Source organism: Pseudomonas sp. FeN3W, from assembly GCA_030263805.2.
In the GTDB taxonomy this organism is placed as follows: Bacteria; Pseudomonadota; Gammaproteobacteria; order Pseudomonadales; family Pseudomonadaceae; genus Stutzerimonas; species Stutzerimonas stutzeri_G.
In genome coordinates this window covers 403,700-460,295 of the sequence record CP136010.1, presented here as the reverse complement: position 1 = coordinate 460,295, position 56,596 = coordinate 403,700, and the positions used below count along the sequence as shown (strand labels likewise).

Annotated in this window: 55 protein-coding genes, 1 tRNA gene and 1 pseudogene (2 of these 57 cut by a window edge); 40 read left to right on the top strand and 17 right to left on the bottom strand. The window is 59.5% G+C overall.

The features are described 5' to 3' along the window. The 22 genes from P5704_002030 to P5704_001925 all read left to right on the top strand — a co-directional run. Positions 1–741 carry the 3' portion of a M56 family metallopeptidase gene (locus P5704_002030; protein ID WOF81149.1) on the top strand. Its footprint begins 255 nt before the window's first position, so the window shows 741 of its 996 coding nt (coding positions 256–996); its start codon lies off the left edge, out of view; the stop codon is at positions 739–741. Between the two features lie 140 nt (positions 742–881). Further along, complete coding sequence (locus P5704_002025) at positions 882–2,129, top strand: TolC family protein (GenBank protein WOF79307.1); 1,248 nt, start codon at positions 882–884, stop codon at positions 2,127–2,129. Next, a complete protein-coding gene (locus P5704_002020; GenBank protein ID WOF79306.1) occupies positions 2,126–3,355 on the top strand; it encodes an efflux RND transporter periplasmic adaptor subunit in 1,230 nt (409 codons plus the stop codon). Before P5704_002025 ends, P5704_002020 begins: the two co-directional genes overlap by 4 nt. A 10-nt stretch (positions 3,356–3,365) precedes the next feature. Continuing rightward, positions 3,366–6,506, top strand: a complete 3,141-nt coding sequence (locus tag P5704_002015; protein WOF79305.1) for a CusA/CzcA family heavy metal efflux RND transporter — start codon at positions 3,366–3,368, stop codon at positions 6,504–6,506. A gap of 100 nt (positions 6,507–6,606) precedes the next feature. Continuing rightward, positions 6,607–7,353, top strand: coding sequence for a HupE/UreJ family protein (locus P5704_002010; GenBank protein WOF79304.1), 747 nt, complete (start codon positions 6,607–6,609; stop codon positions 7,351–7,353). A gap of 21 nt (positions 7,354–7,374) precedes the next feature. Beyond that, the gene (locus P5704_002005; protein ID WOF79303.1) at positions 7,375–8,007 is read left to right on the top strand and encodes a transmembrane anchor protein; all 633 of its coding nucleotides are present in this window, start codon (positions 7,375–7,377) and stop codon (positions 8,005–8,007) included. A gap of 130 nt (positions 8,008–8,137) precedes the next feature. After that, complete coding sequence (locus P5704_002000; protein WOF79302.1) at positions 8,138–8,404, top strand: hypothetical protein; 267 nt, start codon at positions 8,138–8,140, stop codon at positions 8,402–8,404. Between the two features lie 187 nt (positions 8,405–8,591). Next, positions 8,592–9,527 carry a LysR substrate-binding domain-containing protein gene (locus P5704_001995; protein WOF79301.1) on the top strand — a complete coding sequence of 312 codons (936 nt, stop codon included), beginning with the start codon at positions 8,592–8,594 and terminating at the stop codon, positions 9,525–9,527. A gap of 4 nt (positions 9,528–9,531) precedes the next feature. Continuing rightward, positions 9,532–9,810 (top strand): EexN family lipoprotein, encoded by a 279-nt coding sequence (locus P5704_001990; protein WOF79300.1) that lies wholly within the window; start codon positions 9,532–9,534, stop codon positions 9,808–9,810. Between the two features lie 234 nt (positions 9,811–10,044). Continuing rightward, positions 10,045–12,051 carry a conjugal transfer protein TraG gene (locus tag P5704_001985; GenBank protein ID WOF79299.1) on the top strand — a complete coding sequence of 669 codons (2,007 nt, stop codon included), beginning with the start codon at positions 10,045–10,047 and terminating at the stop codon, positions 12,049–12,051. Then, complete coding sequence (locus P5704_001980) at positions 12,048–12,512, top strand: ribbon-helix-helix protein, CopG family (GenBank protein WOF79298.1); 465 nt, start codon at positions 12,048–12,050, stop codon at positions 12,510–12,512. The genes P5704_001985 and P5704_001980 overlap by 4 nt, the downstream gene beginning before the upstream one ends. Continuing rightward, on the top strand, positions 12,509–13,585 hold the full coding sequence (gene trbB / locus P5704_001975) for a P-type conjugative transfer ATPase TrbB (GenBank protein ID WOF79297.1): 1,077 nt from the start codon (positions 12,509–12,511) through the stop codon (positions 13,583–13,585). Before P5704_001980 ends, trbB begins: the two co-directional genes overlap by 4 nt. Then, a complete protein-coding gene (locus tag P5704_001970; protein WOF79296.1) occupies positions 13,582–13,968 on the top strand; it encodes a TrbC/VirB2 family protein in 387 nt (128 codons plus the stop codon). Before trbB ends, P5704_001970 begins: the two co-directional genes overlap by 4 nt. Continuing rightward, a complete protein-coding gene (locus tag P5704_001965; protein WOF79295.1) occupies positions 13,965–14,237 on the top strand; it encodes a VirB3 family type IV secretion system protein in 273 nt (90 codons plus the stop codon). Before P5704_001970 ends, P5704_001965 begins: the two co-directional genes overlap by 4 nt. Before the next feature lie 12 nt (positions 14,238–14,249). Beyond that, on the top strand, positions 14,250–16,703 hold the full coding sequence (gene trbE, locus P5704_001960; protein ID WOF79294.1) for a conjugal transfer protein TrbE: 2,454 nt from the start codon (positions 14,250–14,252) through the stop codon (positions 16,701–16,703). After that, positions 16,700–17,425, top strand: coding sequence for a P-type conjugative transfer protein TrbJ (gene trbJ, locus P5704_001955; GenBank protein ID WOF79293.1), 726 nt, complete (start codon positions 16,700–16,702; stop codon positions 17,423–17,425). Before trbE ends, trbJ begins: the two co-directional genes overlap by 4 nt. An 11-nt stretch (positions 17,426–17,436) precedes the next feature. Then, on the top strand, positions 17,437–17,757 hold the full coding sequence (locus tag P5704_001950; protein ID WOF79292.1) for a hypothetical protein: 321 nt from the start codon (positions 17,437–17,439) through the stop codon (positions 17,755–17,757). Further along, entirely contained in the window at positions 17,754–19,124 is a 1,371-nt protein-coding gene (gene trbL / locus P5704_001945; GenBank protein ID WOF79291.1) for a P-type conjugative transfer protein TrbL, read from the top strand. The genes P5704_001950 and trbL overlap by 4 nt, the downstream gene beginning before the upstream one ends. A gap of 24 nt (positions 19,125–19,148) precedes the next feature. Continuing rightward, positions 19,149–19,853 carry a conjugal transfer protein TrbF gene (trbF, locus tag P5704_001940; GenBank protein WOF79290.1) on the top strand — a complete coding sequence of 235 codons (705 nt, stop codon included), beginning with the start codon at positions 19,149–19,151 and terminating at the stop codon, positions 19,851–19,853. Further along, complete coding sequence (trbG, locus tag P5704_001935) at positions 19,850–20,848, top strand: P-type conjugative transfer protein TrbG (GenBank protein ID WOF79289.1); 999 nt, start codon at positions 19,850–19,852, stop codon at positions 20,846–20,848. The genes trbF and trbG overlap by 4 nt, the downstream gene beginning before the upstream one ends. A gap of 2 nt (positions 20,849–20,850) precedes the next feature. Further along, the gene (locus P5704_001930) at positions 20,851–22,137 is read left to right on the top strand and encodes a TrbI/VirB10 family protein (GenBank protein ID WOF79288.1); all 1,287 of its coding nucleotides are present in this window, start codon (positions 20,851–20,853) and stop codon (positions 22,135–22,137) included. Further along, complete coding sequence (locus tag P5704_001925; protein ID WOF79287.1) at positions 22,134–22,376, top strand: DUF2274 domain-containing protein; 243 nt, start codon at positions 22,134–22,136, stop codon at positions 22,374–22,376. Before P5704_001930 ends, P5704_001925 begins: the two co-directional genes overlap by 4 nt. Before the next feature lie 605 nt (positions 22,377–22,981). On the opposite strand, the gene P5704_001920 is transcribed toward P5704_001925, so the two are convergent. From P5704_001920 to P5704_001890, 7 genes are all read right to left on the bottom strand, one after another. Continuing rightward, positions 22,982–23,950: a group II intron reverse transcriptase/maturase gene (locus tag P5704_001920; GenBank protein ID WOF79286.1), complete on the bottom strand. Its 969-nt coding sequence runs from the start codon at positions 23,948–23,950 to the stop codon at positions 22,982–22,984. A gap of 77 nt (positions 23,951–24,027) precedes the next feature. Beyond that, positions 24,028–24,816 carry a reverse transcriptase domain-containing protein gene (locus tag P5704_001915; GenBank protein WOF79285.1) on the bottom strand — a complete coding sequence of 263 codons (789 nt, stop codon included), beginning with the start codon at positions 24,814–24,816 and terminating at the stop codon, positions 24,028–24,030. 104 nt (positions 24,817–24,920) lie between these two features. Beyond that, a tRNA-Leu gene (locus P5704_001910) sits at positions 24,921–25,005 on the bottom strand. Between the two features lie 572 nt (positions 25,006–25,577). Next, positions 25,578–27,857: an ATP-dependent DNA helicase gene (locus P5704_001905; protein WOF79284.1), complete on the bottom strand. Its 2,280-nt coding sequence runs from the start codon at positions 27,855–27,857 to the stop codon at positions 25,578–25,580. Then, positions 27,854–29,491: a VRR-NUC domain-containing protein gene (locus P5704_001900; GenBank protein WOF79283.1), complete on the bottom strand. Its 1,638-nt coding sequence runs from the start codon at positions 29,489–29,491 to the stop codon at positions 27,854–27,856. The genes P5704_001905 and P5704_001900 overlap by 4 nt, the downstream gene beginning before the upstream one ends. A gap of 155 nt (positions 29,492–29,646) precedes the next feature. After that, entirely contained in the window at positions 29,647–31,035 is a 1,389-nt protein-coding gene (gene hemN, locus P5704_001895) for an oxygen-independent coproporphyrinogen III oxidase (GenBank protein ID WOF79282.1), read from the bottom strand. A 219-nt stretch (positions 31,036–31,254) separates the two neighbouring features. Continuing rightward, positions 31,255–32,877 carry a methyl-accepting chemotaxis protein gene (locus P5704_001890; protein WOF79281.1) on the bottom strand — a complete coding sequence of 541 codons (1,623 nt, stop codon included), beginning with the start codon at positions 32,875–32,877 and terminating at the stop codon, positions 31,255–31,257. 604 nt (positions 32,878–33,481) lie between these two features. On the opposite strand from P5704_001890, the gene galU reads away from it, so the two are divergent. Continuing rightward, positions 33,482–34,321, top strand: a complete 840-nt coding sequence (galU, locus tag P5704_001885; protein ID WOF79280.1) for a UTP--glucose-1-phosphate uridylyltransferase GalU — start codon at positions 33,482–33,484, stop codon at positions 34,319–34,321. A 49-nt stretch (positions 34,322–34,370) separates the two neighbouring features. Here the strand turns inward: galU and P5704_001880 are convergent, their stop codons facing one another. Continuing rightward, positions 34,371–34,793, bottom strand: a complete 423-nt coding sequence (locus P5704_001880; protein ID WOF79279.1) for a VOC family protein — start codon at positions 34,791–34,793, stop codon at positions 34,371–34,373. Positions 34,794–34,864: 71 nt separating this feature from the next. Between P5704_001880 and gorA the strand changes: the two genes are divergently transcribed. Beyond that, complete coding sequence (gene gorA, locus P5704_001875; GenBank protein WOF79278.1) at positions 34,865–36,223, top strand: glutathione-disulfide reductase; 1,359 nt, start codon at positions 34,865–34,867, stop codon at positions 36,221–36,223. Between the two features lie 40 nt (positions 36,224–36,263). Here the strand turns inward: gorA and P5704_001870 are convergent, their stop codons facing one another. Then, complete coding sequence (locus P5704_001870; protein WOF79277.1) at positions 36,264–36,770, bottom strand: copper chaperone PCu(A)C; 507 nt, start codon at positions 36,768–36,770, stop codon at positions 36,264–36,266. 418 nt (positions 36,771–37,188) lie between these two features. Then, positions 37,189–37,422, bottom strand: a complete 234-nt coding sequence (locus P5704_001865; protein ID WOF81324.1) for a hypothetical protein — start codon at positions 37,420–37,422, stop codon at positions 37,189–37,191. On the opposite strand from P5704_001865, the gene P5704_001860 reads away from it, so the two are divergent. The 3 genes from P5704_001860 to P5704_001850 all read left to right on the top strand — a co-directional run bounded on the left by P5704_001860 (position 37,351) and on the right by P5704_001850 (position 41,212). Continuing rightward, positions 37,351–38,514, top strand: coding sequence for a sialidase family protein (locus tag P5704_001860; GenBank protein ID WOF79276.1), 1,164 nt, complete (start codon positions 37,351–37,353; stop codon positions 38,512–38,514). The two genes, P5704_001865 and P5704_001860, sit on opposite strands and share 72 nt — an antisense overlap. After that, the gene (locus tag P5704_001855) at positions 38,514–39,101 is read left to right on the top strand and encodes a hypothetical protein (protein ID WOF79275.1); all 588 of its coding nucleotides are present in this window, start codon (positions 38,514–38,516) and stop codon (positions 39,099–39,101) included. Before P5704_001860 ends, P5704_001855 begins: the two co-directional genes overlap by 1 nt. 74 nt (positions 39,102–39,175) lie before the next feature. Continuing rightward, positions 39,176–41,212: an LTA synthase family protein gene (locus P5704_001850; GenBank protein ID WOF79274.1), complete on the top strand. Its 2,037-nt coding sequence runs from the start codon at positions 39,176–39,178 to the stop codon at positions 41,210–41,212. Between the two features lie 71 nt (positions 41,213–41,283). On the opposite strand, the gene P5704_001845 is transcribed toward P5704_001850, so the two are convergent. Then, complete coding sequence (locus P5704_001845) at positions 41,284–41,670, bottom strand: diacylglycerol kinase (GenBank protein WOF79273.1); 387 nt, start codon at positions 41,668–41,670, stop codon at positions 41,284–41,286. A gap of 960 nt (positions 41,671–42,630) precedes the next feature. Between P5704_001845 and P5704_001840 the strand changes: the two genes are divergently transcribed. Then, entirely contained in the window at positions 42,631–43,923 is a 1,293-nt protein-coding gene (locus P5704_001840) for a site-specific integrase (protein WOF79272.1), read from the top strand. A gap of 144 nt (positions 43,924–44,067) precedes the next feature. Here P5704_001840 and P5704_001835 read toward each other — a convergent pair whose 3' ends face one another. After that, positions 44,068–44,283: a helix-turn-helix transcriptional regulator gene (locus tag P5704_001835; protein ID WOF79271.1), complete on the bottom strand. Its 216-nt coding sequence runs from the start codon at positions 44,281–44,283 to the stop codon at positions 44,068–44,070. A gap of 165 nt (positions 44,284–44,448) precedes the next feature. Here P5704_001835 and P5704_001830 point away from each other — a divergent pair, with 165 nt between their 5' ends. Genes P5704_001830 through P5704_001820 form a run of 3 tightly spaced genes read left to right on the top strand, consistent with a single transcriptional unit; the run spans position 44,449 to position 45,743 of the window. After that, positions 44,449–44,886 carry a hypothetical protein gene (locus P5704_001830; protein WOF79270.1) on the top strand — a complete coding sequence of 146 codons (438 nt, stop codon included), beginning with the start codon at positions 44,449–44,451 and terminating at the stop codon, positions 44,884–44,886. 25 nt (positions 44,887–44,911) lie between these two features. Next, positions 44,912–45,280, top strand: a complete 369-nt coding sequence (locus P5704_001825) for a hypothetical protein (protein ID WOF79269.1) — start codon at positions 44,912–44,914, stop codon at positions 45,278–45,280. 31 nt (positions 45,281–45,311) lie between these two features. Next, positions 45,312–45,743, top strand: coding sequence for a hypothetical protein (locus P5704_001820; protein ID WOF79268.1), 432 nt, complete (start codon positions 45,312–45,314; stop codon positions 45,741–45,743). A 154-nt stretch (positions 45,744–45,897) separates the two neighbouring features. Here P5704_001820 and P5704_001815 read toward each other — a convergent pair. Beyond that, positions 45,898–47,051 (bottom strand): IS3 family transposase gene (locus P5704_001815; protein WOF79267.1). Its coding sequence is split into 2 segments (ribosomal slippage): positions 45,898–46,805 and positions 46,805–47,051, totalling 1,155 coding nucleotides; the frame shifts between segments, so codons are not numbered across the junction. 166 nt (positions 47,052–47,217) lie between these two features. Here P5704_001815 and P5704_001810 point away from each other — a divergent pair. Both P5704_001810 and P5704_001805 read left to right on the top strand, forming a co-directional pair. Beyond that, on the top strand, positions 47,218–47,589 hold the full coding sequence (locus tag P5704_001810; GenBank protein ID WOF79266.1) for a hypothetical protein: 372 nt from the start codon (positions 47,218–47,220) through the stop codon (positions 47,587–47,589). A 795-nt stretch (positions 47,590–48,384) separates the two neighbouring features. Further along, complete coding sequence (locus P5704_001805) at positions 48,385–48,741, top strand: histone-like nucleoid-structuring protein, MvaT/MvaU family (GenBank protein WOF79265.1); 357 nt, start codon at positions 48,385–48,387, stop codon at positions 48,739–48,741. Between the two features lie 53 nt (positions 48,742–48,794). Here the strand turns inward: P5704_001805 and P5704_001800 are convergent, their stop codons facing one another. Then, complete coding sequence (locus P5704_001800; protein ID WOF79264.1) at positions 48,795–49,196, bottom strand: transcriptional regulator; 402 nt, start codon at positions 49,194–49,196, stop codon at positions 48,795–48,797. A 226-nt stretch (positions 49,197–49,422) separates the two neighbouring features. Here P5704_001800 and P5704_001795 point away from each other — a divergent pair, with 226 nt between their 5' ends. After that, positions 49,423–50,910 (top strand): hypothetical protein, encoded by a 1,488-nt coding sequence (locus P5704_001795; GenBank protein WOF79263.1) that lies wholly within the window; start codon positions 49,423–49,425, stop codon positions 50,908–50,910. Here P5704_001795 and P5704_001790 read toward each other — a convergent pair. From P5704_001790 to P5704_001780, 3 genes are all read right to left on the bottom strand, one after another. Further along, on the bottom strand, positions 50,902–51,615 hold the full coding sequence (locus P5704_001790) for a reverse transcriptase family protein (GenBank protein WOF79262.1): 714 nt from the start codon (positions 51,613–51,615) through the stop codon (positions 50,902–50,904). The two genes, P5704_001795 and P5704_001790, sit on opposite strands and share 9 nt — an antisense overlap. Before the next feature lie 592 nt (positions 51,616–52,207). Next, positions 52,208–52,414: an antitoxin Xre/MbcA/ParS toxin-binding domain-containing protein gene (locus P5704_001785; GenBank protein WOF79261.1), complete on the bottom strand. Its 207-nt coding sequence runs from the start codon at positions 52,412–52,414 to the stop codon at positions 52,208–52,210. Between the two features lie 73 nt (positions 52,415–52,487). Further along, positions 52,488–52,937 (bottom strand): hypothetical protein, encoded by a 450-nt coding sequence (locus P5704_001780; protein ID WOF79260.1) that lies wholly within the window; start codon positions 52,935–52,937, stop codon positions 52,488–52,490. A gap of 86 nt (positions 52,938–53,023) precedes the next feature. Here P5704_001780 and P5704_001775 point away from each other — a divergent pair, with 86 nt between their 5' ends. The 6 genes and pseudogenes from P5704_001775 to P5704_001750 all read left to right on the top strand — a co-directional run. Continuing rightward, complete coding sequence (locus tag P5704_001775; protein WOF79259.1) at positions 53,024–53,518, top strand: hypothetical protein; 495 nt, start codon at positions 53,024–53,026, stop codon at positions 53,516–53,518. 84 nt (positions 53,519–53,602) lie between these two features. Next, the gene (locus P5704_001770) at positions 53,603–54,043 is read left to right on the top strand and encodes a S24 family peptidase (GenBank protein WOF79258.1); all 441 of its coding nucleotides are present in this window, start codon (positions 53,603–53,605) and stop codon (positions 54,041–54,043) included. Beyond that, a pseudogene (locus P5704_001765) lies at positions 54,040–54,666 on the top strand (Y-family DNA polymerase). The gene P5704_001770 and the pseudogene P5704_001765 overlap by 4 nt, the downstream one beginning before the upstream one ends. Positions 54,667–54,948: 282 nt before the next feature. Further along, the gene (locus P5704_001760; GenBank protein WOF79257.1) at positions 54,949–55,584 is read left to right on the top strand and encodes a hypothetical protein; all 636 of its coding nucleotides are present in this window, start codon (positions 54,949–54,951) and stop codon (positions 55,582–55,584) included. A gap of 25 nt (positions 55,585–55,609) precedes the next feature. Continuing rightward, entirely contained in the window at positions 55,610–56,392 is a 783-nt protein-coding gene (locus P5704_001755; protein ID WOF79256.1) for a hypothetical protein, read from the top strand. Between the two features lie 7 nt (positions 56,393–56,399). Next, on the top strand, positions 56,400–56,596 hold the 5' portion of the coding sequence (locus P5704_001750; protein ID WOF79255.1) for a hypothetical protein. 55 nt of this gene lie beyond the right edge of the window; 197 of the gene's 252 nt are visible here — the first part of the coding sequence; the start codon lies at positions 56,400–56,402; the stop codon falls past the right edge of the window.

The following is a 56,596-nucleotide window of genomic DNA, read 5'->3' as shown; positions in this document are numbered from 1 at the left end:
GCGCATGCCGACACGCTTCTGCACCTGTGCGTTTGGCACCCGAGCAGTACCGGGCAAAGTGCTTGGCTATGGGGTGCATTGGCGTTGCTGGCAGGATATGCGGCTTGGCTGGCGGCGCGAGCCGCAGCAGGTCTTTGGCGCGCTCGTCGAACCCTTGCCTCGCTGGTGCGGCTGAGTGGTCGTCCAGGGTATCCCGACAAACTGCGCGTGCTCGATGTTGAACAGCCTATGGCGTTGGCCTGCGGCGTCGGGCGTGGTCACATTCTGCTTTCAACGTCGTTGATGCGACGACTCAATCCGATGCAGTTGCGCGTGGTGCTCGCGCACGAACAGGCTCACATCGCCAATCGTGATGTTCTGAATCGCTTGACCGCTGCCGTACTGTCCAGCATCCAGTTGCCCGGCGTCCGTCGTCGGTTGTTGCGCGATCTGGAACTCGCTTTGGAGCAGCGTTGTGATTTTGCTGCCGCCAAAGAAGTGGGATGCCCTATCGCCGTGGCCGAAACCATCGTTACGGTGGAGAAGATATTTCGGCAACACGCGAGGGAGCAGGTGCCGTTGACGATGGCGTTCTTTTCCGATTTTGTCCCTGAGCGCGTTGAAGCATTGCTGTCATCCAGGCACACGTCGATCTCGTATTTGGGACCAATGCTCGGCATCTTTGTTCTGGCGTTTTGCAGCCTATCTACCGGCTGGCTGCACTCTGTGACCGAATCTCTCATCACCGTGATGACGAGGTAAGTTCATATGCGCGCGTGCCGTGTTTTTTTGCTTAAAAAACCGATTGATGATCGGTTTTATCGTGATTCCGCTCCAGCGTGCGTGGGAGGTCGCTGCGCGGAATCGTTTGATCGCCATCTGTTGTCGTCGTGAGGGTTTTCATGAAATTGATCCGCTTAGTGGCCTTGGTGTTCGTCGGGGCCTGCGGCACATCCGCAGCCCTAGCCGCCGAACCCCTGCGGCTGGAGGAGGCAGTCTCCCGCGCGCTCGCTGCCCATCCCTCCATCACAGCCGAAACGGCGCAGCTCCAGGCTGTTCGTGCCCGCACCCAGCGCGAAGCCCTGCCACCGCCTTACACGATTGGCGGTGAGATGGAAAACGTCGCCGGGAACGGCAATCTGCGGGGTATTCGTTCGGCTGAAACGACATTGCGCATCGGCCGAGTTATCGAACTCGGCGGCAAGCGCGAGGCTCGCCAAACATTAGGGCAAGCCGAACTGAGGGAACAAGAGCATCAGGCCACCAAAGCGCGGATCGACTTGGCCAGCACGACCGCGGCTCGATTCATTGAAGTGCTCGCTAGGCAACAGCGATTGGTCTATGCCGAGGAGCGCGTCGAGCAGGCAGAACGCACCCGACAGGAGGTTGCAGCCTGGGTGAAAGCCGCTCGCAATCCCGATTCTGATTTACAGGCCGCCAATATTGCAGTCGCGGAGGCGCAGCTTAACCGCGAGAGTGCAGAACACGAATTGGCAAGCGCCAAGATGACCTTGGCAGCGAGTTGGGGCGCGTTGACGCCGGACTTCGGTGAAGTCGTCGGCGACCTGCAAACCTTGCCGACCGTGGCGTCATTCGAGACGTTGGCCGCTCGTTTGCCCATGACCCCCGAGCTATGGGCATCACGTTTGCGGGCCGACACCATCGGCGCCCGTCGTCGGCTCGCGGAGGCCGAGGCCAAACCCAATCTGGACGTTAGCTTGGGTGTACGTCGTTTTGAGGCCACCAGGGATCACGCCGTGGTGGCGTCAATCTCGATCCCGCTAGGTGGGCCGACACGCTCTGGATACGCGGTGTCACAGGCCAACGCCGAACTGGCTGCGCTGGAGGCACGGCGCGATGCCGAACGCTTCGAGCGCCACCAGGCGCTGTTCGACAAGTATCAGGAACTCACGCACGCACGTCACGAACTGGGGTCGTTGCGCGAACGGATGCTGCCTATGGCCGAAAGTGCCTTGGCAACGACTCGTCGTGGCTTTGAGCAAGGCCGCTTCTCCTATTTGTCGCTGGCCCAAGCACAGCGGACGCTTTTCGATCTTCGCTCGCGTGCTGTCGAAGCCGCCGCTCGCTATCACCTTCTGCTGGTCGAGGTGGAACGCCTCACCGCCACCGTTGAGGAAAACGCACCATGATTCGCATTCTTTCCCTGCTGCTCCTTTGCGTGTTCGTCGCTGCGTGCAGCCCTGGTGGCGACAAGCCCAAAGAGGAGGCCAGCGCCCAAGCAAGCGGAAGCTATGAGCGTGGGCCAAACAATGGTCGGCTACTCCGTGATGGAGATTTCGCCCTAGAAGTCACCATCTACGAAACCAATGCGCCCCCGCATTACAGGCTATTTGCCTACCGCGACGGCAAGCTTGTCGCCCCCGCCGATGTTGTTGCGACCATCAAGCTCTCCCGCCTGGATGGCGAGGTCAACCAATTCAAGTTCACGCCGGAGAACAACTATCTAGTCGGCAGTGGCGAAGTGACCGAGCCGCATTCGTTCGACGTGGCCGTATCCGCCGAACACGCCGGAAAGAAGTCCACATGGTCTTACGAGTCCTACGAGGGCCGTGTAACCATTCCGGCCAATATCGCCAAGGATGCCGGCGTCAAGACCGAATCGGCGGGGCCGGCAGTCATTCGAGACGTTGTGCGACTAATGGGAACAGTTGTTCTGGATGCCGACAGGCACGCAGCGATTCGTGCGCGCTTCCCCGGCATCGTGCGCTCTGTGAACGTGCAGCAAGGAGAGCGCGTCCGCCGGGGCCAGACACTGGCCGTCGTCGAGGGCAACGACAGTATGCGTACCTACCCGATCACGGCGCCGTTTGATGGCGTCGTGCTCGCGCGCAATACGAATGTGGGCGACGTGGCCGAAGCTGGTGCGCTGTTCGAGCTGGCCGACCCGTCCAATGTATGGATCGACCTGCGTGCCATCGGCACAGACGCCGAAGTTCTACAGCCAGGCCAAGCCGTGCGAATCCGGTCAGCGACCGGAAAGACCGAAGCCAGTGGAAAGATTCAACGGCTGTTGCCGGTGGCCGGCAGCGGCCAGAGCGTCATTGCCCGCGTCAGCATCCCGAACCCGGAGGGGCGCTGGCGCCCCGGCATGACCGTGGCCGCCGAGGTCACAGTAGGCACGCGCAACGTATCGCTTGCGGTGAAGGAGTCGGGATTGCAGCGATTCCGCGACTTCACCGTGGTATTCGCACAGGTCGGCGAAACCTATGAAGTGCGAATGCTTGAGCTTGGGGAGCGCGATGGCGAATACGTTGAAGTGACCGGCGGACTCAAGCCCGGCACGAACTACGTAGCCGAGCAAAGTTTCCTGATACGCCAAGACATCGAAAAGTCTGGCGCCAGCCACGATCACTGAGGACGCGGATATGCTCGAACGTATCATTCGCGCGTCCATTGCGCATCGCTGGCTGGTGCTTCTACTGGTGCTCGCCCTGTCCGGGCTGGGGATCTGGAACTACAGCCGCTTGCCGATCGACGCGATCCCGGACATCACCAATGTCCAAGTGCAGATCAATACCGAAGCACCGGGCTACTCGCCAATGGAGGCAGAGCAGCGCGTCACCTTCCCGGTTGAGACGGCATTGGCTGGCCTTGCTCGGCTGGACTACACACGTTCGATTTCCCGCTACGGTCTGTCGCAGGTCACGGCGGTCTTTGAGGACGGCACTGACATCTACTTTGCTCGCCAGCAGGTCGCCGAACGCTTGCAGCAGGCATCCTCGCAGCTTCCGACGGGCTTGAACCCTTCCCTCGGGCCGGTAGCAACAGGCCTCGGCGAGATATTCATGTACACCTTGGAACCCGAGAAGGGCTACGAGGAAGTATGGACGCCAACGGCGCTGCGCACGTTGCAGGACTGGTCAGTGCGTCCGCAGCTTCGCAACCTGAAAGGCGTCACCGAGGTCAACACCATCGGTGGCTACGTGCGCCAATTCCACATCACGCCCGATCCGGTCAAGCTGCTGGCCTACGGGTTGACGATGAACGACGTGCTGAACGCCGTCGCGCGCAACAACGCGAACGTCGGTGCCGGGTACATCGAGCGTCATGGCGAACAGTATCTGATTCGCATTCCCGGCCAAGTGGGCGACATAGAGCGGCTGCGGAAGATTGTCGTGGCAACGCGCGATGGCCTTCCGCTCCGAATGGGCGATGTGGCGGAAGTGCTAGAAGGCAGCGAATTGCGAACCGGCGCTGCAACGAAAGACGGCAAGGAAGTCGTGTTGGGTACGGCCTTCATGCTGATTGGCGAGAACAGCCGAGCGGTTGCGCAACGCACGGTGGAAAAGCTCGCTGAAATCGACGCGACACTTCCCGAGGGAGTCCGCGCGCATGCGGTTTACGACCGCACGCAGCTCGTTGATCGCACCATCGCCACCGTGCAGAAGAATCTTCTGGAAGGCGCATTGCTGGTGATCGCAGTGCTTTTCCTGCTGCTGGGCAACATGCGGGCAGCTCTGATAACTGCTGCCGTGATTCCGCTTGCCATGCTGCTGACGATTACCGGCATGGTACAAAACCGTATCTCGGCCAATCTGATGAGCTTGGGCGCGCTGGACTTCGGCCTGATCGTCGATGGCGCGGTCATCATCGTGGAGAACTGCTTGCGCAGGTTCAGCGAGCGACAGCACCAGCTCGGTCGCCTGCTGACCCGCGACGAGCGTTTCTCGCTGGTTTCGAGTGCCAGTGCGGAGGTCATCAAACCCGCGCTGTTCGGACTGTTCATCATCACGGCCGTTTACCTTCCGATCTTCGCGTTGTCGGGCGTCGAAGGAAAGATGTTCCACCCGATGGCCCTCACTGTCGTCATCGCCTTGACCGGCGCGATGGTGTTGTCGCTGACCTTCGTACCCGCCGCGGTCGCCCTGTTTGTCACCGGCAAGGTTTCCGAGAAGGAAACCAAGGTGATGCGCGGCATCAGCCGCCTCTATGCACCGCTTCTCAAGCAGGCGATCAAGTTGCGACTTGCCGTCGTCGCGGCAGCGGCAGTGCTGGTAGTGCTCTCGGGCATGCTCGCAGCGCGCTTGGGAACCGAGTTCATCCCGAACCTGGACGAAGGTGACATCGCCCTGCACGCAATGCGCATCCCCGGGACGAGTCTGACGCAGGCGATTGGCATGCAACGCCAACTGGAAGCCCGGATCAAGGAGTTTCCGGAGGTCGAGGAAGTCGTCGCCAAGATCGGCACTGCCGAGGTTGCGACAGACCCCATGCCGCCTTCGGTAGCTGACACCTTCATCATGCTCAAGGATCGCAGCGAATGGCCTGACCCACGTAAGCCGAGGGCTGTCCTGCTTGCCGAACTGGAGAAGGCGGTTAACACCATCCCCGGCAACAACTACGAATTCACGCAACCCGTGCAGATGCGCATGAATGAGTTGATCGCAGGTGTTCGTGCCGAGGTGGCAATCAAGGTGTATGGCGACGACATGGAGCAACTGGCCGAAATTGGCTCGAAGATCGAAGCCGTGGCCGAGAGTATCGACGGGTCTGCCGATGTGGCGCTTGAGCAGATTACGGGCCTACCGCTGATGACGATCACGCCGAACGTGGATGCACTGGCCCGGTACGGCCTGGCGATCGACGACATACAGCAGACGGTGGCGATCGCGCTAGGCGGTGCCGTCGCTGGCCAGGTGTTTGAGGGGGATCGCCGATTCGATATTGTGGTTCGGCTACCCGAAGCGCAACGCCAGGACCCGAAGGCACTGGCGACACTACCCATTCCGATTCAAGCCGGAACGGTTGCCGGGCTAGGCCAAGCAGCCTATGTGCCGCTCGGCCAGCTTGCGTCCATCGAAGTAGCGCCCGGCCCCAATCAGATCAGCCGCGAGAACGGCAAACGCCGGATCGTTATCACCAGCAACGTGCGCGGGCGCGATCTAGGTTCGTTCGTGGAAGAACTACGTGAGCGGGTGAGCCGTGAAATTACGCTGCCCGAAGGCTATTGGGTCAGCTACGGCGGCACGTTCGAGCAGCTCATCTCGGCCAGCCAACGCCTGTCCGTCGTCGTGCCTGCCGTGCTGGTTCTGATTTTCGGCCTACTGTTCATGGCCTTCGGCTCGGGCCGGGATGCAATGGTCGTCTTTAGCGGCGTACCGCTGGCGCTGACGGGTGGTGTAGCCGCATTGTGGCTACGCGATATTCCGCTCTCGATTTCAGCAGGTGTCGGCTTCATTGCGCTGTCCGGCGTGGCTGTGCTCAACGGACTGGTGATGGTGAGCTTCATTCGCAAGCTGCATCACGACGGCGCACCAATTCAGGACGCCATCGTGAATGGCGCGATGACGCGACTGCGCCCAGTGCTAATGACTGCGCTGGTTGCAAGCCTTGGTTTCGTACCGATGGCTATCAATGTCGGAACAGGCGCGGAAGTGCAAAGACCACTCGCCACTGTCGTCATCGGCGGCATCGTTTCCTCGACGCTGCTGACGCTGCTGGTTCTACCGGCCTTGTATCGCCTCATTCATCGGCGTACCGACCAGCAGAACACGGCACAAGCGTAAGCAAGGCACCAATTTATCAACAAGTTTGCAGGGAGCGGCGGATGCGGAAAAGGCATTCGCCGCACGCAAGCAACAGGCCCTTTAGGAGATTGATTGAGGTATGACATTCATGCGTGAAAGACCATTTGAAGTAACGCCAGGGCGCTACCGACCAACCTGGCAACGGATTTCTCTATTTCTCGGAGCGGGGCTTCTCCTATTGTTCGCGTGCGCGAATCAGGCACTGGCCCATGCCGTTGCAGAAGGCGACAAGGGCTATATCCAGGAGATCTCCGGCGTCAATCTGATCCCGTTCATGTATTTAGGGGCGAAGCATATGGCAACGGGATACGACCATATCCTGTTCCTGCTTGGCGTGATCTTCTTCCTATACCGGATGAAGCACATCGCCCTGTACGTGACGCTGTTTGCCATCGGCCACTCGACCACGATGCTGCTCGGTGTGTATTTCAACGTCGGAATCAACAGCTACATCATCGACGCGATCATTGGTCTTTCGGTTGTTTACAAGGCGCTCGACAACATAGGTGCCTTTCAACGGTGGCTCGGCTTCCAGCCCAACACGAAAATCGCAACGGTTGTATTCGGGCTGTTCCACGGCTTCGGCCTGTCCACCAAGATCATTGAATACAACATTTCACCCGACGGCCTGATTCCAAACCTGCTGGCATTCAATGTCGGCGTGGAAATCGGGCAACTGCTTGCGCTCGGCACCATTCTGATCGCAATGAGTTACTGGCGTCGGACGGCGAGCTTCTGGCGTCATGCGTACACCGCAAACGTGGCAATGATGTGTGCCGGATTCATTTTGATCGGCTACCAGATCACCGGCTACTTCGTTTCCTGAACCTCACACGGAGCAATCCTTATGTACAACGTATCCAAGCCAACCATTGACGACCTGCCCACATCAAAGCAACTGCTGCGCTCGACGTTTATTGCGCTCGTGGCCGCCATTGCAATTTTGGTAGCCATCGTCCTCCCCTCCGAATACGCAATCGACCCGACAGGAATTGGCCGTGCGCTCGGGCTGACGGAAATGGGAGAAATCAAGAAACAGTTGGCCGAAGAAGCTGCGGCAGACGCCGCAATGGATGCAGCCAAGGCCGTTGCCCCGACTAAAGGAAACGCAAGCACAACCGAGTCAGAACGGCAGCAAGATGCCGCCCAGGTGGCGAACGATTCTGCTTGGCGCGATGAAATGCGCGTCGTACTCAAGCCCGGTCAAGGGGCCGAAGTGAAGCTAAGCATGAAGGCCGGTGAGAAAGCCGAGTTCAGTTGGATCGCCGAAGGCGGCGTAGTGAACTTCGATACCCACGGCGATGGCGGTGGACAGTCGATTAGCTACGAGAAAGGCCGTGCCGTGCCCGCAGACGATGGTTCGATCCAGGCTGCCTTTAATGGCAATCACGGCTGGTTCTGGCGAAACCGTGGGGACGCCGATGTGACTGTGGTTGTCCGTACTCGCGGTCAATACGCGGAAATGAAGCGCGTCTTGTAGTTCGCCAGAAAGACAGGGGTGAATGCCCCATGTACTCCGGCCATCCTGCTGATATGGCAGACGCGCAACAGGAGGCCGTAGTTTCCCGCCCAGCCGCGAAGGCTGGGCTTAACCCAAGGAGATAGTGAAAATGAATATTCGTCCGTTCTTGATTGCCGCCCTGGCCAGCGCATCGCTCGCTTCGCCGCTTGCGATGGCTCACCCCGGCGCGCATGACGACGATGAGAAGGCCATGCCGAAGACCTGCGAGCAGTTGGCAGATACGAAGCGGTACATCAGCGACGTGGCTTATCCCGAAGTAAAGAAGCTGAAAGAGCAATGCGATGCCGCCGCAAAGAGGAAGCCGGCTGCAACGCCGGCTCCGGCAACCCGTCAATCGTCCGGCGGCAAGAACTGATTTTTCAGATTGTGGCCGTGACTCACAAGGTCACGGCCACCGCCTGATTGAGTTGGCAAGCTCCGCCTTGGCCCTCGCTCGGCTGCTCAGAACTGCCAATACTCCGCACTGGCCTGGGTGACGAATCATGGTTCTAGCATTAACCGAGGAGCAAGTGCTATGTCGGCTCGGAGGGAGTGAATATTCTATGGAGTTGAGACACCTGAAGTATTTTCTCGCCGTAGCTGAGGAGCTTCGCTTCGCCCGTGCCGCAGAGAAGCTGCACATTGAGCAATCGCCCTTGTCCCGAGCCATCAAGGAACTGGAAGAAGAACTGGGTGTTGTGCTGTTTGCCCGCACCACCCGCAGCACCAGGCTGACCCGCGCTGGCAAGTTGTTCTTGGAGCACGTTCGTCGCGTGCTCGCTGCTGTGGAGCAGGCTCGCGAGAGCGTAAAGGCTGCGGCCAACGGCTTTCACGGGCAGTTGCGCGTGGCATTGTCCGATGGCATCACGCCGTCGCGCCTGTCTGCCTTGCTCGTACTTTGTCGCCAGGAAGAACCTGAGGTAGAAATCCGATTCTTCGAGGTGCCCCTGTCGCAGCAGATCAAGGGGCTTCATAGCGATCTGTACGACGTGGGATTCGCCCAGTCCAACGAGGTTGGTGATGGCATCGTCACCGTACCTGCCTGGAGCGATACGCTGATGGTCGCGGTTCCTGGCCGGCATCCGTTACTCGCCCACAAGCGCATTCCCTTAGATGAGTTGCTGCGCTATCCATTGGTCTTGTGCGATCCGCAAGTTTGCGAAGGCCATGCCAAGCATGTCGAACGAGTGCTTCGCCATACTGAGATGGAGCCTTTGATCGCAGAGCGCGTTGCTTCTTGCGACCTGATGATGGCGCTGGTATCGGCTGGTTTCGCGCTCGGGCTGGCCGGCGCCGCACACATTGCCGCCAGCCGTGAGCCGGGTGTCGTGGCCCGTCCGCTGGCGCAGCGCGTGCCACCCTTGACGACGTACTTGCTTCATCTTGACGATGATCTATCCGACGAACTGGCAAGGTTCATTGAGCGAGTACAGACCATCGAATCTCTGGAACCCCCAAGGCCGATACGAGGTCGAAATCCCGATCCTTCGGAGGAATGATGTCATGAGGAAAATCATCCCGCTCTTGCTGATGGCTGCATTAGCTGCCTGCGGCCAGTCCGAGACGCCACAGAAGCCCGCTGATTCCGCAGTCAACGTCCCGACGGTGGAAGAACTCGCGGCCAACCCCGAGCGGCTCAAAGAGCTGCGCCAGCAGTGCAAGACCGATCGCCCCAAACTCGGCGACGTGCTGTGCAACCGTGTAGCCGAAGCCACGCGCAAGCGGTTCTATGGCGACGGCGAAACCCCCTACACACCGCCGAAAGAGTCGCCCAAGTTCTGATGGCCGGCAGTCCGCCGCATCACCATCTTTTTTGCTCCACACGCCGCAGCGCGCCCTCGCTTGCGGCGTTTTTCTTTGGCTCGCCACCGCGCTCATTCTTTCTTTTTCCGCGACTTTTCTGCTTAAAACGGTCTTTGACCGGCACTGACCCGGCACCGATCCTGACGCTTGCGGCACGTCCTTGTGCCGCGCTTTCCATGAGGAAAAAGCGCAGGAGAAATCGGAGGCCAGGTCATGCAAGGGACGAACGTGCTGTTCGGTCAGATTGCCGTGGTATTCGGCATCGTGATCGCCGGAGTGTGGGGCGCCACACAATGGACAGCAGCAGCCCTTGGCTACCAACTACGCCTTGGCTCGCCCTGGTTTGATTTCTTCGGCACGCCGGTCTATCACCCGTGGCGGCTGTTCGAGTGGTGGTTCTTCTTCGATGCCTATGCGCCGCGCGTGTTCGATACCGGCGGCGCCATCGCGGGCGGCAGCGGTCTTGTCGCCGTGCTGGTGGCGATTGGCATGTCGATCTGGCGCTCGCGGCAATCGCGCCTGGTCACGACCTACGGCTCGGCCCGTTGGGCGAACGCGGATGACATTCGCAATGCCGGCATCACACAGCCGGCCGGCGTGTTCCTCGGCCAGCACGACCGCCAGTACCTGCGGCATGAAGGCCCGGAACACGTCCTGACCTTCGCACCCACGCGCTCAGGTAAAGGCGTTGGCCTGGTGGTGCCGACGCTGCTTTCCTGGCCCGCGTCCGCCGTCATCCACGACATCAAGGGCGAGAACTGGCAGATCACCGCCGGCTGGCGTTCGCGCTTCTCGCATTGCCTGCTGTTCAACCCCACGGATACGAAGTCGGCGGCCTACAACCCGCTGCTTGAGGTTCGGCGTGGCGCGCATGAAGTGCGCGACGTGCAGAACATCGCGGACATTCTGGTCGATCCCGAAGGCGCGCTGGAGAAGCGCAACCATTGGGAGAAGACCTCGCACGCGCTGCTGGTCGGGGCCATCTTGCATGTGCTCTACGCAGGCGAGGACAAGACGCTGCGCGGCGTCGCCAATTTCCTGTCCGATCCGGCCAGTCCCTTCGAGCTGACCTTGCACCGGATGATGACCACGCCGCACCTCGGCGATGGCCCGCATCCGGTGGTGGCGTCCGCTGCGCGCGAAGTGCTCAACAAGTCGGACAACGAGCGTTCCGGCGTGTTGAGCACGGCCATGTCGTTCCTCGGCCTGTACCGCGATCCCACGGTGGCTGAAGTCACGTCGCGCTGCGATTGGCGCATCGCCGACCTGATCGCGGCCGAGCATCCGGTGTCGCTGTATCTGGTGGTGCCGCCTTCGGACATTTCGCGGACGAAGCCGCTCATCCGCCTGATCCTCAACCAGATCGGCCGGCGTCTCACCGAATCGCTCGATGGCTCCGACGGCATCGAGCGCCGCCACAAGCTGCTGTTGATGCTCGACGAGTTCCCGGCGCTGGGGCGCCTGGACTTCTTCGAGACGGCTCTGGCCTTCATGGCTGGCTACGGCATCCGCAGCTTCCTCATCGCCCAAAGCCTGAACCAGATCGACAAGGCGTATGGGCAGAACCATTCCATCCTCGATAACTGCCACGTTCGCGTGACGTTTGCGACGAACGATGAACGCACGGCCAAACGCATTTCCGAAACGCTCGGCACCGCGACCGAGCTGCGCGCGCAGCGCAACTACGCGGGCCATCGGCTCGCGCCGTGGCTCGGCCACCTGATGGTGTCGCGCCAGGAGACGGCGCGTCCACTGCTGACGCCGGGCGAGGTGATGCAGCTTCCGCCTGACGAAGCCGTGGTGATGGTGTCCAGCGTCGCGCCGATCAAGGCGAAGAAGCTGCGCTACTACGCGGACGCCAATTTCAAGCGCCGCGTGCTGCCGCCGCCTGCGCTCGCGGGTGCGCAGTATGCCGACGCGCCGCCGCTGCGCCCGGACGACTGGAGCGGACTGGCGATTCCGCCAACGCCTGCCGTACCGGCCACGGCATCCGCCGATGGTCTGGGCAGCTTGGCCGCCGACGACGGTGGCCCGCGCCGTCAGCCCGAGCTTTCCGAAGCCGTGGCCTATGCCCCCGAGCTGGCCGCGCCTGTGGCCGACCTCGCGCTGCTCGACGACGACGACGACCTGCCGCTTCCCCTTCCTCGCCAGCTTGATCCAGCCATGCAGCGCACGGCCCGGCTGGCTTCCCTCGACCCCAACGACGGAATCGAGCTATGAGCCACTACCGCCTCAACCTGTTCATCCAGCCCGAGCACGCCAAGCGCCTGGACGAGTTGGCCGCCAAGAAAGGCGTGTCCAAGTCGTCCATCGTCGCGGCGGCGCTCGCATCGTGGCTGTCGCCCGATGCCGCCGATCAGCGCGAGGCAGCAGTCGCCAAGCGCCTTGATCGCCTGTCGCGCCAAGCCGAGCGCATGGAGCGTGACCAGAACATCCAGATCGAGACGCTGGCGCTGTTCATTCGCTACTACCTCACGGTCAGCACGCCAGTCCCCGAGGCGCACCAAGAGGCCGCCCGCGCCCAGGGCAAAGCGCGCTTCGAGCAGTTCGTTGAACAGTTGGGCCGCCACTTGCTGCGCGGGCGAAGCCTGGTGCGCGACGTGGTGGAAGAACTGCACCCCGACCCGATGCGGATGGAGGACGCGGCGGCAGCCGCGCAAGCGCAGGAGCGTGCGTCATGAGCGCCGCTCCGCAACTTCCGCCCGAGCCACGCTCATCCGCTGCGGCTTCGCTTGACCGGCGCATCCAGATGCTGCGGACAGCAATGGGGCCGCTGATCGCCACCGCGCTCGAAGACCCGGATGTGGTGGAAATCATGCTCAACCCCGATCGCACCCTTTGGGTGGATCGCCTGTCATCGGGTCGCGCGCCTATGGGCGTGGAAATGCCCGAGGCCGATGGCGAGCGAATCATCCGCCTCGTCGCGGCGCACGTCGGCGCCGAAGTCCACCGGGGCCAGCCGCTGCTGTCGGCCGAGCTGCCCGAAACCGGCGAACGCTTCGAGGGCATCCTGCCGCCCGCCGCGCCGGGGCCGGCCTTCGCGCTGCGCAAGCGCGCCATCGGCGTGATCCCGCTGGAGCGGTACGTCGTGGACAGAATGATGACCGCCGCCCAGGCGGGCTTTCTCGTTCGCGCCGTGCGCGAGCGCCAGAACGTCCTGATCGCTGGGGCCACCAGCAGCGGCAAGACGACCTTGGCAAACGCGCTGCTGGCCGAGATAGCCGCCACCGGCGACCGCGTGCTGGTGCTCGAAGACACGGTAGAGCTGCAATGCGCAGCCCGCGACCACGTTCCTCTGCGCACGCGCGCAGGCGTGGTGTCCATGACGGAGCTGGTGCGCTCGTCCATGCGCCTGCGGCCGGATCGCGTCGTCGTCGGTGAAGTGCGCGGCGCCGAGGCGCTGGATCTCATCAAGGTGTGGGGCACAGGTCACCCCGGCGGCATCGCCACCATCCACGCCGGCTCCGCGCTCGGCGCGCTGCTGCGCCTGGAGCAACTGATTCTCGAAGTGGCAGTGAACCCGCCGCGTGCGCTGATCGCAGAGGCGGTCAATGTGGTGATCCACATCGCCGGACGCGGACGCAAGCGCCGCATCGAGAGCATCGCCCGCGTCGTCGGCTTCGACGGCGTTGGCTACCAACTGGCGGATGCGATGGACACGCCGTTTCCCGAGCTGTCGCCAGTTCCCGATGCCGCATCCCCTGCGGCGACTTCCTCATCCCCGTCCCTCAATCCCTCTGGAGAACTGCCATGACGCACGCCCATGCTTTCCGTGTTTCCGTAAATCCGCCTTCGCACCTGTTCATCCTCGCGCGGCTGCGCAGCCTGGCCCGCCCTGCGGCGCAAGGGCTGCTGCTGGCCGCGCTGCTGCTGTTCCTGGCCGGAACTGCGCAGGCCGCCGGTTCCTCGATGCCCTGGGAAGGCCCGCTGCAATCCATCCTCGAATCCATCCAGGGGCCGGTGGCGCGCATCGTCGCGGTCATCATCATCATCGCCACGGGCCTCGCGCTGGCCTTCGGCGACACGTCGGGGGGCTTTCGAAAGCTGATTCAGATCGTGTTCGGCCTGAGCATCGCCTTCGCCGCGTCCTCGTTCTTCCTGTCGTTCTTCTCGTTCTCTGGCGGGGCCGTCGTATGAGCGGCCCGGACAGCTTCGCGGCCGGGTTCGAGGTGCCGTTGCATCGCTCGCTCACCGAGCCGATCTTGCTGGGCGGCGCACCGCGCACCGTGGCGATCGCCAACGGCACGCTGGCCGCCGCCGTCGGGCTGGGCCTGCAACTGTGGATTCCTGGCGTCGTGCTTTGGATCGTCGGCCATTCGCTGGCGGTATGGGGTGCGCGCGTCGATCCGCAGTTCATGGCCGTGTTCGCCCGGCACATCAAGCACCGCCCGCTGCTGGACGTGTGAGGGGATGCCGCCATGCTGAACCTTGCCGAATACCGCCAGCGTCCCGCGCTGCTCGCCGACTGGTTGCCCTGGGCCGGGCTGGTGGCGCCGGGCGTCGTCTTGAACAAGGACGGCAGTTTCCAGCGCACGGCCCGGTTTCGCGGGCCTGACCTCGACAGCGCAACGCAAGGCGAGCTGATCGCCACGTCGGCACGCTTGAACAACGCGCTGCGCCGGCTGGGTTCGGGCTGGGCGCTGTTCATCGAGGCCGAGCGCCGCGCTGCCGCCGATTACCCGCATTCCGAGTTTCCCGAGCCGCTGTCGTGGCTGGTGGACGAAGAACGCCGCTCGGCCTTCGAGGATACCGGCCATCACTTCGAGAGCGGCTATCACCTGACGCTGGTGTACCTGCCGCCCGAGGAATCCCGCGCCCGCGCCGCCAAGATGCTCTACGAGAACACGCCGACGAATGGCGTGGACTGGCGCGAGCGGCTGCAGGCCTTCGTCGCGGAAACGGATCGGGTCTTCGACCTGCTCGATGGCGTCATGCCGGAAATCGCCTGGCTGGACGACAGCCAGACGCTGACCTACCTGCACGCGACCATATCGACACGGCGCTACCGCATCGGCGTGCCCGAAGTGCCGTTCCACATCGACGCGCTGCTGACCGACTCGCCGCTGGTCGGTGGCCTGGCGCCCATGCTGGGCGACCAGCACCTGCGCGTGGTGTCGGTGCGCGGTTTCCCGACCTCGACCTGGCCGGGGATTCTGGACGACCTCAACCGCCTGGGATTTGGGTATCGCTGGAGTACGCGCTTTCTGTGCCTCGACAAATCCGAGGCGGAACGGGAGTTGGGGCGCCTGCGCCGGCAGTGGTTCGCCAAGCGCAAGAACGTCATCGCGCTGCTGCGCGAAACGATCTTCCAGCAGGAAAGCCCGCTGGTCGATACCGACGCGAACAATAAGGCGGCGGACGCGGATGCCGCCTTGCAGGAACTGGGCAGCGATCAAGTCGCCTTCGGCTACCTGACGGCGACCGTCACCGTCATGGACGAGGACGCCGGCGCAGCCGACGAGAAGCTGCGCATGGTGGAGCGCGTCATCCAGGGCCGGGGCTTCGTCACCATCCCCGAAACGCTCAACGCCGTGGATGCGTGGCTGTCCTCGCTCCCCGGCAACGCCTACGCCAATGTGCGCCAGCCCATCGTCTCGACGCTGAACCTGGCGCACATGATGCCGGTGTCGGCGGTATGGGCCGGGCCGGAGAAGAACGACCACCTCGACGGCCCGCCGCTGATCGTCACCCGCACCGATGGCGCGACGCCGTTCCGGCTGGTGACGCACATCGGCGACGTGGGCCACACGCTGGTCGCCGGCCCGACCGGCATGGGCAAGTCGGTCCTGCTCGCCACGCTGGTCATGCAGTTCCGCCGCTATCGCGGCTCGCGCATCTTCGCGTTCGACATGGGGCGTTCCATGCGCGCCACCATCCTCGGGCTGGGAGGCGAGCACTACGACCTGGGCACGGATGGCGAAATCGCCTTCCAGCCACTCGCCCGCATCGACCGCGAGGGCTACCGCACCTGGGCGGCTGAGTGGATCGAAGGCCGCTTGCTGCACGAAGGCGTGGCGGTCAGTCCAGACGAGAAGGCGGCCATCTGGTCAGCACTCGGCAGCCTGGCCGGTGCGCCGGTGGAGCAGCGCACCATGACCGGCCTGTCGGTGCTCTTGCAGTCCAACGCGCTGCGGCAGGCGCTCGCACCCTATGTGCTGGGCGGTGCCCACGGCAAGCTGCTGGACGCCGACCACGACCGGCTGGGTATGGCGGACGTGCAGTGCTTCGAGATGGAGGAGCTGATGCACAGCAAGGCCGCTGTCATGGCCGTGCTGCAGTACCTCTTTGCGCGTTTCGACGAACGCTTCGACGGTGCGCCCACGCTGTTGATCCTCGATGAAGCGTGGCTGTTCTTGGATGACCCGGTGTTCGCAGCGCGCATCCGCCAGTGGCTCAAGACGCTACGCAAACGAAACGTCAGCGTCATTTTCGCCACGCAGTCGCTCGCGGACATCAAGGATTCGAGCATCGCGCCCGCGATCATCGAAAGCTGCGCAAGCCGCATCTTCCTGCCCAACCCGCAGGCGACCGAGCCGCAGATTCGCACGATCTACGAGGGCTTCGGCCTCAACAGCCGCCAGATCGAAATCGTCGCCACCGCGCAACCCAAGCGCGACTACTACTACCAATCCCGCCTCGGCAACCGCCTGTTCGACCTCGACCTGGGGTCGGCAGCGCTGGCGTTTGCGGGCGCGTCCACGCCGCAAGACCAGCGCGACATCGACCGCGCGCTGCTGGACGCCGGCGTGCCCGGCTTCGCGGGCGCCTGGCTGCGCCATCGCGGCCTCGATTGGGCGGCCGACCTGCTGCCCTCGTTCCCCGGCCTCGCGCCGGGTTCCCTCGCTGACCACCCCCTGGAGAACCTGCCATGAAAAAGCGCCTTATCGCTGCCGCCGTCGCAGCCATGCTTTGCACCGCCACCGCCCATGCGCAATGGGTCGTGGTCGATCCAACAAACCTCGTGCAGAACACGCTGACCGCGATCCGCACGCTGGAGCAGATCAACAACCAGATCCAGCAGCTCCAGAACGAAGCGCGGATGCTGATGAACCAGGCGCGCAACCTCGCCAGCCTGCCGTCCAGTGTGGTGAACCAGTTGCGCGCCAACCTGGCGACGACCGAGCGGCTGATCGCCCAAGCCAGAGGCTTGGCCTACGACGTGACGAACCTCGATCGAGAGTTCGCGCGCTTGTACCCCGAGCAGTACGCCGCCACCGTCAGCGGCGACCAGATGTACCGCGACGCGCAGGAGCGTTGGCGGAACACGCTCAACGGCTTGCAGACCACCATGCAGATGCAGGCCCAGGCATCGCAGAACCTCCATGATGACGAGGGCGTGCTGGCGGATCTCGTCGGCAAGAGCCAGTCGGCGCAAGGCGCGCTGCAAGCGATGCAGGCCATGAACCAGTTGCTCGCCTTGCAGGCCAAGCAGTCGATCCAGTCGCAGCGGCTCCAGATCACGCAAGACCGGGCCGCCTCGCTGGAACTGGCGCGGCAGGCGGCGGCCACCGAGCGCGCCCGCGAAGTGCGGCGGCGCTTCCTCGGGGAAGGCACGCCGTACACGCCGCAGTCCGTCAACTTCTACCGCGACTGACGGGGGCCGACATGCGATGCGTCCTCGTCCTTGGTGCCGTGCTGCTGGCCGCCTGCGGCGAGCAGCCGGCCGATCACCTCGCCAATGCCCTGGCCGCCGATCCCGTGCGGCTCAAGGCATTGCGCGCGCAATGCGCGGCCGACCGGCAGGCCACGGGCGAGGACGCTTGCCGCGCCGCCGCCGAAGCCTTCCGGCGGCGCTTCTTTTCCGGCGAGGCCGGGCCGGATGAATACCGGACGCTGGCCGACCTGCCGCCGATCCCGCCCAGCTTCGAGGAACCGGCCGATGGCACCGCGCCGGCCTTGCCTGCCGCCCAGGAGGACACGCCATGAATGACGTGACCATCATCGACCAGTTCCTCAACACCTTCGCCACCTACATCGACTCGGGTTTCGGGCTGCTGCGTGGCGAAGTGGCGTTCCTCACGGCCACGCTGATCGTCATCGACATGACGATCGCCGGGCTGTATTGGGCCATGAGCCACGCCACCGGCCAGGGCGAGGACGTGATCGCCAAGCTGCTGCGCAAGGTGCTCTACGTCGGCTCCTTCGCCTACATCCTCAACAACTTCAACTGGCTGGCCAGCATCGTGTTCCGCTCGTTCGCCGGGCTGGGCATCACCGCCACTGGCTCGGCCATCACGATGGAGAACTTCTTGCAGCCGGGCCGGCTCGCCAAGACCGGCATCGACGCCGGAGCGCCGATTCTGGAGCAGATCGGCGAGATGGCGGGCTTCCCCGAGGTGTTCGTGAACCTCGATCCCATCGTGGTGATGTTCCTTGCGTGGCTGGTCGTGGTGCTGTGCTTCTTCGTACTGGCGATCCAGCTTTTCATCACGCTGATCGAATTCAAGCTGACCACGCTCGCCGGGTTCGTGCTGGTGCCCTTCGCGCTGTGGAACAAGACCTCGTTCCTGGCCGAGAAGGTGCTGGGCAACGTCGTGTCCGCTGGCGTCAAGGTCCTGGTGCTGGCCGTGATCGTCGGCATCGGATCGGGCCTGTTCTCGCAGTTCCAAGTCCATCCCGCCGAACCGAACATCGACCACGCGCTGGTCATCATGCTGGCCTCGCTCACCTTGCTGGCGCTCGGGATCTTCGGCCCTGGCATCGCCACGGGCCTTGTGTCCGGTGCGCCCCAACTCGGCGCGGGCGCGATGGCCGGCGCCGCCGTCGGCGCGGCCGGAACCGCAGTGGCCGTCGGTGCTGTCGCGACGGGCGTTGGCGGCGCGGTGGCCGCTGGTGCGCGCATGGCCCCGGCCGCCGCCAAGCTGGCCGGCAGCGGTGCGCGCGCCGCCACGTCGGCGGCCAGCAGCGCGAAGTCGGCGTTCCAGACCGGTTCCGCCGCAGCAGGCGGCGGCGCCAAGGGCGCGATGGCGGGACTGGGCAACGTCGCCAAGACCGGCGCGCAGTCCGCCGGACGCGCTGCCGCATCCCGCGCTTCCGCTGCCGGGCAACGCATGGCCGCGCCGTTCCGTGCGGGCTGGAACGGCGACGCTGGCGCGTCAGCCGGCCAGACCACCACTAGCGAAGCCCCCGCAGGCGCTGCCGCTGCACAGCCCGCCGAGCAGCCCGCCTGGGCCAAGCGGCTGCAACGCCGCCAGCAACTCACCCACGCCGCGACCACCACCGCCCACACGCTGCGCGGTGGCGACGGCGGCGGCTCAGGGCAAGGCCCGAGCCTGCGCGGCTCCGACGACTGACGCGATTCACAAGGAGAACAGACCATGCGATTCAAGAAACCGCAGGTGCGCTACGCCGACACGCCGCAGCCTGCCACGCCGTACCAAGCTGCCGGCCAGGTATGGGACGACCGTATCGGCTCGCCGCGCGTGCAGGCGAAGAACTGGCGCTTGATGGCCTTCGGCTGCCTCACGCTCGCGCTGCTGATGGCCGGCGGCCTGGTGTGGCGCTCGGCGCAATCCATCGTGACGCCCTACGTGGTGGAGGTGGACAACGCCGGTCAGGTGCGCGCCGTCGGCGAAGCCGCTACGCCGTACCGGCCCAACGATGCGCAGACGGCGCACCACATCGCGCGCTTCGTGACGCTGGTGCGCTCGCTGTCCATCGACCCCATCGTCGTCCGCCAAAACTGGCTGGACGCCTACGACTACACGACCGACAAAGGCGCAGCCGTGCTCAACGATTACGCGCGGGTCAACGACCCGTTCGCGCGCATCGGCAAGGAGTCGGTGACGGTGCAGATCACCAGCGTCGTGCGCGCCAGCGACACGTCTTTCAACGTGCGCTGGACGGAACGGCGCTACGTCAACGGCGCAGCGGCGGGCCTGGAACGGTGGACGGCGGTGGTGTCCATCGTGCTCCAGCCGCCGCGCACCGAAGAGCGCCTGCGCAAGAACCCGCTTGGCATCTACGTCAACGGCCTGTCGTGGAGCCGCGAACTGGATTCTTCCGAAGGAGCAAAGCCATGAATGATGTTTTCCGTAAATCCGCCTTGCCGCTGATCCTGCTGGCCCTGGCGGGCTGCGCCACGCAGGGCAAGCCGCCGCCGACCATCTCGCTCGATGAGCCGGTGCCGGTGCAGGCCCAGCCGATGCCGGAGCCGCCCGCGCCCGTGGAGGTGGTGGCCGTGCCCGAGGTGCTGCCGATGCCGGCGCAGTTGATGCCGACTCCCGAGGCCGAGGACGCCAAGCCCACGCCTGAACCTGCCGACGAGAAGGTGCGCGTTTCGCGGGCCAATGCCGAGGCCCGTGTCGCGCCCACGCGCGAGGGCTACGTCAACGCGATTCAGGTGTGGCCGTTCACCGATGGCGCGCTCTATCAGGTCTATGCGGCCGTGGGTCGCGTGACCGTGGTGTCGCTCCAGCCGGGCGAGGAACTGGTGACGGTGGCCGCCGGCGATACCGTGCGCTGGATCGTGGGCGACACGTCCAGCGGCAGCGGTGCCGACCTGCGCGTGAACGTGCTGGTGAAGCCCATCCGCTCGGGCCTCAAGACCAATCTGGTCATCACCACCAGCCGCAGGACGTACTTGCTGGAGCTGACTTCCACGGACAAGACGTGGATGGCGTCAGTCTCGTGGGAGTACCCGCGCGACCGGATGCTGGCCTTGCAGCGCCAGGCGCAGGCGGCCAGCGCCGCCGCGCCGGTCGATCGCGGCCTGTCGCTGGAGAACCTGCGCTTTCGCTACGCGATCAGCGGCAGCAATCCGCCGTGGAAGCCGCTGCGCGCGTTCGACGATGGCGCGAAGGTCTATATCCAGTTTCCCGCAGGCATCGCGCAGGGCGATCTTCCGCCGCTGTTCGTGATCGGGGCCGAAGGCGACGGGCAACTGGTGAACTACCGCTTCCGCTCGCCGTACTACATCGTGGATCGCCTCTTTGGCGCGGCCGAGCTGCGCTTGGGCGGCGACAAGGGCGACGTGGTGCGGATCGAGCGCACGGATGGCGTGGCACGGAGGAACTGACCATGAGCCAGGACGACACCCCCGACCTCGCCACGCCGCAGGCGGGCAAGATCGCGCCCGAGACGGTGGCGCTGCGCGCCCAGCCGCGCCCGGTCACGCGCCTGAATCGCCGCACGCTGGCCGTCCTCGTCGGCGGCCTGTCGGTCGCCGTACTCGGGGCCACGATCTGGTCGCTCCAGCCGCAGCGGCGCGGGGCCAATGAGCAGACCGAGCTTTACAACGTCGATCGCGTCTCGAAGTCCGAAGGATTGGACGGCCTGCCGGCCGACTACTCGAAGCTGCCGCCAGCCTTGCCGCCCGCTGTGCCCGAGCTGGGGCCGCCGCTGCCCGGTGACCTTGGCCCGGCCATCGTCGCTTCGCAGCAGCCGGTAACGCCGGGCTATTCGTCGCCAGGCCATGATCCCGAAGATGCCTTGCGCAAGGAGGCGGACGCGGCGGCGGCCTCGTCGGTGTTCTTCCGCTCAGGCGGCCAGAGCCAGGCCGCCGCCACGGTCGCGCAAGCTGCGCCGGGTGCGCCTGGTGTTGCAAACACACTCGCGGCCTTCGATCCTCTCGCTGCCGGGCCTGCCCCGACGGCGGCCCAGCCCGCCGACCCGACGACGGTGCAGGATCGGCAAGACCAGAAAGAGGCTTTCCTGAAAGCCGGTTCTACGGAAACCCGCAATTCCGGCAATCTGGCGTTGCCTGCGTCGCCTTATCAGGTGATGGCCGGAACGGTGATCGCCGGCGCGCTGGTGACAGGCATCAAGTCGGACTTGCCGGGCGACGTGATCGGCACCGTGACGGAGCCGGTCTATGACACGGCCACCGGCAAGTTCCTGCTGATCCCACAGGGGTCGCGCATCCTCGGGCGCTACAACAGTCAGGTCAGCTACGGGCAGAGCCGCGTGCAAGTGGTGTGGAACCGGATCATCTTGCCCGACACGTCCTCGCTGACGCTCGACAACCTAGTGGGCACCGACCCGGCTGGCTACGCAGGCTTGGAGGATGACGTGGACTGGCACTGGAACCGCATCTTTGCCGGTGCGGCGCTGACGACGCTGCTGGGCGTCGGCGCCGAGCTGGCCGCGCCGGAGAACCGCCAGGATGGCAACCGCATCGTCATCGCCGGGCGCGACAGCGCCCAGGACAGCATCAATCAGGTCGGCCAAGAGATCACCCGACGCAACATGAACATCCAGCCGACGCTGACCGAGCGGCCTGGCTTGCCGGTTCGCATCATCGTCAACCGTGATCTGGTGCTGCGGCCGTACCAGCCGCTGTTCTTCAATCGGGGAGCTTCGCAATGAGCACGACCAAGAAGCTGCGGCTCGGGCCGCTGCCCAAGACCGAAAGCGTCAAACTGACCTTTGCCTGCCCGGCCAGCTTGAAAGCCGACCTCGACCGCTACGCCGCGATGCACGCGCAGACGTATGGCGAGGCGGTCGATGCAGAGAAGTTGATCCCGCACATGCTGGAGGCGTTCATGGCGGGGGATCGGGGCTTCAAGCGAACACAGCCCAAAAACGGAAAAGCCGCCCCTGCGTGAACAGGGGCGGCTCTGGATTGGTGCCCGAGGCCGGAATCGAACCGGCACGCCTTTCGGCGAGGGATTTTCTTACCACTTCGACTTTCGCCGCCGCCCTGCTCAACGCATGGCGTTCGTGGTCTGGAGCACGCCTTCACCATAGCCTTGCGGCCGTAGGTGCCCGCCGTCTGCTCTCTACACCTTCCCAAGCTGTGCTTGGGCTTGGCTCGGCGTTGGCTCGGGTGCAGAAGCATCCAGGGCGTTCGCCGACTTTGACGGGCTTCACTTCGGGCGTTTCCCCCCGAAGGCTCAAATTGTTCAAGTCCCTTGTGTCTACCGATTTCACCACTCGGGCGTAGTGCTCAACGCACCGAAAACACCTACCTCCATCTACTGGCGCCTAGTTGGCCCCTGGCCCTCAAGCCAAACTGCAAGGCTACAACTTGGATGCCCGCAAACCGTTGTCACTATTGACCTTCTGGCCCGGTAGTTCTAGCAGAAAGGACTTGACAAAACAGAGTTGGGTCGCCTGCCAGAGCCTCCGAAGAGGACTGCCAGCAGGCTCCCACCGAACCGGACGTGCAACTTTCATAGCATCCGGCTCTCCAGCAGGTGGATGACGACCATCATTGGGGTATGTAGGCAAGATCCGACAGCTTCACGCCGTCGTACCTTCCAGCATGGATCCCATCGTGACAACTGCGGCAAACCGGCAGCTGTTTTCGATTGATGGCACTCATGATTCTGTTGAAGCCATTCGCAATGGTCTTGTTCCCTTTACGCAGCGCCCGTACGTGGTGCATTTCTACACCATGTGGGTTGCCGCATACCGCACAGGGACTGCCCAGACGGCTGCGGGTGAGCCTCCCCGTCTTAGCCACCAGTACATTGATATCTAGTGGTCTTTCCGATGGGGATTTAACCTGCCGCCACGTAGGGGGTCTCCAGAACGAGATGTCCTTGGGCTCCCCGTCCGCTCCTTTGTAAGTGATTCGAGGAAACACACCATATTTCCTGATGGCTCTTGGGACTCTAATCCGATGCTTGTGACTTAGGGTCATTAGGCATGAATACTGGAGGATGTACATTACCCATCTGAGCTTGTGGGCGTTATTGCTGATGCAGTAGTAGTTGTAGACCCCTCTCCAGACCGAGTTATACCTCAGGACTATTTCATGATCCTCCAAAGCCACGAAGGACTTCTTGGAACACGGGAAATGGGTCTTGCCTTTTACTGAGTGGCAAAAACCTGACTTACTCAGCCGGGAGACAATCTCCAGCGTCGGGACGTCGACTCTTGGCTGCCATCCGGTCACACGCTTAAGCGTTGTCCGCTTTCCTTCTGTTTCGACCATGCGACGCTTTACAGAGTCGCCGACGGATAGGCGAAAGCCCAAGAAAGAAGCTTCATCCGACTTGGCGTGGGTGATTAGTGTCTTCTCCTCCGACAGTTCCAGCTTTAGGTTCTCGGCGAGAAATTGCGTTGCCCTAGACTTGACCGCGCTGGCCAATTCCTTGCTACCAACAACACCAATCATCCAGTCGTCCGCGTAGCGCACATAGTAGATGCGGCAAAAATCAGGGTCGTTGACCATGACCGTTGGTAGCAGTGAGGCCTTTCTCTCCAGTTCCTTTACTGCTTCAGATTCCTTAGTGGCTTTCCCTTTCGATATCAGGTAATCCCTCTTCTAATCAGGCTGCGCCATTCCGGATTCGCTTTCCTCTTCACTCCCTTGTTGAGTTCTTTCTGAAGATCCATGACCCAGCAGTCGAACTCGTGCAGGTAAATGTTTGCGAGTATAGGGCTGATGATTCCACCCTGGGGCGTTCCGAGCTTACTGGATGACAGCGAGCCATCTTCTTCTCGAATTCCCGCTCGCAGGAAAGACCAGACAAGGTTGATGAACCTCTCATCCTTGATGCGCTTACGGAGCATCGTAATGAGGATATGATGGTCGATGTTGTCGAAGAAGCCTTTAATGTCCCCTTCGACTAACCAGGTCACCCCCTGCCATTTGGTGAACTCATTTATTGCCGTATGGCAACTCAGATGCGGTCTGAAGCCATGGCTGTGCTGTGAGAATGTTGGAGCCTCGCTCGTGTCGTAGATGCATTCGAGGATTTCTCGAATCATTTCTTGGACAATCTTGTCTCTCGGAGACGGTATACCCAGAGGCCTGGACTTCCCGTTTGCTTTAGGTATGAATTTCCTGCGAACAGGTTTCGGGGAGTACGAACCATTTTTAATCGATTCGCACAGCGTGCCTATTGCTTCCAAAGAGATGTGATCAAGGGTGACTCCGTCGTCCCCGACAGTCATGTTCCCTGGTTTCGATTTGATCTGCTCGTAGGCCAGGACGGCCATTTGAGGTGAGCACACCAACCTGAAGATGTTGTCGTTAATCCACTCCGGATTCCGGTTCAACTTTCTCAGAGTTTCAAGCCTTTCAATGATTTTCATGAGCCATCCAACTCAACCATTTATAAGCTTGATAACACCCGCCTGTAACCCTTCTGAGTTCGACCCCTCACGAAAGTCGTCCCCCCTTCCTATTACGGAAGTAATGGTGCCTCGGGCCGGACTCGAACCGGCACGCTCGGAGAGCGGGGCATTTTAAGTGCCCTGTGTCTACCATTTCACCACCGAGGCGTCACTCTACTACGGTTACTCCGTGACCATATCGCTTACGCAACTTAGGCCATCCCTGCGTTAACGACAGAACGTTGCACCGGACTTAGGTATCCCTTTCGTCATTTAGCCCCGCGCTGGGGTTGAGCCTTGGAAGGGGAACTACGGAAGGCCTTAAAATCTTACCTTCTGTCTCCAAGGAGTGGGGTTACAGCATCCTTTCCCCACCGATACGAGTAAATCGCTCTCTGACTAGGATTCGGGCAATACAGCTCTTACCATATCCGTTTTACCTGCCTCTCCGGGGAAGCGGATACTATCCCCTTTGAGACTTTTAACACCATGCTACAGTCCCTTACGGGGTTTCCCCCTCCGGTAAGGTGTTGGTTTACTCACTTTGTTCCCAGTGAGGACGTATGCCTACGTCGTCGTTCCGTCGCCATCTACAGGCGCACTTTTAAGTCTCTTGCGTATACCAATTTCGCCATCCGGGCGGAGACTGCCTAGCAGTGCGCCGATGGGGAATCGGCGGCGCAGGACTATAGCGAGCCTCCGTGTACCACGCAACCCGAACAGCGCTACCTTGCGTGGCGTCAGTTACCGGCTGTGGGCGAAAACTGCCACCAGCCCGGCAGCAGACGGCGTATCTGCGCCCGGCCGAAACGGTCGTCGATCAGGTGCACGACGCCTTCGTCGCTCTGCGTGCGAATGACCCGGCCCGCGGCCTGCACGACTTTCTGCAGCCCGGGGTAGAGGTAGGTGTAGTCGTAACCCAGGCCGCGGCCGAACAGCTGGTCCAGGCGTGTCTTGAACTGCTCGTTGACCGGATTGACCTGTGGCAGGCCAAGGGTGGCGATAAAGGCGCCGATCAAGCGGTTGCCTGGCAGGTCGATGCCTTCGGCGAATGCGCCGCCAAGCACGGCAAAACCGATGCCCTTGCTGTACTCGGTGAAACGGTCGAGAAATGCGCTGCGGGCTGCTTCCTGCATGCCGCGGGTTTGCTCCCAAAAGGGCACGTCCGGATACTGCTCGCGCAGCAGGGCTGTCACCTGTTGCAGGTAATCGAAGCTGCTGAAGAAGGCCAGGTAGTTGCCGGGACGCTCGCGGTACTGCCGGGCGACGAGCTCGACCACAGCGCCCAGTGAGGCTTGGCGGTGCTGATAGCGGGTCGAGACATGCTCGGCCAGGCACACTCGCAGCTGATTGGCCTGGAACGGCGATTCGACCTCGGTCCAGGCGCTGCCCGTGGGCAGCCCTAGCATATCGGCATGGAACCGGCGCGGGTTCAGCGTGGCAGAGAACAGCACCGTCGAACGAGCCTGTTTCAACCGTGGCGCGAGGAAGGGGGCTGGAACCACATTGCGCAGGCACAGGATCGAACGCCTGGCCTTGCTGCGGCCAGTTACGGGTAACAGACTGATATCGAACAACGAATGCTCGCCGAACAGTTCGGCGACCCGGCAGAAATGCATGGCATCGAAATAGGCACGTTGCAGCTCCGCGTCCAGCCCGCCGGGCTGCTCGCCCAGGTAATCGGTGATGGCACTGACAGCCTGTTGCAGGGCACCGAGCAGCTTGAGCGGCAGTTCGGGCTGCACCTGATAATCCGCCAGCTGCTCACGATGCAGGTCGTTCCAGCAGCGCTGTACTCGGCCCAGCGGGCGTTTCAAGGGCGCCGGCGCCTTGCTGCCGAGACCGGCGAAGGCTCGCTGATCGAGCGCCGCGCTATACATACCGCGTGCGCGTTCAAGGAGATTGTGCGCTTCGTCCACCAGTACGCTGATACGCCAGTCGTTGTTGAGCGTCAGGCCGTAGAGCAGGGCGCTGATGTCGAAATAGTAGTTGTAGTCGCCGACCACCGCGTCCGCCCAGCGCGCCAGCTCCTGGCTGAGGTAGTAGGGGCAGACTTGATGGGTGAGGGCGACCCCACGCAATGCCGCTTGATCGAGCATGCCGTGCTGCAGTGCCGCCGCTCGGGCCGCGGGCAAACGATCATAGAAGCCTTTCGCCAACGGGCAGGATTCGCCGTGACAGGCCTTGTCCGGGTGCTCGCAGGCCTTGTCACGCGCGATCAGTTCGAGCACACGCAACTCACCCGCGCCGTTGCGCTGCAGCGTTTGCAGTGCATCCAGCGCCAGGCGCCGGCCGGAGGTCTTCGCCGCGAGAAAGAACAGTTTGTCGAGCTGCTGGCCGGGGAAGGCCTTGAGTTGCGGAAACAGCGTGCCCAGGGTCTTGCCGATACCGGTCGGTGCTTGCGCCATCAGCGTAGTGCCGGTGCAGGCCGCCTTGTAAACCGCCTCGGCGAGTTGCCGCTGGCCGCTGCGGAAACCGGCATGAGGAAAGCGCAGCGCGGTGAGCGCCCGATTGCGAGCGTCGCGATGGGCGAGTTCCTGTTCGGCCCAATCGATGAACGCCTGGCACTGGGTTTCGAAAAAAAGGCGCAGGCTCTGCGCCCCGTGGTGTTCGATGATGAGGGTTTCCTTGTGGCTGGCGACGTCGAAATAGACCAATGCCAGCTCGAGCTCATCGAGCTGGCGTGTCTGACACAATAGCCAGCCGTAGATCTTCGCCTGCGCCCAGTGTAACTGCCGATGGTTGGCCGGCTGGCGTTCCAGATCACCGCGAAAGGTCTTGATTTCCTCCAAGCGGTTCCGCGCAGGGTCGTAGCCATCGGCACGGCCGCGCACCATGAGCTCTCCGTATCGGCCCTCCAGGGCCACTTCACGCTCGTAGCCCTCGCCGCGCCTGGCGGTGACCTGGGCGTGGCCGGCGATGCCTTCCAGCGCGGTGGGCGAGGGCGTGAAGCGCAGGTCCAGATCGCCAACCTTGGCGGTGAACTCGCAGAGCGCGCGCACCGCGACCCGATAGCTCACGCCATGACCTCGGCCCATTGCACATGGCAGACCGCGATAGGCAGACCGTGCTGATGGGCGTAATCGATCCAGCGCTTCTGGTTGTCCTGCAGGCGATCGCCCGGGCCTTTGACCTCGATCATCCGATAGCGGCGCTCTTCGGGCCACAGCTGGATAAGGTCCGGCAGGCCAGTACGATTGCCGCAAACATCGGCAAGGATGCGCTGGAACATCAGCTTCAGATGCGTGGCGGGAATGCATGCCAGGGCATAGGCCAGCAGTTCCTCGTCGAGCAGCCCCCAGGCGACGAACGCGTTGTGAATGCCGAGCTTTGCCTGGAAGGTGCGCCAGATGCAGTCGCGGTAGTCGTCAGTGTCGAGACAGGCCAGGCACGCGGCAAACAGGTCGGCACGCCGTTGATGGAAATCCGCACGATTCAGATCGGCCGGTGCCCAGTGAAAGGGGTGGAAGAACGCCCCCGGCAGTGGTGCGAAGATCGCGTCCCAGCAAAGCAGACCGAACAACGAACCGACCAGGGCATTCTCGACGTAGTAGACGGGGGCGTCTGGCCTCGACAGGTGCTCGCGCACCGCGTGCTCGACGCTAACGCCGGCGCGGGGCAGGATCAGGTCGAGCTGCTCCGGTTTACGACTGCCTAAGCGATCTGTGGGAATACCCAGACTGCGTTGCAGGCGCGGTTTGATTCGCTGCAGTTGCTGCAGTTCGTGCTCACTCTGCGGTGCAGCCTGTGCCTGGTGCAGCAGCTTCAGCGCTGCTGCAGGCTGGCCACAGCGTTCGAGCACACGAATCGCTCGCTCGCGGGCTCCGGGATAGCTATTGGAGGCATGCAGACGCAGGGCCTCTGTCAGGTCACCGATGCGCTCGAACTGCTGCCCGATGCGTAGCAATAACTTGCCGCGGCGGCTTTCCAGCCAGGCGTTGGTATAGGGCGCATCGGGCACGTCGGCCAGCACGTCGCTCAACGGCTCGCCGCTATCGAAACGCTCGCGGCAACGATGCAGATGCAGATAGGCATCCAGCTCGGTGCGGCAGTTGAAGGCGCGGGAGCTGGGCGAGAAGACGACCTGCTCGTAACGATAGATGCCGAGGTCGGCCAGAACGAATTCGGACCAGTCCTGATGGATGTTGCCGAAGAACAGCAAACGCAGGCGCTCACAGAGATCGTCGATGCATAAGGCAAATACGGCGTCTTCGATCTGGCTGCACCACGCCTGAAACGGCTTGGCCATCTGGTGACCGGCACGCAGGTTATCCAGCAGCTCGGCCTTGCGCAGGCTGGCTGATGCAGATGCCCCGAACACCTGCAGCAGCTCGCCTTTGGTCAACAAAGCGAACAGCTGCTCGAGCGTCAGGGCCGAAGAGGCATCGACCCACCCCTGATCGATCAATGGCTCGACCGCGCGACGCGAGCAGCCAATCTCCGGATAGCGCAGCTTGCTTGCCCGAAACAGCATGCCCTTGCGCATGACCATGCGTACCAACAGTGCCTGGGAAGGCTGCGGCAGCAGGGCGAAACGTTCGATAAACGCCAGCTCGGTTTCATCCAGCAGATCACTGTGGTGACGGCTCACCCAGGCCAGAACCTGTCGGAAGTTTTCAAGGTAGTAGAAGGGATTTTCCAGGGCCTGACGCATTGCACATCCGCTGCAGCTGGGGGCGCGCGCGGCCCGCTCAAAGACTGGTTATTTATACAGTTTGAGCGGCGTTTGGCAATTGCCCGGTGATCAGCGGAAGCCTCGCGTAAGACAGCAGGCGGCTGGCGCCGCCCGCTGTGAAGCCGCTAGCGCGGTCAGACCGTGCGCGAAAAACGCCCGCGTTGCTCGCCGCCGAGGTAGGCATCGAAGGCCATGGCGACATTGCGCATCATCAGCTGCCCTTGCGGCAACAGGATCAGCGCATCGTCGTGCAGCTCGACCAGGCCATCGGCAACCGGTTCGGCGAGCTTCGCCAGCGAATCGGCGAAGTATTCCCGGAAATCGATGCCATGTTTCTGTTCGATCTGGTGGTAGTCGACGCGACTGTGGCACATCAGCGACACGATGACGTCACGGCGCAGGCAGTCATCGTCGCTCAGCTTGTACCCGCGCTGCACCGGCAGCATGCCTTCGTTGAGGCGTGCGTAATACTGCGAGAGTTCCTTGACGTTCTGGCTGTAGCTGTCGGCGACCTTGCCGATGGAGGAAATGCCCAGCCCGATCAGGTCGCAATCGGCGTGGGTCGAGTAACCCTGGAAGTTGCGCTGCAGCGTGCCATTGGCGCGGGCCAGGGCCAGTTCGTCATCGGGCAGCGAGAAGTGATCCATGCCGATATAGATGTAGCCGGCGGCGGTAAGGCGCTGGATGGTCAGCTCCAGCAGCTCGAGCTTGCGCTCCGGCGGCGGCATGTCCTCGGGGCGGATCAGCTTCTGCGCTCTCACCAACTCCGGCAGATGCGCATAGCTGTAAGCGGCGATGCGGTCCGGGCGAATATCGATGATCTTGTCCAGTGTGGTGTTGAAGCTGGCGACCGTCTGCAGCGGCAGGCCATAGATCAGGTCGACGCTGATGGACTTGAACTGCGCGTCGCGGGCAGCCTGAACCAGCTCGCGGGTCTGTTCTTCGGTCTGGATGCGGTTGACGGCGATCTGCACCTGCTCATCGAAATCCTGCACACCGAAGCTCAGGCGGTTGAAGCCCAGCTTGCGCAGACCGTGGATCTGCTCGGGCGTAACGGTGCGCGGGTCGACTTCCAGCGAGAACTCGTGGCTGTCGCTGTCATCCATATTGAAGGCCTGATGCAGGCTCGCCATCAGGTCGGCCAGCTGTTCGCTGGTGAAGTAGGTGGGTGTGCCACCGCCAAGGTGTAGCTGCGTGAGCTTGCGCGAACGATCGAACAGTTCGCCCTGCATGGCGATTTCGCGCTTGAGGTACTCGAGGTACTCGACGGCGCGTTCGGTCTTGTGGGTGATGATCTTGTTGCAGGCGCAGTAGTAGCAAAGGCTCTTGCAGAACGGAATGTGGATGTACACCGATAGCGGCTTGGGCGTCTGTGCCTGATTGCTGCGTGCAGCGGCGGCACGGTAATCATCCTGGGCGAAGGCCTGGTGGAACTGTGGGGCCGTGGGGTAGGAGGTGTAGCGCGGACCTGGACGGTCGTATTTCTCGACCAGAGCGCGGTCGAAGCTCGGCAGTTGGTCCATGTTCGTTTACCTAAGGTTGAATTCGGAGTCGGGCGCGGAACGCGGTATCACCCTCGGGTGTGTCCGGCTCAGGCAGGTCATGGGCGCGAATTATGGACGATTCGGCCCGGTGCGCCGACTGTCTCAGATCAAGAATAGCGCCCCGGCGGCACTCCGAACCGCACCATTGGACGATTCGAAAGGCGCCCGGGCGCGGCCGGGAAGGCCGCGCCGCAGTGGTCAGAGCTTGAACTGGCCGACCAGGCGGTTCAGCTCGGTTGCCAGGCGCACCAGTTCGTCGCTGATCTGCGAGGTCTGGGATGCGTCAGCCGAAGTGGTGTCTGCAATACGGCTGATGGTCGTGATGTTGCGATTGATCTCTTCGGCAACCGCGCTCTGCTGTTCGGCGGCCGTGGCGATCTGGGTGTTCATCTCGTTGATGGTGCCCACCTCGTCGGCGATCACGCCCAGGCTTTGCGCAGCTTTCTCGACGCATTGCGAACCCGAGCGAGCACGCAGTTGCGCTTCGCTCATCGCCTGCACTGCATTGCGAACGCCGCTTTGCAGTTGCTCGATCATGGTCTGGATTTCTTCGGTGGATTTCTGCGTGCGCGAGGCAAGAGTGCGTACCTCATCGGCCACCACCGCAAAGCCGCGGCCCTGTTCGCCGGCGCGTGCCGCCTCGATGGCGGCGTTCAGCGCCAGCAGGTTGGTTTGCTCGGCGATGCCATTGATCACGCCGAGCACCATGTCGATGCTGGCACTGTCGCTCTCGACCCGCTGGATGACCTGGGCGGCTTTCTCGATCTCGGCGATCAGCACCTCGATACCGTCCAGCGCCTCGGTGGCGACTTTCACACCGGCCTTGGATTCGTTGTCAGCGCCGGTCGACGCGGTGGCGGTCTGGCTGGCGTTGCGTGCCACTTCCTGCACGGTCGCGCTCATCTCGTTCATTGCCGAGGCGACCATATCGGTCTCGCTGCGTTGCTCGTTGACGGCGGCCAGGGTCTTCTCGGCGACATGGGATACCCGCTCGGAGACATCACTGAGCTGATGGGTAACGCCCGCGACGGCCTCCAGGCTATGGCGGAACTTGCCGATCATGCGGTTGAAGGCATCGCCCATCGCACCGATTTCGTCTTTCGCCCCCACCTCGACGCTGCGGCTGAGGTCTTCGTTCTCGGCCATGCTATTCATGGTGTGGCGCATGGCAGTGATGCGGCGGATGATCACGTGGCGCACGGTCAGGCACATGACCACCACGCCGATGAACAGCAGCAGCAACTGAATCCCGCCGCTGATCATGATATTGCGGTCGACTTCCTGGTCCAGCGCCTTGAGGTCATAACTGATGCGTACAGCGCCCATTACCGCGTTCTCGCCGACCTGGTGGCAGGTCAGGCAGTTGGTGCCGCGGTAGTCAGAGTGGGCGAGGATGGGATTGATGACCGTCAGTACGCGGCCGCCGTTCTGTTTGTTGACCTCGATGATTTCTTCACCGCTCAGCGCGCGGCGATCCAACGCGTCGGCGGGAGCCTGGTGATCATAGCCCGGGCCGAACACCTTGGTGATTTCTTCCCCGCGGATGATGCGGGCATCGATGACGCCCGGGCGCGCGAGGATCTTGTTCCGCAGCACCTCTCGCTGAGCCATGGTGCCGGTCAGCATCATGGTGTTGATGCTATCGAAATAGGAGTCGGCAGCATCCTTGGTCTGCTGCTCGACGACCTGGAGCACGAGCCGCTTCTCCGTGCTGGCAGAGAAGAACAACGAGGCAGACATGATCGCCACCAGGACCAGCACCAGGGCCAGGTTGATCTTGGTCTGCACGGACATTTGTCGAGAGGCGGAGCTGTTGTTCATGGTTTTCCTTAGTACTACTGCCACGCGGGGTCAGCTGCCATTGCGCACTGCTGCTCTGCGGATACTTGCGGCGCAGCATTGAACAGGCGGTCACCTGCTGATATCGGCGTGCTGTGCGAATTCTTGAAATCAGCCGCGATTGATGGCCATGCGCCATTATTGGGCGGCGCTATGGTATTGCTTTTCGGCACAAGAAAAGTGCTTCGGGCGACCGACAACAGTGCAATTGCACATTTCCCTGACTCAGGTCATGGATCGTTCAGCTCACTTTCGGTGCGACATGCGACAAAGGTGTAATGATCATCGGCTATGGATACTTGCGTAGCGCGTCCTGTTTTTTCGACATCACTGGCACGCTAAAAAACACCGACAGACGGCTTTACAGAGCGCCCCGGCCGCCATTAGCGTGGCGACCCGCCGGAGCCGCAAAACCAGTGTCTCCGAAGGGCAGGCACATAATCTGCATCGACCGTGGAGGTCGCAGCGAACCCCGCTGCAAAACGATGGTCGTAGGCTCTACGCCGGCATGGCCGGGCAACACCGCAAGGCAGCTGCTGTTCTTGATGGCAGTGCATCGACTGGAACCTTTACTTCAAGGACTCACATGATCAAGAAATGCCTTTTTCCCGCTGCCGGATATGGCACACGTTTTCTTCCTGCAACCAAAGCCATGCCCAAGGAAATGCTGCCGGTGGTGAACAAACCCCTGATTCAGTACGGGGTTGAAGAGGCACTGGCGGCTGGGTTGAACCAGGTTGCGATCGTCACTGGACGTGGCAAGCGCTCGCTGGAAGACCACTTCGACATCAGCTACGAGCTGGAGCACCAGATTCGCAACACCGACAAGGAAAAGTACCTGGTCGGTATTCGCCGCCTGATCGACGAATGCAGTTTCTCCTACACCCGCCAGGTTGAGATGAAGGGCCTAGGGCATGCGATTCTCAGCGGGCGCCCGCTGATCGGTGACGAGCCGTTCGCCGTGGTCCTGGCCGACGACCTGTGCATCAACCTCGATGGCGATCCCGTGCTGGCGCAGATGGTCAAGCTCTACAACCAGTTCCGCTGCTCGATCGTTGCCATTCAGGAAGTGCCGCCGGAAGAGACCAGCAAGTACGGTGTGATCGCCGGCGAGATGATCCGCGACGACATCTACCGCGTCAGCCACATGGTCGAGAAGCCCAAGCCGGAAGATGCGCCGTCCAACATGGCGATCATCGGCCGCTACATCCTGACTCCGGACATCTTCGAGCTGATCGAGCAGACCGAGCCGGGCAAGGGCGGTGAAATCCAGATCACCGACGCACTGATGCGCCAGGCTCAGGACGGTTGCGTACTGGCGTACAAGTTCAAGGGACAGCGCTTCGATTGCGGTAGCGCCGAGGGTTATATCGAGGCGACCAACTTCTGCTACGAAAACTTCTACCTGACCGGTAAGGCGTTCTGAAGCAATTGGGCCACCTCAGGGTGGCCCAGTCATTTCCGGGTCTTGCTTTTCAAGGCTCCGGCATATCCTCGGCCCCCGGTCCAAGCGGCTGCCCGTAGCTGAATTCGACATAGTTGCCTGCCGGATCGCGCAAACCGCAGTAGTAGCCCACCGGGTAGGGTTCGTCGCGCGGCTCCCATATCAGACAGCCTTCCCTGCGCGCCAGGTCGGCGACCGTATCCACTTCCTCTCGACTGTCCAGCGCAAAGCCGAAATGGCTGTAGTCGTCCACCGACAGCGATCGATCCTTGCCGCCCGGCATCATCACGAAGATGAATTCGCGCTCCTTTCCGGGCTCCGCCATCCAGACGATGCGTGAGCCCTTTCCAGGGCGCTCGTGAAACACGTGCATGCCGCAGAAGCGCGCATAGAACGCGATACAGGCGTCCAGATCGGGTACGTGCAGAGCCAGGTGGGTGAGGGTAGGGCGCATGCGGCACTCCTTCGGTGATTCAGGCCGAAAGCCTGGGTTATGCTGTTCGCTACAGAAGGAGACAACATTACATGGCTTACGACTTCGATCTATTCGTCATCGGTGCAGGTTCTGGTGGTGTACGTGCAGCGCGCTTCGCTGCAGGCTTCGGCGCGAAGGTGGCGGTTGCGGAAAGCCGTTATCTGGGCGGCACCTGTGTCAACGTCGGTTGTGTACCGAAGAAGCTGCTGGTCTATGGCGCGCACTACGCCGAAGACATTGGCCAGGCACAGGGCTACGGCTGGACCATCGACGGCGCGACCTTCGACTGGAAGACCCTGATTGCCAACAAGGACCGGGAAATCCAGCGACTGAACGGCATCTACCGCAGCATCCTGGTGGATAGCGGCGTAACCCTGCTGCAAGCGCATGCGCGCCTGGTCGATGCCCATACCGTCGAAGTCGAGGGCAAGCAGTACACGGCCGAGCACATCCTGATCGCTACTGGCGGCTGGCCCCACGTGCCGGCGATTCCGGGGCGTGAGCACGCCATCACGTCCAATGAAGCGTTCTACCTCGAATCCTTGCCGCGACGTGTGCTGGTGGTCGGTGGTGGCTATATCGCCGTCGAATTCGCCTCGATCTTCCATGGCTGTGGTGCCGATACCAAGCTGCTCTATCGCGGTGAATTGTTCCTGCGCGGTTTCGATGGCTCGCTCCGCGATCACCTGAAGGACGAGATGATCAAGAAGGGCGTGGATCTGCAGTTCAACGCCGACATCGTGCATATCGACAAGCAGGCCGATGGCAGCCTGCTCGCGACGCTGGAAGACGGCCGCACGCTGGAAGCGGACTGCATCTTCTACGCGACAGGCCGCCGTCCGATGCTGGACAACCTGGGGTTGGAACAGGTCGGCGTCGCGCTGGATGCCCGAGGTTTCATCGCCGTGGACGACGAATACCGCACCTCGGTGTCTTCGATTCTGGCGATCGGCGACGTAATCGGTCGCGTGCAGCTGACACCCGTCGCCCTCGCCGAAGGCATGGCCGTGGCGCGGCGTCTGTTCAAGCCGGAGCAGTATCGCAAGGTCGACTACACGAGCATCCCGACCGCGGTGTTCAGCCTGCCGAATATGGCAACTGTCGGGCTGACCGAAGAAGAGGCGCGCGAGCAGGGCTACAAGGTCACGATCTTCGAAAGCCGCTTCCGGCCGATGAAACTGACCATGACCGATAGCCTCGAGCGCAGCCTGATGAAGCTGGTGGTGGATGCTGACACCGACCGTGTGCTCGGCTGCCATATGGCGGGACCGGACGCCGGCGAGATCATGCAAGGGCTGGGCGTGGCGCTGAAGGCCGGAGCCACCAAGCAGATGTTCGACGACACGCTGGGCATACACCCGACGGCCGCCGAAGAGTTCGTCACCATGCGCACACCGGCGGCGATCTGAAGGCGCACTGGCGGCCGCCTGGAGCGGCACGCCAGATCACTCAGTGATGATGCCCTGACGCGGCAGCACCGGCAGTCGGGGCGTCTACTTCAATGCTCACCTCGGTGGTGATCTCGCCGCCGTCCTCGAATTGCAGCGTCACCGGGAAGCTCTCCCCAGCCACCAGCGGCTGCTTGAGCCCGAACATCATCACGTGATTGCCGCCCGGCTTGAACTCCACCTTGCCGGCTGCGGGCACGTCGACCGCCTCGACCTGCTGCATCTTCATCATGTCGCCCTGATGCACATGGGTGTGCAGCTCGGTCTTTTCGGCACGTGAGGTCTGCGCACCGATCAGGCGCTGCGGCTGCTGACCGCGATTTTCCAGTACGAAGTACACCGCGCCAGTCGGAGCGCTGGGCGGCATCGCCCGCGACCATGCCTGGCTGACAGCCAGCTCACTCGTCGCCGCTTGTGTCGCGGCCTGATGGTCGTGATGGTGCTCCTGCGCAAGGGCAGGCAAGCAGAGTGCCGCAAAAGTACCAGCGGCCAGTAAGCGAAGCAGCATGAGAGAACTCCCGTTCTGTTGAGATGCGCCATATTACGCCGCTGGCCCGGCAGCGGTACGTATGGGTGGTCGAGTTACCGGTCGGCCATGGCCCGCGCGCCGCACGATGGAGAGGAGGGTGCAGCAATTTGCCACAGGTGTGTTTGTGACACTATATTGCGACGCCTGTCCTTGCAGCCATCGAGGTTTTCTGTAGCACCTGGTTTTTCTGAGCGAAGCGTTTATCAAGCGCGGCTGATCGACTTCTTGCACCAAGTGATGCTTCGACCCTGGTACTCCTCCACGATCGGCGGCCGCTCAGAAAAGCTCGATAGTCCCGGCCATCAGAAGTCGGGCAAACCGATCAGTAGACTTTCTTTCACGCCCCGACGGTTTTTGGGCATACGAGCTTGTCGTTTCTTGCAAAGCGCAGGACGCGTCACGTGTTTATACGGACATGATTTATATGAGTTCTGGAAAGTTCTGATTTCTTCCTACCTGCCTGTCTGTCGTCGCTCTTGCTGCTATTTTCACTACCGCCTGGTGGCTTCACCCTGAACGAGCGGTTGCCGGATTCGCCGTAGCTGCCAGCCCCCATGCGTTGCCGCTTGCCAGCAAGGGTGCGTTCTACAGCACGCGCTTCGCATCCTCCGATCTCGACGAATTCGTGCATGCGTCTTCGGTGACGTCGTTGCCGGATGGCGGCTTGATGGCCGTATGGTTTGCCGGCTCACGCGAGGGGGCTGCGGATGTTCAGGTGCGCGGCGCGCGATTCGACGCGATTGCGGCGGAGTGGGGCGAGGAACTGGTCCTGGCAACTCGCGAGTCGACCCAGAAGGCGACCCAGAAGCACATACGCAAACTGGGTAATCCGGTCATTGCGCTGGCTCCCGACAACAGGCTGTGGCTGTTCTACGTATCGGTATCGGTCGGTGGCTGGGCTGGCAGCGCCATCAACGCCATGTACTCGGATGATCTGGGGCAAACCTGGTCGCCCCCCAGACAGCTGATCACCACCCCCTTCCTGAACATCAGCACGCTGGTGCGTAATGCCCCGGTATTCCATCAGGACGGCACCATAGGATTGCCCGTCTACCACGAGTTCCTCGGCAAGTTCGCCGAGTATCTGTACATCAGCCCGAACGGCGAGGTGATCGGTAAAAGTCGAATCAGCAAAGGCAATGATTCACTGCAGCCGACAGTGGTGCCGATGGACGAGCGACACGCCGTTGCCATGCTGCGCTATGCAGGTGCCAGCCATCATCGCGTGCTCGCCAGCCGCACCGCGGATGCCGGCAGAACCTGGAGCGAGCCTTATCCGATCGACCCGGCCAACCCCAATTCCGCGCTCGCCGCGGTGGCCACGCCCAATCATGGCCTGTTGGTTGCCCTGAATGATCTGGAGGACGGACGTTTCCGTCTTCGCCTGATGGAGACGGACTCCAGCCTCGATCTCTGGAAGCCGGTGATCGACCTGGACGAATCCCCTGATCCGGAGGGCAACCCGTTCACGCCTGAGGTGTATCGGGAAATCATCGGCGACAAGTTCCGCCTTTCCAGCGGGCCACGGCGGCTATCGCTGGTGGACGAGTTTCTTACAAACCTGGATCAACGCGTCTGCAAGACCCATGGCTGCGATTTCGAGTACGAATATCCCTACTTCATCAGGAGCTCCGATGGTCTCTACCACTTGGTCTATTCCTGGAACAACACCTTCATCAAGCACGTCAGCTTCAATGATGCCTGGCTACTGGAGCAGCTCTGATGCCTGAACTCTGGCAAGCGCATCTGACCTTCGGCTTACTCGCCTACATCGTCACGCCCGGCTTTGGCCTCGGGCGAGGGTTTCAGGGGCTTCGCTTTATTCTCCTGCTGGGGATCAGCTTCATTCCCGTGGACGGTCTGTCAGTGGCTGCCTACATGCGTAGCTTTACCGATGACGTGGCCATCACGACGCTGGTGGCGCTGGCATTTTTCGCGGCGGTGCGCTTGGGCCTGATGGCGATGCCGCCGCACAGCGCACGCGTGCAATCGTTGATCGTGATGGCGGGGCTGGCGCTTTTTCTCTACCCGGCGACGATGGGCCTGTCCTATCTGGATCCCTATCAGCTCGGTTACGCACCACGCCCGCTGATCGCGGTGGTGGGCGTGCTTGCCCTGGGATTGCTGCTGCTCAGGAACTGGCTGGGGGCGTCCATGCTCGGCCTTGCCACCTTGGCGTTCAGCCTGGGGATCAAGCCTTCGCCCAATTACTGGGACTACCTGCTAGACCCCTTCATCGCCTTGTTCAGCTGCGGGGCGTTGCTCGTCTATGCCTGCAAGGCTCTCGTGCGTAAGCCAATGCCGGCGTGACGAAAATTACTCCAGCCGACCTGTGATGGCTCGGCTGCGCTATTTGACGGTTCGATAGATTCGAGGTTGGGACAATGGGTTGGCTTCAGTCGCGGCGCCTGCATTACTGGTTCGGTGCAGTCGGGATTCTGTTCATTGCGCTCGCAGCATTGCGCGGGATTTTCTTCGTCGGTTTCTCCGGACTGGAGCCCAGCGCGCTCGGTACGATCGATGCCGTACCCGAAACGCTCGGAATCGGCCTGCGTTTCGACCTTCGCCTGGCGATCCTCTTGATGTTGCCGATCGCGCTGTTGGCGTGGTTGCCGGCATGCAACCTGACCCGATCGCACGTCCTGCGCTGGGTGGCGCGGTTCTATCTGGCTCTGGCGCTTGGTGCAGTGCTGCTGGTCTACATCATCGACTTCGGCCACTACGCCTACCTCGGGGTGCGTATCAACGCCACCGTGTTGCGTTTTACGGAGGATGCGCAGATATCCACCGATATGGTCTGGCAGACCTATCCGGTGGTCTGGATCACCCTTGGCTGGGCGGCGGCAACCGCTCTGGTCTGGTGGCTGCTGCTGCGCTTCGAGCGGGTCACGCTGGATCGTCCGGCAAAGCGCATCAGCCGGCTTTCGCTGCTCTGGGGAAGCGCGCTGATGGTGGTGGCGGTTTTCGTCGCCATCCTCGGGCGCGTCGACAATATCAACCTGGAGAACCCCGTGCCGCTGCGCTGGAGTGATGCGTTCTTCTCGGGCGACAACCAGATCGCAGCCCTCGGCCTGAATCCGGTGATCTTCCTCTACGACACGCTGAAGGTGCCCAACCAGCCTTACGACCGGGAACAGGTCGAAGCCCATTACGATGTTGTCAGCCATTACCTGGGCGTCGACCAGCCTGATTCGAGATCGCTGAATTTCAGCCGGGAGCAGGGCGTTCAACCCTATGCAATTGACGGAAAGCGGCCGAACGTCGTCTTCGTCATGCTCGAGTCCCTGGGAACCACCGCGGTGGGCGCCTATGGCAATCCACTCAATCCAACCCCCAATATCGATCGGCTGGCCAAGCAGAGCTGGTTTTTCAAGAACTTCTACGTTCCCGTGACCGGCACAGCGAAGACTGTGTGGGCGAGCATATCCGGTGTACCGGACGTTTCCCGGCAGGAAACCGCGACGCGCAATCCGCTGATCACCCGTCAGCACAGCCTGATCAACGCGCTGCAGGGCTACGACAAGTACTACATGATCGGCGGCAATTCCGGCTGGGCCAATATGAATGCCCTGATCCGCCAGAGCATCGACGACATCCAGCTGTATGAAGAGCGCCACTGGAACTCTCCGATGGTGGATGTGTGGGGAATCTCCGATCTTGACCTGTTCAAGGAAAGTGACCGGCTGCTGCGAGAGCAGGGGGAGGGCAAGCCCTTCTTCGCCTATATCCAAACGGCGGGCAATCATCGTCCGTTCACCATACCCAAGCAGAACGATGGCTTCGAAGCCCTCGATCTGCCCTTGGAAAAGGCACAGGGCGCTGGTTCCCGTAGCGTGGCGCAGTACAACGCGGTCCGGCTTCTGGACTTCAACATCGGGCGCCTGATGGAAATTGCGAAGGAAGGCGGCTGGTACGACAACACCATCTTCGTCATGTTTGGCGATCACAACACGCGCATCGCCCAGATTCCGCACATGCTGCCGGCATACGAAAAGCTGGGGCTCGAGAGCAATAACGTTCCGCTGTTGATCCATGCGCCCAAGCTGCTGGAGCCTCGAGTGATCGAAGAGGCCGTGGGTCTGGCCGATCTGCTACCGACCGTACTGGGCATGGCCGGCATGGAGTTTCGCAACGGTGCGATGGGACGCGACATCCAGCAGCCGGCTCCTGAAGGGGAGCGCGTGGTTCCGCTCGTACTGCGCGAAGGTACGTTCCCGCTGATTGGTGGCGTGACCAAGGATTTTCTTCTGCAGATGCAGCACAACGGCAGCCAGCCGACCCTGCACGAAATAGCATCACCGGAGCCTCTGGTCGACGTAGCCGACCGGTATCCCGAGGAATTTCAGCGGCTTGTCGCCCTGACACGGGGACTACACGAAGCATCGCGGCTGATGCTCTATCAGAATGTCAGGAAAGACTGAGCTCAAGGGCTATTCATGGTCGCTTGTCCGCGTGCCGTCTGACACAGCACGCGGATGGGCGGAGCGCACGCTCAATAGAGAATCATCGCCCAGGTGACCGCTACCATCACCAGCGATAGGAGTTGCGCGGCGCTGCCCATGTCCTTGGCATTCTTGGAAAGCGGGTGCAACTCGAGCGAGATTCGGTCGATTGCCGCCTCTATCGCGGAATTGACGAGCTCGACCACCAGTGTCAGCAACGGCACGATCACCAGTAACAAGCGTTCTGTTCGGCTGACGTCGAGCGTGAACGCCAGTGGTATCAGAACCGCATTGAGCAGCAGCAACTGTCTAAAAGCAGCTTCGCCAACAATCGCCGCACGGATACCAGCAATGGAGTATCCCAGCGCCCTCAGGATTCGCTTGGGACCTGATTGCCTCTTGAGCGATTGCGCGTTGAGTTCTTCGATGCTGCTCATTTTCAACTTCCTGGCTGAATTGCGGCGAGTATAGGCATCCCGCGGTGGTAAACACGTGCTGATCGTTGGCTAAGGGAAATGATCAGAAGAGAGCGCGATGGCAAGCAACGTCTCATCACCACAGATGTTATTTAACATAATATATATTATGCGAATGCCGAGCATGTTCGTAGCTGTTGCGTTGGACTCGTCTTCATGGCACGTTCATGTGGGTGTCGCCTAATTAGCGGAATTTGCTGCTTCCTAAAAATTCTTTTCTTTATCAGAGACTTAGCATTCCAGAGCTTAGGGCTGTTTCACTCTGGAATTGGCCTCCCTTAACTGTTGCTGGCTGCGCTAAACCATTGATCTGTCAGCAGTTACTGGTGGTCAATGCCGGCGATCAAGCCGGATCCCATTCCTCCTGAGTTCTGACGCTTAATTCCGCCGCCTAAGGGTGGAATTTATGCTTTTCAACGACACCACGAGTCCTTACCGTACGGTTAAACCGGGGCAATCTGACCCCGTATAGCTCTCACTGCTACCGATATGCTGCTGATTTATCGAGCTTTTTACTCTGCCAGTGTTGCCGGCTAACGTCGGGAAGTACGCCAAAATGCTAAAGAACCGCCTAAAAACCCCCTATACGATAACGTTCCGCACGTTTTCCACCCCACATCGCGCATCGCACATTGCATAGGCGTCACGCAACCTAATGATCTATATATGGTTTTCTGGATCGTTTCCGAGCGACATCTAGAAAATCGCCAGATTTTTAACTGTTAAAAAATCTGGGCGTTAACTTTTAAAAAGTGGAATCGTCGTCTTTTGCCGCCAAGGATCATGACTAGCCGCTCTCCTGTCGGCGGGCTGGTATTGCAATATCCGATAACAGCCAGACCCGGATATTGCAGAAGTGCTCTGAAAGAGTCACTCTAGCCACCTCCAGCCTAGATTTCCCGTTCGGATCATTAACGAAGTATGTCCCAGTGCCCACAGCCGCTTTTCGAGACCTTTGAGCGATTTCATGGACTCAACTTTCTACACCTGCATAATGAGCTGCCCGTGGTGCGCGACTTCCTTTTGGGTTTTCCTCAGGAGCTGCAGGCCACTGACGGATATATGGCAGTCAGAGGTTTTCTAAAGTCCTACGCAGGCAACGAAGCCACGTTCAACTCTTATCGAACGCACGCCGAGCGGCTCCTCTTGTGGTCACTTTTATTGGCCGGTAAGCCGCTTCTGGCTTTAAGGCGCCGCGATGCCGAGGCCTTCATGGACTTCTGTCTCAACCCACCTACTGACTGGGTGGGCCCGGTAGTTAAATCACGTTTTTTACGTGTAGGCGGCAGGAAGCCGCTGGAAACGGACAGTTTTATGATCAACCAAGACTGGCGTCCGTTCACCTTTACCATCGCTAAGCGTGAGCGAAAAATCGCGGCGGAATCGGCGGCTCCCCTTCCCTCCCGAATCTATCGGATGTCCCAGGGCTCCGTTGGTCAGGTCTTTGCTGTTTGTGGCAGCTTTTTCCAACACGCCATCGATGAGGGACTGACTGAGGTAAACCCGTTTCGAGCAGTGAAGCAAAAATCGATTTACAAGCAACGCAATACGGTTGATGTCGCTTCCCGGTCGTTGACCCAGCTGCAATGGAGCTACGTGATCGAAACCGCTGAGCTGATGGCTGCGGAGAATGCACTGTATGAGCGGACGTTGTTTATTGTTGCCACCTTGTTTTCTATGTACCTGCGGGTCTCCGACCTAGTCGGACGCGATAATTGGGCGCCTACGATGGGCGATATTCGTCGCGACAGCATGGGTAACTGGTGGTTTCATGTGGTGGGCAAAGGCAATAAAGCTGCGAAAATCAGCGTCCGTGACGACTACATTCACACCTATCTGGTGCGATACCGTGCACACCTAGGGCTTCCTCCCCTGCCCTCTGCTCATGAGAACACTCCTCTAATTGGCTCACTAAAAGGTCGAGCTGGGCTTTCTGACCGCCACATTCGACTGCTGTTACAGGAGCTGTTTGATCGTTCGTTGAGCCGCATGTCTATAGAAGGCTGGAGTGACGACGAGATTGATCAGCTGCGCTCGGCGTCGTTGCATTGGTTGCGCCATACCTCCGCCACTTTCGATGCACGGCACCGTGACATGAAGGATCTCCAGGCCGACCTTCGACACAACAGCATGAGTACCACCCAGAATACTTATTACAACTCGCTGGATGAGCAACGCGCTCACTCCGTGAAGGGGCTAAAAGTAAAACAATAGCCCCAAAGTCTTCTCGAGCCCGCTCTCAATAGCCAAGACAGTTCAATCAGGCTGAGCGGCTAAGCCCCTTCCGTCCCGCCTCTGGGCAAATCTCTGATTTTTAACGCTATCACCAGAAATAGATTTGTCACTCACACGCCAGTCTCACCCGGCCTCGGGTGTTTCAATCTCTTTGCACTCCTGGGCAATTTGTTTCAAAAGTCTTTCTGGAGCTACCCCTTCGTAGCTACTGAACGAGTCGAGTAGCACTGTTAGAGGATGCACTCCCATAACCTCAGCAATCTCTATCATCTTCTCGATGGTCACACCTTTAAGCCCTCGTTCGAGCATAGAGATGTGCGCTCGACTGCTGATTGACATGAACGTTTCCTGGCTCAGCCCGCGAGCTTTACGGATTTTCCGTAGGCTCGTGCCTAGCGCTTGCCTGTAATTCATCCTGTTTTCCCGTTGCACAAAAACAACGATGGAGCCAGAATGCGCCCTATGGCACTACGTCCTATAGGACGCATTTCAGAGGATTGATCTATGTTCAAAACACACGAGAGCGCCTATTACAACCTGGCGCCCGTGTTCGGGCCCGACCATCACCACTGGAGGCTCGTTGAGCGCGAAATCTCGAGTCCGTGGCTTCACGCAACGGTGAAGGTGACAGAGGGCGGCATTGAATACACAAAGACCGTCATGCCCAATGACCTGACTACTTTCCTTGAAATGGCCAACTTGAAAACGCCTGATGCACGCATCGGCGAGCTTCAGTTGATGAGTCCTGCGTGGATGAATGGAGCGAATAGGTGGCTCCTTGAACCTATCAGACAAATTGACATAGCCAGATCAGCAGATGACGAGCTCATCCATATCTACGTGACACAGGAAGGTAAGAGCTATTACGACCCTTCTCGGACGCCGGCTGAAGTTCTTGAGCTGACGAACCAGCAAACCGTGTATTACATCGACCTCAGCTGACGCACGTCCTATGTTGAGAACGATCTTGATTCCAGAGACCAGCCGGTCAATCTCGCCTTATGCAAAACGACAGCTGGCCTATGCCTTGAAGGCTAACTATCCGGTTCCGGTGACGGGCTTTCTGGTAGATGCGTTTGTGATTGCTAACGCCGCTGTTGGGATCAGCTATCAACATGCCCGTAGGGAAAGTACGGGTCGGTTTGCCGACGGCCATCTCATACGAACATCGGACATCGTCGAACTGCGCCATAGCGATGGCCGCTGGTTCATCAAGACCGTTAATTCACTTTACGTCGTGGTTACCTTAAAGCGCCACGTAGGACTCCCCTCGCTTATGGCACTTCAGCGCTTGATGAAGTCGAGCATTGTTATGACATCCAGACAGCTTCACTAGATGCCGTGAAAATTACTGCGAGCAATACAGCATGAAGCTCCAATTCTTGGACATCAGTGGAAATCAAAAAGCACTCGAAATCGCCGATTTTCTATGGGGTAAAGCGCCCGCTATCAACGGCACGGATTTGAGTCGAGCCGAAATTCTGCACGAGCTACACCGGCGAAATACCAAGAAGCAGTACTGCCTGGTCAAGGACTGGACTCTCGTCGAGTTAGAAATGTCCGATGAAGCGCGTCAGCAAATTGAAACTGATGGATTCGTAGCTCGGCTTATCCACGCTAATGAAGTAGTCGAAGACTCAGCTGGACGTTTTCCACCGGGCTATTGGGTGAGGAGCTCCCTGCAGCAGAAGTATGATGGCGATGGCTTTTTCGAGACCAGGAGCACCATCTACGTCCTGCTTGGCGTTGGTCGCCACAAGAAAGTGCGCGATGACATTGTCTATAGCATTCGCCCGTAAACCGGAGGCAATGCATGAGCGACACGAATAGGACTGCGGTTTGCCACGACTCAGGTGATGGTAGCGGCGACTTGATCGTGGAGATTCCTCCAGAGGTACTTGAGGCAATGGAATTGCGCATTGGAGACAAGCTAAACCTCGAGCTTGTCGGGTTCTACCCCATTTCCACGGACGGTTTGAAAAGGGCTGAAAACTTCAGATCTTGCCGGGCGACTCTACGACGCATTCGTGGGTTATGAAACCGCTCGATGTAGTCGAATAAATCCGCCCGTGCTTCATCACGAGTTCGATACGACTGATGGGCAACGCGCTCCCGTTTGAGCTGACCGAAGAAGCCTTCGCAGGCAGCGTTGTCGCCGCAATGCCCGACTGCACTCATGCTGCAGACCAGCGTGTTGCGATTCAGAAAGCGCTGGTAGTCAGCACTGGTGAATTGGCTGCCGCGATCCGAATGCAGGATCACTGACCAGTCACCCTGGCGCTGCCAGATCGCCATCTCCACCGCTCGAATCACCATCTGCCGATCCTGACGGTGATGCATCGACCAACCGATCACCAGCTTGCTGTACAAGTCGAGCACCACGCATAGGAAGAGTTTGCCTTCCAGTGTGGCTATTTCCGTGATGTCCGTGACCCACTTGCGCTCCGGTTCCTGCGCAGTGAAATCGCGCTCCAGCAGGTTTTTCACGCCTGCTGGACGCCCGCTGGCGACTCTTCCAAAGCCACGCCTCTTGCGGCGTGGCCAACCTTGAATTCGCTCAGCCGCCATCAGGCGAGCAACGCGGTTCAGGCTGACGGTTTCGCCCTCGTCGAGCAGATCCTCGTGCATCCGGGGCGCTCCGATCACACCACGGCTGTCCTCGTGAATCTCCCGAATGCGCCTTACCAGGCGTGCATTCTCTTGAGTTCGCGGGCTTGGATCACGATCCTGCCAGGCGTAATAGCCACTGGCAGAAACCTTCAGGCAACGGCACATCAGACGTACCGGGTACTCGTTGCGGCAGCGCTGGATCACCGTGTACCGCTCGATGATTCCCTGGCAAAGTACGCTGCCGCGTCTCTTAAAAAATCACGTTCCTTGGTCACCCGGGCCAACTCACGCTTGAGGCGGGCCAGCTCCTCATCTCGCGGACTACCGGTTCCGGGAAAGGCCTTTTCTGTGCCTGGTTGTGCTTCTCGAACCCAGCGTGTGAGCAGGTTCGGAGCTACACCAATCTCCAGGGCCACTTGTCGACAGCTCGCCCCTGAACGACGAACCAACTCGATGGCTTCCCGCTTGAATTCAGGACTGTATTTCTTGCGCTTCATGAACACTCCTTCAGCTCGGTATGAGCTTACTCGAAAGTGTCCGTGCTAACGGGGTAGAACCCACTACAGCTCTATCACATGGCGGTGCTGCCAAACGATCGCCACCTTTTCCGACACGATCTTCGACGCGAGTTGGAATTTTCCAGAAACGATCTCCGAGAATCGCGTGACCACGGCACACGACGGTATTTTCTTGGTGAGGAAGGAGCACGTCGGTCTGTACGTCGAGGCATTCCAACCCCAGTGCCTACGCGACAGCGTCAGATCAGGCAATGAGTTCGAGCTCGACTACCTCAATTTTGGCGTATCGAAAGGCCAGACCTTCAGCCGCGTGTTGATCTATCCGACCGGCCCCATCGGCAAGTTCATCAGCAAGGGAGAATTCCTCAAGCCTCTCTCCGCCGCTGACTTCTATGTGGCGGTTACAAGGGCCGAGCAAAGCGTAGCGATCATCCTGGACAAGCCGGGAGCTTCGACACTTCCATATTGGTTGCCATCGGATGGCCAATCGAACAGCGCCAACTCGGGGTCGGCATAAAATATTCGATTTGCGGCAGGCTAGCCCACCTACCTATTCGTATATCCCAGATTGGCTTGAGCTGATCGAGGCCGGACGTCCACGGGCTGCACTCCGCGCCATTGTTTTCGTTCACTACACTGCGCGATTGAAAACCGTGGCAAGGACGAACGAATATACACGCACACAAAAAGAGCAGCTCTCGGAGAGCTGCTCTTCGATTCTATTCTCCCCTTTTATGCTTATGGGGCTTTAGGTCTGGATGATCCTTTTGCTTCTCGGGCGTGACTCTCTGTCTCTTGTCCGGAGTACCATCTTCATTTTTTCTTTTAGGGCCCGGCTTTATACCCATGGTCGATTTCCTCTATCGATTGACTTGTTAAACCCCTGCTTTTTAATTACCCGAGTCGCTTGCCGTTGTCAAACAGGTAGCGATCAATTGTGTGAAGGCCGATCTTGTATACATTAGGAATGTCAATCGCCGGCCTAGCCACGCTTGAAGACCGGTTTTTGCCTTTTGACGGCCAGAGGAGAGCTGATCCATTAAAAGCGCGAATCACCCTTGAGCTTAGAACTTATATGACATTCCACCTCAGGCAGCAGGCTGTCGTTCTTAGGCCACCTCCAGCCGAAAAATAGCGTCTCCACACCGCTACCCCTTTTCAAGTCAATCAGCTCTAGCGAGCAGGCAGTCAAGGCTGTCGGAGACGTTGCCTTTATGACAAGCCGGAATAGAAATAATGAGATGCAGTTACTTCGCGTCTTGTCTATTATGTATTCAACCCTATACCACTTAATCGAGACTCAGGATCCGCCATGTCAATCATTGCCGAGTACAAAGCTCTAGAAGCCCAAATCGCTGAGCAGCAAAAGCGCCTGGAAGCTCTCAAAGGCGACGAAAAGCTACAAAAAGAAATCGAGTTTGAAACCAAGCTGCGCAATCTCTTGGCTGACTATGGCTACTCCTTGCGTAACGTGATCGCCGTGCTCGATCCAAAGGCTGGAAAAATTTTTGAGGCGCCTGTTAAAGGCCCACGTCGTGAGCGCACGCTAAAGCGCTACAAGAACCCGGAAACTGGCGAGGTTGTCGAGACTAAGGGAGGCAACCATAAGGTGCTGAAGGCTTGGAAAGAGCAGTACGGTTCCGAGAAAGTCGAAAGCTGGCTGCAATAACCGGTCAGGTTACGTGGGAGGGTCGCATTAGCGGCCCTTTTCCTATTAGGGTCTTACAAAAAGACGTCTGCGGAGACACGATAACGATCCGAAAGCGCCCGGATGTGGTGCACATTCAATTGGCGCTTACCAGCAAGCACCTCAGAAATGACTGACTGGGTAGCGACCTCTGGTACATCTCCCTGACGCAGGCCATGTTCCCTCATCAGGTAACGCAGCACTTCTACCCCGCCTGCTTTCGGCAACGGCCGACGAAGCTCGTCGTAGGCTTCAATCATGTCCCCGACACATGACGCAATGCTAGCCAAAGGGTGATCCTCATCGTCGCCGACCAAGCCTAGCAACTCATCCAAGGCCTCGATCAGAGCATCATAGTCGTCCTCGCTCGTTGGCTTGCTCAGCACTAGGGCAACGTAACGCCAGTGCTCGCAGGCCTGCTTGATCAGTTCAGACATGGTTGCTCGCTCCTCTTGCTGCACTCAGTATGATCCAGAACATGCTGACTACAAAAATTTTGCTACCCGCACGGGACGATAGCTTCCATACGCAGCCTCTTATCGCTAATGTCAAATTCTAGGTCTCACCCATCGTGAATTTAGCCGTTATGACGGCAAGACCGGTGCAACGATTTATAGATTGGGCGCAAAACTATTCGCGCTCAGTTCGACAAATGGATCAATGATGTCTCAATCAACCGAGTTAACCGGCGGCGCTGGGTTTGTATACGAAAGCCACGTTGCCGCATACTTCCTATCCGCTCTTCTCGCAGAAAGCGTCAGACTTCCTTTGCAAAGCAGAATCAGAAGTGTTGCGCTTCAGCAGGCTGCGATGGGTGCCCCCCTCGATGACATTGTCATCGAGCTTGATACCCCCACAAAAATGAAAGCGCATTTTCAGGTAAAGCGAAGCCTTACTATATCTTCTGCAGATTCAAATAAGGACTTTGCAAATATCATTACGAACTCCTGGAAAACCTACATTGCATCAATAAACAACAATCGCCACGACATTTATGGCGCACTTACAGACGATATATCGTCTTCATCTCTGAGGGTTGCGCAATCTGTTTGTGAGAACGCACGAAGTAGTGAAAGCAGTGAAGCATTCTGGGCCCTTCAAGCTGCAGCAAGCGCAAGCCATCAAAGTTTCATTAAAATTCTGAGATGTATTTTTGACAGTGCACAGATCCAAGCCACTCCGCTAGACCTATATGGATTTTTAAAGGGGTTCCATATAGAGTCCTTGAGAATCATGATACCATCCTCTCCTTCGGCGTCTGCTGCAATAAACGAGCTTAGGTTAGTACTCCAAGCAGAACATCGCGCGACGGATCTCTGGGAATCTCTTAAAGGAATTGCGAGGGAGGGGGCGGGGCAAGGCGCCACTTTTAATAAACGCTCACTGTTGCATAAATTGAATCTGTTTGCATTCAAAAACAGCTCGACTCAGCCTCAGAAGGCGGAGCCAGAAACAAAAAAACGGCTTGTCGCAGCATCTCACGCCACACCTATGAGCTGCGCCCTCGCCGTGTCTCATATGGGCATCGAGTTCACCGATGTCGCACTAACTGTATTGATGTTGACCGACACACCAGTCGAGCTAGCAAGAGCCATAAAGTCCTGGAAGGAGCGTATATCTAGAAGCGCATTGATTCCCGCTTCGAACAAAATCGAAATCACTCAAAAAAGGCTAAGCGAAATGCTTTTGCAACCAGCTTTGGCCAATTTTTTACTTCATGATTTCGCGGTAGCCGATTTTTATGCCTATATATATTATGCGAGAAGTAATGAGCTTACGGAGTGGAATGAGCGCAAGTATGAATTAGAGCTTAAGGCAGTGCCCCTATTCCACAGACTGAGCAATAAGAACAATTCCATCGTTGAAATTTACACTGCTCTGCCACGCGCAAATCAGCTTTTGGAGGACGCTATAACTCTTGTCTCAGCGAACTATCATCGCGAGGTAAAGGCTCCTTCGCTAAAGTCTTGTTCAGAGAATACGCTCTTAATTCTTGAGCTAGCGGATGCGATAGCTCAAATCACTGCTGGCTTCATTGCTGGTGACCAAATCGCGGCCAGCCAGATTGGCTATATAAAAACCAGGATCAGATATGCTGAAAATGTTGTCACCAAAGAAAAACATCTACGGGATTGCAATCCTCTAGCATGATTTATTCAACACCTTCCATAGTTTAGTGGCGAAATCAGGCTCAATAGAGTGCGCATAAGCTATCATCCCTCTCATTTGAGCAATCGAAGGAGCGACCGAGCTCACCCCTTTGCTTCTATTAAAATGTTCCTCGCCATACTTTGCAGCGTAGTAAACTGCAAGCCTTAACTTTCTTTTTAGTTGCTTTGGAAGGCGCGGCTTCTCTATATCTACCACAGATAGGCCCGTGACAAACTGTCTTGCACCGCGACGCTGGGTATAACAACCGCTAAGACGCAACCTGAATCCATGATCGTTCACAATCTGAGCTACGATGTTGATATCTGGCACTTGCTCGCCAGATATTGTCATGTTATCGGCGTAACGACTATAAACCCCGCCATGTGCTTTTGCTAAATCTAGCATTGCTTGATCGAGGCTCTTGCAAACTAAATTCGAAATGATCGGACTACAGCGTGTTCCTTGGCGTAAAGTTCCGTCAATGGTGCACACCCTAGCAAGCAATTCAGCAACATCAGGTTCTGCGCCAAGAATAAAGAACGCAGTCTTAACCTGCTGCTCTGTTATGTCATTGAAAAAATCTTTTATGTCCGCATGAAGTATCAACTTCTTTCGAAGGTGTAGCTCAGCATTTGTCAAAGCTGAACGCTTCTTGATGAACCCCTGAACGTGCGCGCCGAAGCTCGCACTATTTGCTACCAACATCGCGACAGATCGATGGAGCTGGGCTAGCCAGTTGTGTCGAGCCTTATATACTTCCCTTACTTCCCCCCTCCGATTTCTTCCGCGCTTTGGTATTTCAAGCTTCTCATAATAAGTCTCTTGAGCGCTCGAAGTTGCATACTCACTTATTTTGCTGAGCCTTACACCTACCGCTTGAGCTAGTTCTTCGGCAGACCGAATGTCTTTAAGGCAACTGGCAGTCATAAGGGCTACATTGTATGAGAGGCGGCTGGATGGAATATGTGAGACCTCAAATAGTCGGGCACGGACTCATGCCCACGGACTTAACCGCGGTCAATCATCCAGCCGCCGAGGCAAATCTACCATAGGTTAGAAGACAATGTGAAAGCCGCTTGCCGGTTTGGAAACCGCCCTTGGCGAAAAACAATCTCATAATTCTACTCTTAGCTAGACAGACAGTCAGCGATGGGCTGCGTGGACGCAGGCTCCAGGCGCTTATGTGTCAATAGCTGCTAACCCGTAATGAGCAACTGAGCACCATTACCTAACCTAGCGTCCGAGACTGACACTCTGCGGTGGGGTCGAGAGGTACTGCCTCGGCGTAGAGCCGTCTTCATGTAAACACGCCGTGCTGGAGACGCCCCATCAAATCTAGGACTTGACGAAGCTCAGCAAGGCTATTTGTCATATCGATGGGCTTGCGGCCATTCAGCGCCTTGGCAGGTTTGTTCAGCCACTCGGCCGCGCTTTGCTCATCACCGGCGAATAGATCTGTTGCTGACTTTATGAGTTCGATCTCTAGCGCTGCTCTAACCATCATGAATCCTGCCTTAAGATCCCAGCATTTCTATCAGACAATGCAGCGCAAACGATAGCTGACGAGGTAGCACAACTCAGCTGAAACTAGCATCGCTCAGCACCGTCAGCAGTGGCCACCGATCATGGATCCACTCATATTCTGCAGGTGGCGCCGTCGTCACAACATATACCCTTCGCTGCTCTCCCTCACCAATGACCAGGCACTCTAGCGCGTATCCCTCCGGCACATCGAACCAGTGCGATGTCCGATTCTTCTCTCCCGGCCGACCTTCCTTCTCCATAAACCTCTGAACCATGCCGAACCCACGGCGGGGTCTGTATTTCTCCCAGCCGCCAGACTGCACGGTACTGAGCCTTGCCCAGCCTCCCTGTGGGCCGGTTCCTAGCTCCTCCTTTCTCCGGCCCCAATGAATCCAATCGAGCTGGCCGCTCTCCTCAAGCAGCACCGGAATGGCTGCTTTGGGATTGGGAAAATAGATCTTCCAGACCTTATCGGCCTCACGGGCCTCTACGCCTCCGCACATGCTTATTACCTCACAATGCTGACGCTGCCTTATGTTCTAGACTCTGCTCGCCAGGAAGGCATTCCCCTCTCGAATGGAGTTCGAAGATGCGGTATCTCCCATACATCGCGATTGCCCTCGCCTCCTCACTGCTCTCTGTTTCCGCCACGCTCTGGCACGCAGCTCCGAAAACTGCCGAATCCTCTCACTCCGTCACACGTCCCCCGCTGAAGGTTGAGCATCAAAACGGGAACCTACTGATTTGGGGTGGCTGGGAAACTACTAAGGGATACCACGCCCCAGGTATCAACGCAGTAGAGATCCGTTGTGATACCGCCAGCTCCCGTTGCATTGAAGCCTATGCCTCGATCTTGCATCACACCGAGGGAGAGGATCTCGAAGCGCAGGTATTCGACTACGTGGTGCAAAACTGGACGGAGACCGAAATGCATGCGGTGGCCGGGCAAGCGATGGGTTGTCTAGACCGGCGATTGATTGTTGATCTAGTTGGTCAGCAAGCACGCCTGGAATGGAGTCCCAGCGCGGAAACGGGCTGCGAAGGCGACATAGGTGCCGCTGTGCTAATCGGGGATCCGTTGTAGATCAGGCCGCTCGTCCACCCTGATTGACCTCTCTCAACGGTTCGCGAATACTGTTTGCATATACAGTATTCCTTGGATGTTGCGATGTCATCTCTTTCGATACTGGCCCGGTGCGAACGCCTGCGCGAGCGTCTTCTCACCGATGCGGCCAACGGTCTGCGTATCACTGGCTTTCAGTCGCCCGCCGAAGACGAAAAGGAGGTTGGGCTTTCCCTCGACCTTCTCACCGGCCTAGGGACGCCCCACGTTTGGGCTGTGCAAGTCTTGGACGATAGTTTGGTCGGCTTCGGCATTTTCCGTGGTGATCGGTTGATCGTGAACCGTGCGGCTAGTCACCTGGACGAAAGGCTGGTGGTGGTTGACCTTGCTGGAGACTACCGCGTGCGCCTTGTTCAGCGTGACTTGTTGGGGGGCCGCTGGCTGAAGGCAGCCGACCCTATCGTCCCGGACGTGCAGCTGGACGGCGAAGAGATCATCGAGGTTTGGGGTGTCGTGACCTGGGTGGTCAGTCACGTGGCTATATGAGCGTATTGCCGAGAGTATTCTCGCTCATAGATTGCAACTCGTTTTACTGCAGCTGTGAGCGCATCTGTCAGCCGGAGCTCAAACGTAAGCCGGTCGTAGTGCTATCCAACAATGACGGCTGCGTAATTGCTCGCTCAGCCGAGGCCAAGGGGCTTGGTATCGCCATGGGGGCGCCCTACTACCAAGTGCGCGAGCAGATGCGCCGACAAGGAGTGGTGGCGCGCTCCAGCAACTACACCCTCTATGCAGATATCAGTAATCGGGTGATGCGAGTAATGGCTGAGATGCTGCCAGGCATCGAGGTTTACTCTATCGATGAAGCTTGGGGCGACATGACCGGAGTTGCCGATCCAGCTGAGCTGGGCGGAAGCATTCGCAACCGTTTAGCGCATGAAATTGGCATGCCGGTCGGGGTTGGCATCAGCACCACCAAAACCTTGGCTAAGCTCGCGAACTGGGCAGCGAAAAAATGGAAGGCCACTGGTGGTGTGCTTGATCTGACCGACCCTGTCCGTCAAGAGAAATTGCTCCGGTTGGCGCCGGTTTCCGAGGTGTGGGGCGTGGGACACCGCTCGGCTGCCAAGCTAGCAGCTCTGAACATTTCTACTGCTTGGGAACTGGCTCAGTTCGACATTGGCAAGAGCGCACATAAAGCTCTGAGCCCCAAGACTCATGGTCTAGGCAAACCAATTGCGACTCATCCTGAGCTTGCAGCACAACACGAAGCCTTCAGCGTCTAGCAACAATCAAAACCTACTACCCAAAGCCAGCTAATGCTGGCTATTTTTGCCCGGATCAATTCCACGTGGCGCGCTCGACGGCGCTGAGAAAAATCATAAATATTCCATTGACAATGGAACTATTGGCTCTATCATGTCGCTTATATTCCATGCGGAATGGAACAAATGAGCCTTGTAGAAACCTTTTGGCAGTACGCAAAGCCCGAAGCCAAATTCACTAAAGATCAGTTGCGCGCTGAGGTTAGTGAGGCATACGAGGGCATTGTCCAGGCGCTTGCAACCACGTTCGCGTGCGACCCTGAAACCTTGGACAAGAGCCTTGGCGGCTCAACTCACTGCGTTACTGGGTGCTTCGCATACGACTATGCGGTAAATGGCTGTTTAAACCTGGACGCTTTGAGTTTCAACCATATTGACGAATCGTTCCTTGATTACCTGGCCTTCTTAACTCAGGCGCAAAACGCTAACGAGTTTTATGCAGAAGGTTGTGTTCCGAGTGCAAACAAACACATCGCGTTGATGGCCTTAGTTCGCTTCAAACTTGATGAGGACACCCACCCAGATTGGGAGGACGAATACACCCCGACGGTTTATCAAAATTTATCGTGCGGCGTGCTGACCCTAAAAGAAATCGCGCTTCTGGCGCAGATGACTGAAAAGGCAGTTAGGAACGCAACACAACCAAACGCACCAGACCGGCTCTACACATTGAAGCAAGGTGCCCGGACGGTCGTGGACTCGCATGAAGCACTTCGCTGGCTTACAGGTCGCCGGAATTTCACCCCCACTTCGATTAATTAGTCATCGGTTGTAAAGGAAGTACGTCATGAGCGAGTTTAAGCAGTACCGTTCCCAAATCCTAGATTCGGAAGTGAGACTTAACGGTAAATCCCTGCCAGCCTGCTTTAACATGCCTGAGTTACGTGCCGGCTTTATAACCACATCATACTCATGCTTTGAGTACATCAACCGTAATGCGCGCATTGTGATCTGCGGCATCACCCCTGGCTTGCAACAGGCAACGAACGCTCTCCTAGAAGCACGTAAAGCGCTGCTAAATGGCGCCTCGGATGAGGAAGCAGTCAAAGCCGCCAAAGAAATTGCTAGTTTCTCCGGCCCGATGCGCCGGAACCTAGTGGCCATGCTCGATTTCGTGGGCATCAACGGCCTATTAGGTATCGAATCCTGCGCAAGCTTGTTTGACCAACACAAAGAATTGGTGCACTACACCTCGACTTTGCGCTACCCCGTATTCGTCAACGGCGATAACTACAGTGGGACGCCAAACATGCTAAAAACCCCATGCTTGCTACAACAGGTTGAAACTTTTTTGGCTGAGGAGGTTCAGGCGTTAAGCAGTGACTGCATTTACATTCCGCTTGGCCCTAAAGTCGTAGAGGCGCTATTGCACTTGCAAGGCAAAGGGTTGCTAAAGCCGGAGCAGATCATCGCTGGGCTACCACACCCATCAGGCGCTAACGCTGAGCGCATCAGTTACTTCATGGGCAATAAGGAACGGAACCAACTGTCGGCCAAAACCAATGCTGACAGCTTGGACAATGCTCGTAAGGCCATTTTTAGCCAAGTTGCCTACCTTCGTAGCAGGTGAGGAATTAATGAAGCAACTACTCAACTGGCCACTGCTTTCCTTGTTGCTTGTGAAGCGCAAGATCCTTTGCTTTTACTTGGCTGAAGCTAAGAAGCAGACGGCATATGCCATTTCAGTAGCCTGTAAAGGCTGCACAGAAACGGGCGGGCATTGTGCAGGTTTAAGCCGCTGCCCTGCACAGAGTTTCAAAGATCGTGAGCAATC

Excerpts from the sequence above, each read along its gene's own strand:
- trbE (WOF79294.1), top strand. The coding sequence starts at position 14,250 with ATGCTGAACCTTGCCGAATACCGCCAGCGTCCCGCGCTGCTCGCCGAC.
- P5704_001780 (WOF79260.1), bottom strand. The coding sequence starts at position 52,937 with ATGTGCGGAGGCGTAGAGGCCCGTGAGGCCGATAAGGTCTGGAAGATC.
- trbF (WOF79290.1), top strand. The coding sequence starts at position 19,149 with ATGCGATTCAAGAAACCGCAGGTGCGCTACGCCGACACGCCGCAGCCT.
- P5704_001915 (WOF79285.1), bottom strand. The coding sequence starts at position 24,816 with ATGAAAATCATTGAAAGGCTTGAAACTCTGAGAAAGTTGAACCGGAAT.
- P5704_001820 (WOF79268.1), top strand. The coding sequence starts at position 45,312 with ATGAAGCTCCAATTCTTGGACATCAGTGGAAATCAAAAAGCACTCGAA.
- P5704_001835 (WOF79271.1), bottom strand. The coding sequence starts at position 44,283 with ATGTCAATCAGCAGTCGAGCGCACATCTCTATGCTCGAACGAGGGCTT.
- P5704_001845 (WOF79273.1), bottom strand. The coding sequence starts at position 41,670 with ATGAGCAGCATCGAAGAACTCAACGCGCAATCGCTCAAGAGGCAATCA.
- P5704_001920 (WOF79286.1), bottom strand. The coding sequence starts at position 23,950 with ATGGTCAACGACCCTGATTTTTGCCGCATCTACTATGTGCGCTACGCG.
- P5704_001965 (WOF79295.1), top strand. The coding sequence starts at position 13,965 with ATGAGCGGCCCGGACAGCTTCGCGGCCGGGTTCGAGGTGCCGTTGCAT.
- P5704_001970 (WOF79296.1), top strand. The coding sequence starts at position 13,582 with ATGACGCACGCCCATGCTTTCCGTGTTTCCGTAAATCCGCCTTCGCAC.
- P5704_002010 (WOF79304.1), top strand. The coding sequence starts at position 6,607 with ATGACATTCATGCGTGAAAGACCATTTGAAGTAACGCCAGGGCGCTAC.
- P5704_001890 (WOF79281.1), bottom strand. The coding sequence starts at position 32,877 with ATGAACAACAGCTCCGCCTCTCGACAAATGTCCGTGCAGACCAAGATC.
- trbG (WOF79289.1), top strand. The coding sequence starts at position 19,850 with ATGAATGATGTTTTCCGTAAATCCGCCTTGCCGCTGATCCTGCTGGCC.
- P5704_002020 (WOF79306.1), top strand. The coding sequence starts at position 2,126 with ATGATTCGCATTCTTTCCCTGCTGCTCCTTTGCGTGTTCGTCGCTGCG.
- P5704_001770 (WOF79258.1), top strand. The coding sequence starts at position 53,603 with ATGTCATCTCTTTCGATACTGGCCCGGTGCGAACGCCTGCGCGAGCGT.
- hemN (WOF79282.1), bottom strand. The coding sequence starts at position 31,035 with ATGGACCAACTGCCGAGCTTCGACCGCGCTCTGGTCGAGAAATACGAC.
- P5704_002025 (WOF79307.1), top strand. The coding sequence starts at position 882 with ATGAAATTGATCCGCTTAGTGGCCTTGGTGTTCGTCGGGGCCTGCGGC.
- P5704_002000 (WOF79302.1), top strand. The coding sequence starts at position 8,138 with ATGAATATTCGTCCGTTCTTGATTGCCGCCCTGGCCAGCGCATCGCTC.
- trbL (WOF79291.1), top strand. The coding sequence starts at position 17,754 with ATGAATGACGTGACCATCATCGACCAGTTCCTCAACACCTTCGCCACC.
- P5704_001850 (WOF79274.1), top strand. The coding sequence starts at position 39,176 with ATGGGTTGGCTTCAGTCGCGGCGCCTGCATTACTGGTTCGGTGCAGTC.
- P5704_001840 (WOF79272.1), top strand. The coding sequence starts at position 42,631 with ATGTCCCAGTGCCCACAGCCGCTTTTCGAGACCTTTGAGCGATTTCAT.
- P5704_001855 (WOF79275.1), top strand. The coding sequence starts at position 38,514 with ATGCCTGAACTCTGGCAAGCGCATCTGACCTTCGGCTTACTCGCCTAC.
- P5704_002015 (WOF79305.1), top strand. The coding sequence starts at position 3,366 with ATGCTCGAACGTATCATTCGCGCGTCCATTGCGCATCGCTGGCTGGTG.
- P5704_001755 (WOF79256.1), top strand. The coding sequence starts at position 55,610 with ATGAGCGAGTTTAAGCAGTACCGTTCCCAAATCCTAGATTCGGAAGTG.
- P5704_001880 (WOF79279.1), bottom strand. The coding sequence starts at position 34,793 with ATGCGCCCTACCCTCACCCACCTGGCTCTGCACGTACCCGATCTGGAC.
- P5704_001775 (WOF79259.1), top strand. The coding sequence starts at position 53,024 with ATGCGGTATCTCCCATACATCGCGATTGCCCTCGCCTCCTCACTGCTC.
- P5704_001985 (WOF79299.1), top strand. The coding sequence starts at position 10,045 with ATGCAAGGGACGAACGTGCTGTTCGGTCAGATTGCCGTGGTATTCGGC.
- P5704_001925 (WOF79287.1), top strand. The coding sequence starts at position 22,134 with ATGAGCACGACCAAGAAGCTGCGGCTCGGGCCGCTGCCCAAGACCGAA.
- P5704_001990 (WOF79300.1), top strand. The coding sequence starts at position 9,532 with ATGAGGAAAATCATCCCGCTCTTGCTGATGGCTGCATTAGCTGCCTGC.
- P5704_002005 (WOF79303.1), top strand. The coding sequence starts at position 7,375 with ATGTACAACGTATCCAAGCCAACCATTGACGACCTGCCCACATCAAAG.
- P5704_001930 (WOF79288.1), top strand. The coding sequence starts at position 20,851 with ATGAGCCAGGACGACACCCCCGACCTCGCCACGCCGCAGGCGGGCAAG.
- P5704_001800 (WOF79264.1), bottom strand. The coding sequence starts at position 49,196 with ATGTCTGAACTGATCAAGCAGGCCTGCGAGCACTGGCGTTACGTTGCC.
- P5704_001805 (WOF79265.1), top strand. The coding sequence starts at position 48,385 with ATGTCAATCATTGCCGAGTACAAAGCTCTAGAAGCCCAAATCGCTGAG.
- P5704_001795 (WOF79263.1), top strand. The coding sequence starts at position 49,423 with ATGTCTCAATCAACCGAGTTAACCGGCGGCGCTGGGTTTGTATACGAA.
- P5704_001865 (WOF81324.1), bottom strand. The coding sequence starts at position 37,422 with ATGCACGAATTCGTCGAGATCGGAGGATGCGAAGCGCGTGCTGTAGAA.
- P5704_001785 (WOF79261.1), bottom strand. The coding sequence starts at position 52,414 with ATGATGGTTAGAGCAGCGCTAGAGATCGAACTCATAAAGTCAGCAACA.
- P5704_001980 (WOF79298.1), top strand. The coding sequence starts at position 12,048 with ATGAGCCACTACCGCCTCAACCTGTTCATCCAGCCCGAGCACGCCAAG.
- gorA (WOF79278.1), top strand. The coding sequence starts at position 34,865 with ATGGCTTACGACTTCGATCTATTCGTCATCGGTGCAGGTTCTGGTGGT.
- P5704_001760 (WOF79257.1), top strand. The coding sequence starts at position 54,949 with ATGAGCCTTGTAGAAACCTTTTGGCAGTACGCAAAGCCCGAAGCCAAA.
- P5704_001790 (WOF79262.1), bottom strand. The coding sequence starts at position 51,615 with ATGTTGGTAGCAAATAGTGCGAGCTTCGGCGCGCACGTTCAGGGGTTC.
- P5704_001830 (WOF79270.1), top strand. The coding sequence starts at position 44,449 with ATGTTCAAAACACACGAGAGCGCCTATTACAACCTGGCGCCCGTGTTC.
- P5704_001950 (WOF79292.1), top strand. The coding sequence starts at position 17,437 with ATGCGATGCGTCCTCGTCCTTGGTGCCGTGCTGCTGGCCGCCTGCGGC.
- galU (WOF79280.1), top strand. The coding sequence starts at position 33,482 with ATGATCAAGAAATGCCTTTTTCCCGCTGCCGGATATGGCACACGTTTT.
- P5704_001995 (WOF79301.1), top strand. The coding sequence starts at position 8,592 with ATGGAGTTGAGACACCTGAAGTATTTTCTCGCCGTAGCTGAGGAGCTT.
- trbJ (WOF79293.1), top strand. The coding sequence starts at position 16,700 with ATGAAAAAGCGCCTTATCGCTGCCGCCGTCGCAGCCATGCTTTGCACC.
- trbB (WOF79297.1), top strand. The coding sequence starts at position 12,509 with ATGAGCGCCGCTCCGCAACTTCCGCCCGAGCCACGCTCATCCGCTGCG.
- P5704_001900 (WOF79283.1), bottom strand. The coding sequence starts at position 29,491 with ATGCGTCAGGCCCTGGAAAATCCCTTCTACTACCTTGAAAACTTCCGA.
- P5704_001870 (WOF79277.1), bottom strand. The coding sequence starts at position 36,770 with ATGCTGCTTCGCTTACTGGCCGCTGGTACTTTTGCGGCACTCTGCTTG.